The organism is Buttiauxella agrestis ATCC 33320 (assembly GCF_000735355.1).
GTDB lineage: Bacteria > Pseudomonadota > Gammaproteobacteria > Enterobacterales > Enterobacteriaceae > Buttiauxella > Buttiauxella agrestis.
Map to the genome: position 1 here is coordinate 1 of NZ_JMPI01000028.1, position 42,920 is coordinate 42,920.

Consider the following 42,920-nt stretch of genomic DNA (forward strand, 5'->3'; position numbering starts at 1 on the left):
ATATTCTGCGCGGTGTCTCTTTTGAAGCCAAAATCGGCGAAGTCACCTGCCTGCTGGGGCGCAACGGCGTGGGCAAAAGCACGCTGCTCAAATGCCTGATGGGGCTGATCCCGGCGAAATCGGGTGTCATCAACTGGCAGCAAAATAATATTACCGCGCGTAAACCGCATCAGCGCGTGCAAGCGGGGATTGCCTACGTGCCGCAAGGGCGGGAGATTTTCCCGCGCCTGACGGTGGAAGAAAATCTGCTGATGGGCCTTTCGCGGTTTAGTGGGCGCGAGGCTAAACAGGTATCGGAAGAGATTTATCAGCTCTTTCCGGTGCTAAAAGAGATGAAACAGCGTCGCGGTGGGGATCTTTCCGGCGGGCAACAACAGCAACTGGCGATTGGTCGCGCCCTGGCCTGTAAGCCGCAACTCTTAATTCTGGATGAACCGACCGAAGGTATTCAGCCTTCGGTGATTAAAGAGATCGGTCAGGTTATTAGCAGCCTCGCCGCTAAAGGCGATATGGCGATTTTATTGGTCGAACAGTTTTATGATTTTGCCGCTGAACTTGCCGACAATTATTTAGTGATGTCGCGCGGGGCAATTATTCAGCGTGGCGCAGGTGCGGATATGGAAACCGATGGGGTCAGGGGGCTGGTGGCGATTTAGTTCTAGGCGATGGTCTACCAAATCCCCCAAATTATGGTTCTGTTAGTTATGCCATAACTTGTTTATATTCAGGTAACTTATCGTCATTGCGCCCGTGGAGGCCTGAATTGACTGGCATAACAAATGAATATCAGCAACCTGTGGGCAACTCTCTTCCCGACTGGAAACCATGCCTTCGCCCGGAGCGGATCACGCTGCAAGGGCGCTATTGTCACCTGGAGCCTTTATCTCGTATCCACACCGATGATTTATGGGCAGCGTGGAGTACCGCGAAAGATAGCCGCGGCTGGACGTATCTGAGCATCGGGCCATTTAGCGGGCAGCAGCAATTTTCTGAATTTATTGAAACCGCGGCGCAGAGCAACGATCCGCTGCATTATGCGGTGGTCGATAACAGCGGCAAGGCGGTGGGTACGTTGTCGTTAATGCGTATCGACCCGGCAAACGGCGTGGTGGAAGTCGGGTTCGTGATGTATACCCCATTGCTGCAACGCACGGTTCAGGCGTCTGAAGCCCATTATCTGTTGATGAAATATGCTTTTGAGCTGGGTTATCGTCGCTATGAATGGAAATGTGACAGCCTGAATGGCCCGTCGCGCCATGCGGCAATCCGTCTTGGGTTCCGTTACGAAGGTTTGTTTCGCCAGGTGGTGGTGTATAAACAGCGCACCCGCGATACCGCGTGGTTTTCGATTCTCGACAGCGAATGGCCGCAGATTAAGCTGGCATTTGAAACATGGCTGTCGGCTGAGAATATGCCGGAGGGTATGCAGCAGCAGGGTCTGACGCAGATTCGTGAAAGTCTGAAGGGCAGTATCCCAGCTAAGAACAGAACCGTGGTGCAGGTCAGGGCGCTTGAAGCAAATGACCGGGCGGCATGGTTGCCGCTGTGGCAGGGTTATCTGACGTTCTACAATTCGCAACTGCATGAAGACATCACCGAACTGACATGGCAGCGCATGCTTGATGCATCTGAACCCATGTTTGCGCTGGGTGCGTTTGATGAGCAGGGGAAAATGCTCGGGTTTACGCATATGGTTTACCACCGGGGCACATGGTCGGCGGAGGATCATTGTTATCTTGAGGATCTGTTTACTGCAGCGCTTTCACGCGGCAAAGGCGTTGGACGGGCGTTGATTGAAGGCGTTTATCAACATGCGCAGAGCAAAGGCTGTGGGCGCGTGTACTGGCATACTCATGAAACCAACGCGGCAGGCCAGGCGCTATACGACAAAATGGCGGATAAGCCTGGGTTTATTCAGTACCGTAAAGATCTGAAGTAGTTTTGTCGGATGACGCTTTGCTTATCTGACCTACGATTCGATTTGTAGGGTGGATAAGCGAAGCGTCATCCACCATTTAGTTCAAAGCCAGTTGCGGTTTCACCGCTATCCCTTTCACAATCATCAGGTAAGACAATCCAATTGCCGCCATCAGCGCCACGAACAGCATATAGGGCGGCAACCAGGTCAGAATCAAACCGGTGAAAAGTGGAGTGCACGCGCCGCCTAACCAGCCGAGTTGCTGGGCTGAGAAGTAGCTGGCTTTCAGTCCTGCGGGGGCGATGTTGTCCACCAGCATATATTCACCCGGTGCAAAGATTAGCTCGCCGAGGGTAAATACCGCAGCAGAAATGCCCCACAGCAGCAGGTTATCGCCCGAAATCATAAAGCCCGCCAATCCTGCCATAAAGAACAGTGTGCCGTAGCCCATCAGCTTTTTGATATTGTCCGGGCGAATACGTTTGCCGACCATATACTGAAAAACCACCACCACAAACGCATTCACCGGCAGCACAACGCCAACCACTTTTTGCGCCAGATCCGAATCCGAGATAGCAATCGCGTACTGAGATAAGCAGGCGGCGAAAGAGCCAAACACCAGTGAACCGAGGAATGCCGAAAGCGTGAAATACATCAACGCTTTGTCTTTGAGCATCTGCACCGGTGAAAGCCTGACGTTGTTGTTTTCCTGCGTTTCGCTCGCCGACACGCTGTGTACATAGCGGCTAATCACGATAAACGGAATGATGGCGGTTAATGCGGATAACCAGAACGGCAAATTAGTGCTGTAAAGCACCGCCAGCGTGCCAATCGGCGGGCCAACCGTCCAGCCGATATTGGCAAAGGTGTAGTTGAGCGAGAAGATTTTCGGCTTCTGGTGAATTTCCAGCACATCGGAGAAATAGCCTTTTAACACCGTGGCGAACACCGAGTACGCGCAGTTTATCAGCGAATAAAACACCACCACCAGAACGGCATTATTGACCAATGGGATCGCCACAAACCCGCCGAGGAAAATAATAATCGACAGCAGCATGTACATTTTTTTGTCGAATTTATCGGCCAGAATGCCAAACCACAGGCTAAATACCACGCCTGTCGTCAGGGCGATGGTGAGCGCCATCCCGATTTCATTTAGCGGCATGCCGTACTGCCGGGAGAGATAAATCGTCATAAACGGCAGCGTTAAACCGCGCCCCACGGTGAGGAGCAGCGAAGAGAGCAGTAAAACGCTGATGGAGAGTTGCTTGCCAGAAAAGCGTGTCGTCAGGGAAACCATTTTATCGTTTTTTTTAGAATGTATTTGTTGGGGGGAGACAAGATTTATCATGAAGGATCAACAAAGTATAGGTTGTGCTTATGTTAATTTTTTCTCTGTACCGCCACTGAAAAGTGCGATCTGTATCTATTCATTATTTGGGTATAGCCTTAGATTTTAACAAAATTGCAATAAAACAGGGGCAGGGTATGACGCGCAAAGATGGGCTGCTGGCGATGCTGGTGGTCGTGGTGTGGGGACTGAATTTCGTAGTGATTAAAATGGGGCTGCACAATATGCCTCCGCTGTTACTGGCCGGTTTGCGTTTTCTGCTGGTGGCCTTCCCCGCGCTGTTGTTTGTCGCTCGCCCTAAAATTCCTTTTCGCCTGCTGGCCGCGTACGCACTGACTATCAGCTTCGGCCAGTTTGCGTTTCTCTTCAGCGCGATAAAGTTCGGTATGCCTGCGGGGCTTGCGTCACTGGTGCTTCAGGCGCAGGCATTCTTTACGATTATTCTCGGTGCGTGTGTGTTCGGGGAACGCCTGCAAGGCAAGCAACTGGCGGGGATCACGCTCGCGGTTATCGGTGTGCTGGTTTTGATTGAGGGCAGTCTTGGCGGCCAGCACGTTGCCTTGCTCGGGTTTATGCTGACGCTGGCAGCCGCCTTTAGCTGGGCCTGCGGCAACATTTTCAATAAGAAGATTATGCAGCTCGAGAAGCGCCCGCCGATTATGTCTTTGGTGGTGTGGAGCGCGTTAATTCCGGTCATCCCATTTTTTGTCGCCAGTTTGCTACTCGACGGCCCGGCGCTGATATGGCAAAGCCTGATTACGATAGATATGACGACGGTGTTATCGCTGATGTACCTGGCGTTTGTGGCAACGATTGTGGGTTACGGTATTTGGGGAAGCCTGCTTGGGCGCTACGAAACCTGGCGTGTGGCTCCGCTGTCACTGCTGGTGCCGGTGGTGGGAATGGCCAGTGCGGCATGGTTGCTGGATGAAACGCTGTCTGCGACACAACTTGCGGGTGCGGCATTAATTATGGGTGGGTTGTATATCAACGTATTTGGTTTGCGGATCCGGCGGGCGGTGGCGAGTTAAAACAGAAAGCTGGCGGGCAAAAATGAAGGCCCGCCAAACAGAGAATTAGTTAGCATTTTCCTGGTAGTACGGTGTACCCAGGAATTCTGACTTATCGCCAATCGTGTTGCTATTCTGTGCGCGGCTTTCAGACGGGGGAATGATCATGCCGCCGTGATTAGCCTGGGTGGTGCTGAAATTGCCTGATTGCTCCGCCATAACGTTTGCGGAAGCCAGAATCAGAAGCAGGCTCGCAGCGGAGATAATACGTTTCATAAATCCTCGGTGTCTGGATAACCAGACGGTTGCATAGCGTTTGTTAACTGTTTTAATGATTTAGCGGATGAATATACTTTCCTTCGCCACCTGAACATGCAACGCGGAATCTGTGAGGTGGCACAGAGAAGTAATTCTTGAACGTGCGGGTCAGTGTCTGTTGCGACTCAAACCCATAGCGCTCCGCTAAGTACAGAATCGGCTCGTTGCTTTCTTTAAGCTTGAGGGCGATTTCCGTCAGTTTTCGATTACGGATGTATTGGCCTAACGAATGACCGGTCTCTTTTTTAAACATCCTTTGCAGGTGCCACTTCGAGTAACCAGAACGCTGTGAAACCTTCTCAAGTGAGAGGGGGTTTTCCAGGTTCTCTTCAATCCAGTCCAATATGCTTTGTATTGTTATTGAATCATTGTTCCGTCTGGACATCGTTTCACCTCTTTTTCAGGTTTACGGTAATACCTTTGTTAACAGTTGATAAAGCGTGTCGACTTCATCAGCGGTCAGATTTTTTATCAGTTCCTGGTGCATGCTTTTCCCCAAAAGGCTGCGGCATTTCTCGCAAAGCGTGGCTCCTTCCGGAGTCAGTCTTATCAGCACACCACGTTTGTCGTTGGGATTCGGTAAGCGTGCGACCCATCCTTTGCAAATCAGGCGGTCTAACATGCGGGTTAACGCACCTAGGTCCACAGAAAGCGATTTCTTCAACTCCATCGGGGTAATGCATTCTTCGCGATAGATGGTGCAGAGCACTTTAAATTGGGTCGAGGTGACATCCAGCGGGGAAAGATGCTCGTTGAGCAGGCGCTCCTTGTACTGGTTAACCATATAGATCAGTTGTCCGAGAGGGATCATTTCGTTGAACAGATCGTTTTTATCTTTCACTATGGTTGCCCAGGCAAGTATATTTAATCACGGCAGATATTATTGCTCAGGCAAGCATAAGTCAACGTTATGAATCAGTGATGACACGAATAGCTAAAACGGTTCAGTTTTTAACATTGATACAATTCTGATAACCATCGCAGAGCAGGTTGGCTGCTATACTCAGCAGCGCAAAAAGACACCGAAATAAAGGACAGCAGATGATGGATTTGGTTAAGGCTATTGGGCTGGGGTTAGTGGTATTACTGCCGCTTGCTAACCCGTTGACCACAGTAGCATTGTTCCTCGGGCTTGCCGGAGATATGAACAAACAGGCGCGCGATAAAACCTCTTTGATGGCCTCCATCAATGTCTTCATCATCATGATGGTTGCGTACTACGCCGGGCAAGTTGTGATGAATACGTTTGGTATTTCCATTCCCGGTTTGCGTATCGCTGGCGGTTTAATTGTTGCGTTTATTGGTTTCCGCATGCTTTTCCCGCAACAAAAAGCCCATGAGTCGCCGGAGGCTCACAGCAAAGCGGAGGAGCTTGAACAAGAACCTGATACCAATATCGCCTTTGTCCCACTCGCCATGCCAAGCACGGCCGGGCCGGGTACGATTGCGATGATAATCAGTTCTTCTTCAACCGTGGAACACGGTGTGAACTTCCCGGGCTGGGTTGTGCTGGTGGCTCCGCCAATCATTTTTGCACTGGTTGGCCTGATTCTGTGGGGCAGTTTACGCAGTTCCGGGGCGATAATGCGGCTGGTAGGTAAGAGCGGTATTGAAGCGATTTCTCGTCTGATGGGCTTTTTATTAGTCTGTATGGGTGTGCAGTTTATTATTAACGGCATACTGGAAATAGTGACCCATTTCCCGGCAAATTAAGCGGTAAAAAGGGCGACGGTTTATTGCCGTCGCCCTTATTTCATTAATGGTTATGCTGTTCTTCTAAAGATACCGGCCAGCGGCGGAAAATTAATACTGACCCAATCAGGGCGATCAAAGCAGGCACGGCTCCCACCATGCCAATGCTGGACATCTCAAAATGCAGGCTCACCTGGTTACCGACTAACGCGCCCGCGCCAATCCCGATATTGAAAATCCCTGAGAATAGCGCCATCGACACATCGGTCGCATCCGATGCCAGCGCCAGAACTTTCACCTGCACTCCCAGCGTGATAACCATAACCGCGATGCCCCAGAACAGACACAGAATGGTGAGGTTCACGGTGCTTTGGGCCGCAGGTAACAACAAGGCGAGGCACAGAACCAGCAGGCCGATGGAGCTGCTGACCAGGGTCGATGAATGTCGGTTGCCCAATTTGCCGAACATCACGCTGCCAATGATCCCGGCACCACCCAACACTAACAGCAGGAAAGTCGCCATATTGGCGCTCAAGCCCGCAACGTTTTGCACGAACGGTTCAATGTAGCTGTAGGCGGTGTAATGCGCGGTGACGACCACAGCGACTAACGCATACAAGCTCACCAACGCCGGGCGTTTGAACAGTTCAGGCACACTTTTCAGCGAACCCGAATGCTCGCTCGGCAATTTTGGCAGCAGCTTAATGACATAGAAAAGTGTCAGGGCGGCAATCGCGCCAATGCCTAAGAAGGTGGTGCGCCAGCCGAAATATTGCCCCACCATGCGCCCGAGCGGCAAACCTAAGACCATCGCCAGCGCGGTACCTGTAGCAATCAGGCTCATCGCCTGGGCCTTTTTACCGGCAGGGGCCATACGAATGGCCAGCGATACGGTAATCGACCAGAAAATCGCGTGGGCAAAGGCGATACCGATGCGGCTGATCACCAGTACGGTGAAATTCCATGCGGCAAAAGAGACGACATGGCTGGCGATAAACAGAGCGAAAATGCAAATCAATAACCGCTTACGCTCGACTTTATTCGTCAGCAACATAAACGGCAGCGACATCAGCGCGACGACCCACGCGTAAATCGTCAGCATGATGCCGACTTGGGGCGTTTGCATACCAAAACTATCGGCGATGTCAGAAAGCAAACCAACCGGAACAAACTCCGTGGTATTAAAAATAAAGGCGGCGACCGCCAGCGTAACGACGCGTAGCCACGCCGTTTTGCGTGATACGTTGCTTGTTGTCATAGATGGGTTTCGCGCTGATAAATGAAAGGTTTGGTGAGCAGGCGATCATAAAACCATCAATCCAGCCATACAACTGATTTTGTGATTTAACTCTCATTTTATTGTTCCGCGAATCACGCAAGGCGTGGCATGGTAGATGTCATCAGGCCACACAGGAAGAAAAGACCATGCAGCAAATTGATTTTTATATGGTTGATGCGTTCACCGATACCACTTTCGGTGGCAACGCCGCGGCGGTATGTCCACTCACCGAATGGCTGCCAGATGAAACGTTACTGGCGATGACACGCCAGCATAACCAGTCGGAAACGGCATTTTTTATTACCACCGACAGCGGTTTTGAATTGCGCTGGTTCACCACGCAAGGGGAGATCAATCTTTGTGGCCACGCGACACTGGCTTCAGCCCATGTGATTTTCGAGTACCTGAATTACCCGGAAACCACCATTCATTTTGAGACGCGTTTTGTTGGCCCGCTTACGGTGACGCGCAATGGCGACTGGTTGACGCTTGATTTCCCGGCGTCGGGCAGTGAACCCATTGAGCCGCCACAGTTGCTGCTGGACTCGCTCGGTATCAGCGAATACCAGGAAGTGCGGCTGGGGCGCACCTATACCGTGTTGCTCGCGAACCAGGCGCAGGTTGAGGCGATTAATCCTGATTTTGATCTGATGCGTCAGCTGGATCAAAAAGTGTGTATCACCGCGCCTGCGCAAACAGAAGGCTATGATTTTGTCAGCCGTTTCTTTTCTCCGAAGGCGGCGCTGACAGAAGACCCGGTTACCGGGTCGACTCACACCATGTTGATTCCGTACTGGGCAGAAAAGTTGGGTAAAACGCAGATGCTGGCGCGTCAGGTTTCCGCGCGCGGCGGGGATATACGTTGCCAACTGGTGGGCGACAGGGTGTTAATGTCCGGCCAGGCGACCACCTATTTAGTCGGCAAAGTATTACTGCGCTAAGACGTTTGCTCAAGCAGCCCGATAAACGCCTCAAGTTGTCGGGTTTTTGCCCCTCGTCGCCAGATAAGCCAGGTGTTGAGATAACGCCAGTCAGTAGGCAACGGCGATATCGACACCTGGTGGCTGCCGGGCATACTTTCCAGCATGCTGCGCGGCATTAGCGCTATACCCGCTCCGGCAATCACGCACGCCAGCATTCCGTGATACGACTCCATTTCATGAATTTTGCCCGGCACCGAGTGGTGGGCGTGAAACCAGCTTTCAAAATGCCTGCGGTACGAACAGTTGGCGCGAAATGCATAAATGCTAATGCCGCTGACTTGGTTTGCATCCGTAATGGCGTCTTGATCCGCCGGGGCGACAATCACCATTTCTTCTTCGTAAACCGCAATACCGTCAAGGGAAGGATGCAATATCGGGCCGTCGACAAAGGCCGCCGATAGCCGCCCATCCAACACGCCATCAATCTGATCGCCCGAAGGCCCGGTGGCAAGCGAGAGCTGAATTTTTGGGAAACGCTGGTTAAACATCGCGAGCAAACCCGGAATCCGCACCGCTGCAGTGCTTTCCAGCGAACCTAGCGGCAGCGTCCCTTGTGGCTCGTCACCGGAAACCGCCATCCGCGCTTCATCAACCAAAGCCAGAATACGTTTGCTGTAGCTGAGAAAACTGTGCCCGGCTGGGGCGAGGCGCAAACGCTGGTTTTCGCGAATAAACAACTCAACACCGAGATCGGCCTCAAGCTGTTTAATGCGCGTGGTGAGATTGGACGGCACCCGGTGAACCTTCGCCGCTGCCGCGCTGATGCTGCCGGTTTCCGCTACCGCATTAAACATTTCAAGCTGCGTGAGATCCATAAACCTTTCTCGATACGTGAATGACTCGCTCATTATTATTCATTTTTCATGATTGTCACGCAGGTTTAAGGTAGGGGCATAACGCGAACACAGGAGCAACCATGAACCATCACGCTATTTCAATGAACCCGGCCACCGGCGAGCAGCTTTCTGCCATGCCGTTTGAAACGCCCGAGCAGCTCGATACCGCGCTGGCGGGGAACCACGCGGCATTTAACGTCTGGCGCAATGTGCCGCTGGCTCTGCGGGCGGATAAATTACGCCATCTGGGCGCGGCGTTGCGTCAGCACGCTGAAACGCTGGCACAAATGATCACCGCAGAAATGGGTAAGCCGATTACCCAGGCTCGCGCGGAAGTGGCGAAAACGGCGAATTTATGTGACTGGTATGCAGAACACGGGCCAGGCATGCTGGCAACCGAAGGCACTCTGGTGGAAAACCATCAGGCGGTGATTGAGTACCGGCCTTTGGGTGCCATTCTGGCGGTGATGCCGTGGAACTTCCCGCTTTGGCAAGTCCTGCGCGGTGCGGTGCCGATTCTGTTGGCGGGCAACAGTTACGTTCTCAAACATGCGCCAAACGTCATGGGATGCGCGTTACTGATTAAACACATGTTCGCCGAAGCGGGATTCCCGCAGGGCGTATTTGAAGTAATTAATGTCACGCCTGAAGGAGTAAGCCATGCGATTAATGATGCGCGAATTGCGGCTGTCACCGTGACGGGAAGCGGGCGTGCGGGGGCGGCGATTGGTGCGCAGGCAGGTGCTGCATTGAAAAAATGCGTGCTGGAACTCGGCGGTTCAGACCCGTTTATTGTGCTCAATGACGCTGATATTGATGAGGCGGTGAAGGCGGCAATTGCAGGGCGATTCCAGAACACCGGGCAAGTCTGTGCGGCAGCGAAACGCTTTATCATCGAAGAAGGGATTGCGGACACATTCACCCAGAAGTTTGTTGCAGCCGTTCAGGCGCTGCAAATCGGCGATCCCACTCTTGATACAACGACTATCGGCCCGATGGCGCGTTACGATCTGCGTGATGAATTGCATAAGCAGGTGACAACGTCACTTGAACAAGGGGCGACATTACTGCTCGGTGGCGAGAAAATGGCAGGCAAGGGCAATTTCTACGCGCCAACCGTTTTAGCGAATGTCACGCCTGATATGGTGGCATTTCGTGAAGAGTTGTTTGGCCCGGTGGCGGCTATTACCAGAGCGCGTAATCCGGAACATGCCCTGGAACTGGCAAATGACAGTGACTTCGGCCTTTCAGCCACGTTATTCACTTCTGATACTCATCTTGCCGATGACTTTGCGGCGCGTCTTGAATGCGGTGGCGTGTTTATCAATGGCTATAGCGCCAGCGATCCACGTGTGGCGTTTGGCGGTGTGAAGAAAAGTGGCTTCGGGCGTGAGCTTTCGCATTTTGGCCTGCATGAGTTTTGTAATGTGCAGACAGTATGGAAAGACCGCCGCTAGTTGCTGATATACTGGCGGGCGTAAAATACCCGCTAATCAGGAGTTTGCAGTGCCAGGTCTGTTAGATAATCAATTGCTGGAAGATATTCTCGCCCAGGTTCGCCCGCTTATTGGCCGCGGTAAAGTGGCTGATTACATTCCAGCTCTGGCAGAAATTCCCGGCAACAAACTGGGAATTTCAGTGTGTACCGTCGATGGTGAAGTTTTTAGCGCAGGGGATGCGACGGAACGTTTCTCGATACAGTCCATTTCGAAAGTGCTGAGCCTCACGCTTGCCATGGGACGTTACGATGAACATGAAATCTGGCAGCGCGTGGGGAAAGAGCCTTCGGGGCAACCGTTTAACTCTTTGCTCCAGCTAGAACTTGAACAAGGCAAACCGCGCAACCCGTTTATCAATGCGGGCGCGTTAGTGGTGTGCGATATGTTGCAGACTCGCCTGAGTGCGCCGAAACAGCGCATGCTGGAAGTGGTGCGCGCGTTGGCGGAACAACCCGATCTGGCTTACGACGGCAGAGTCGCGAAATCTGAGTTCGAACATTCGGCGCGTAATGCCGCGATTGCCTGGCTGATGAAATCCTTCGGTAATTTTGATAACGACGTGATTACCGTGCTGCACAACTACTTCCATTATTGCGCGCTGAAAATGAGCTGCCTGGAGCTGGCGAAAACGTTTCTGTTTCTGGCAAATCAGGGGCGGGCATTGCATCTTGATGAACCGATTATCACCGCACAGCAAGCGCGGCAGATTAACGCGTTGATGGTGACGAGCGGCATGTATGACGGTGCTGGTGAATTTGCGTATCGGGTAGGGATGCCGGGGAAATCCGGTGTTGGCGGCGGGATCATTGCTATCGTTCCGCATGAGATGTCTATTGCGGTCTGGTGCCCGGAGCTGGATGCATCAGGAAACTCGCTTGCCGGTACCGCCGCACTCGAAATCCTGGCTCAGCGAATCGGGCGTTCAATCTTTTAAACTGCAAGCCTGGCATATTTGTCTATATCGATTGGGCCACAGGCCGTACCAGATAAAATATGCTAAGCTAAAAATTATTTTTTGCACTCATACAGTTGTATTAAATCATTGCGCAGTGCACGTATAAATACGAGTCAAAATAGCATGGCTAATCTAGCTAAGTTTATGTTCTGTTCGCCTGAAAAACGGTTGGCTAACGCCGTTTCTATTTTTGTCATTACGACATTGTTTTACTTTTTTGGCGCCTCGCTTCGCCTGATTGATGAGTTGTCGCTCTTCTGGCCGCTGAATGCGGTACTGGCCGCGGTGTTCGTGCGCTGCCCATTCCTCAATCGCCCGGTTTATTATTTCGTTTGTTATAGCGCAATGGTTGTCTATGACGCATTCACCACGAATTGGGGATGGCAGTCGGCGATAATCAATCTCTCTAACATGGTGTTTATTATTGTTGTTGCCCGGTTATTACTGCGTTATTCCCGCACGCAAGATGAAAGTAATTGGGCGCTGAATGCTTTTAATCTTTTCTACGCCTGCCTTATTGGTGCGATTCTTAGCTCTTTATTAGGATCGATGGGCTCGACCGGGCCTTCGTCGGATTATCGTCAGTTTATTTCACTGTTTGCCGACTGGTTTAGCGAACAATTTTCAACTGGTGTGTTGATGATGCCATTTTTGCTGATGGCGAAATGGCCGCAGTGGAGTAAGTTGCCCGCTTTTCATTTGTCGAAAATTTATCCGCTGGTGGCGGTTGTCGTCTCTGTTATGGCCTCGGTGGTGATTGGCGGGGCCGGGAGCCTGGCGTTTCCGCTCCCGGCGCTGATCTGGTGCGCGATTCGTTATCCGCTTCCGATAACCGCATTAATCACGTTTTTGACGGGCGGCACGGAAATCATTCTTGTAGCAAACTCGATTGTCGTGATTCATCACAATGTCCCACTGGTGGTGACGGAGATGTTCTCCGCACGTCTTGGGATTGCCACGATGGCGATTTGCCCGCTGATTGTGTCGGTGAGCGTTGATGCGATTAACCGCTTAATTCAGCAAACCTCGCTGCGAGCGGATTACGACTATCTTACCGGCGTTTATTCCCGTTCCGGTCTGTATGAAGCGCTAAAAACCAACATGCCGACGAAGCATCTGCCCAACCAAAAACTGTGCGTGATGCTGCTGGATATTGATTATTTCAAACGAATCAACGACAGCTATGGTCATGAATGTGGTGACGTGGTACTGGCCGCCTTTGCCGAGCAATTGCGAAAAGTGGTGGGGGACGAAGGGCTGGTGGCCCGTTTGGGTGGCGAAGAGTTTGTGGTGGCTTGTAGCACCTGTACCGAAGAAAAAGGTCTCGCGATCGCCGAGAAAATTCGCCAGACCGTTGAGCTTACGGCGTTTCGTTATCAGCAACAGACGTTGTTCATTACGGTGAGTATCGGCCTTGCGACCGTGACGCCCGAAAAGCAAACCCTGCTTGATGCGTTTAACTCGCTGCTGGCAGAAGCGGATAAATATCTCTATTTATCCAAGCGTAATGGTCGCAATCAGACCAGTACCGCGTCGTATAAAGAGCTTGCGCTGAATAGTTAGCGCCTGTTGAGAGTTGTTCTACCAAAAAACATCAATAAAAAAATTGGTATAACAACTCTAGTTTGATCAAAACGGGGTTTCACATTGTTGAGTTCTGATAGTTTGGAGAGGATTTTTATTCGCCCATCCTGTACTCACCAAGGAACAACATAGTGAAAACACTTAATCGTCAAGACTTCCCTGGCGCTCAATACCCTGAACGTATTATCCAGTTTGGTGAAGGTAACTTTTTGCGTGCATTCATTGACTGGCAAGTTGATTTACTGAATGAACACACCGATCTGAATGCGGGTGTTGTTATCGTACGTCCAATCGACAGCGCATTCCCGCCGTCGCTGTCTACTCAGGATGGGCTGTATACCACGGTCATCCGTGGCCTGAACGAGCAGGGCGAAGCGGTAAGCGACGCGCGTCTGATTCGCTCAGTGAACCGTGAAATCAATGTTTATCAAGAATATGAAACCTTCCTGAAACTGGCTCATAACCCAGAGATGCGTTTCGTCTTCTCCAACACCACCGAAGCGGGCATCAGCTACCACGCAGGCGACAAATTTGAAGATGCACCAGCGGTAAGCTACCCGGCAAAACTGACGCGTTTGCTGTTCGAACGTTTCAGCCACTTCAACGGCGCTGCGGACAAAGGTTGGATCATCATTCCTTGCGAACTGATTGATTACAACGGCGACGCGCTGCAAGAACTGGTTCTGCGTTACGCGCAAGAGTGGGAGCTGCCAGCAGCGTTTACCCAATGGCTGAACGAGGCTAATACGTTCTGTTCTACGCTGGTTGACCGTATCGTTACCGGTTATCCGCGCGACGAAGCATCAGCAATTGAAGAATCTTTGGGTTACAAAGACAGCTTCCTGGCTGCGGCTGAACATTTCTACCTGTTCGTGATTCAGGGGCCAGCAACGCTTGCGCAAGAACTGCGTCTGGATAAGTTCCCGCTGAACGTGCTGATTGTCGATGACATCAAACCTTATAAAGAACGCAAAGTGGCGATTCTGAACGGTGCTCACACTGCGCTGGTGCCAGTCGCTTATCTTGCGGGCCTGAACACCGTGGGCGAGTCCATGAACGATGCTGAAGTTTGCGCATTCGTGGAAAAAACTATCGCGGAAGAGATTATTCCGGTGCTGGATTTGCCTCGCGACGAGCTGCAATCCTTTGCACAAGCGGTGACCAGTCGTTTCCAGAACCCGTACATTCAGCATCAGTTGCTGTCTATCGCGCTTAACGGCATGACGAAGTTCCGTACCCGTATTCTGCCGCAATTGCTGGCAGGCCAGCAGGCGACCGGCACTTTGCCTCCGCGTCTGACTTTCGCCCTGGCAGCGCTGATTGCTTTCTACAAAGGCGAGCGCGGCGAAGAAACCTATCCGTTGCAGGATGACGAGCACTGGCTGGTGCGTTATCAGCAGCTGTGGGCGGCACTGGGTGACAAACAAATCAACGAGCAGCAGCTGGTTGAAGCGGTACTGAGCGACAGCGTTCACTGGGATCAAGACCTGACTAAGGTTCCGGGTCTGGTGGCGAAAGTGAGCGAAGATTTACAGGCGATTCAAAGCCTGGGCATGCGTGCTGCGCTCGCACGTTACTGCTAAGTTTTGTGATATCGGTGGATAACGCTTGCGCTTATCCACCCAACAAAGGCCGAATGGCGTTTGGGTTTATCCACCCGAGATGTAGGTCGGATAAGCGAAGCGTCATCCGACTGAACTAAGGGTAAAACCTTGATATAGTGCCTGTAACGTTGCTTACAGGCATTTTTTTATGCACAACACTGCTCTTTGGTTTCGCCAGTTTGGCCAACCTGAACACGTTATCACCCTCGAACATTCACAAATCTTACCGCGCCCGAGCGGTATGCTGCGCGTGCTAATGCGTTATGCGCCGATTAACCCCTCCGATTTAATCCCCGTTACCGGTGCCTATCGTCATCGCGTTACGCCGCCGCGCGTTGTTGGCTATGAAGGGATGGGCGTGGTGACGGATGCCGACAATCCCGCGATGATTGGCCAGCGCGTGCTCCCGTTACGGGGCGAAGGAACATGGCAGCGTTGGCTGGATTGCTCACCGCTTTGGGCGGTTCCGGTTCCTGATGCGATTCCCGACCTGTTAGCGGCGCGAGGTTACATCAACCCGCTGGCGGTATTTGTGATGCTAAAAAAATGGCCGGTAAAAGGAAAAACAGTATTACTGACCGCGGCGAACTCCTCCTGTGCGGCGCTGCTGGCGCAGTGGGCGGTGATTTATGGCGCGGTGCATGTCTACGGTGTTTGTCGGAGTGAAGGGCAAAAAGCGGCTTTGCTCCAGAACGGCATTACGCCCGTTCTTATTAACGACACCGCAATGCTTCGCGGTGTCGCACAACAGGCTGATGTGGTGTTTGATGCCGTCGGGGGAGCACTTGCTACATTGTTGCTGACACAGTTAAACGCGGATGCTGATTTTGTCTCATATGGTTTATTGAGCGGGCAACCTTACGATGCGCGCAGTGCGCAGGCAAAACCGCAGCGTTTTCATCTGCGGGATACCCTGGCCGTGACGGATTTGCTTGAATGGCAGTCGTGGTTTTCAGATCTATGGCCCATGCTTGCGAATAGCCGATTGCCGGAAGTGAAGTTGTTTAATCTGGAAGATTGGCGGGATGCGCTACGTGAGTTTGCTATGCAAGGGCGACGTTGCAAGCCAGTAATGGCTCTTTAGCGTGACAACGTCACCTTTAAAGCGTTACTTATCGCTGCCCATGATTGCTTTCATGGTTTCTTCATCAGGCAAACCCTGATGTTGTTGCAGTCGTCCGTCTTTATTCAGGTAATAAATAGAAGGCGTGGCCGTTCCTCCTAATGTGTCCATCAACGCCAGGTTGTCTTCCAGGGCTTTCGTGATTTCGGGCTTGATGGCGGCAGGGATTGCCAGCTCCATTTTCCCTTTGGAATTTTCATATTCTGCGAGGGTTTTGGCCGGATCTTTCGCCATCATTATCGCTGCGGCTTTCTGGCTGCTATCCGGGCGCAACATGCCGACCATTAGCACGCGCAGTTGCACTTTGCCTGATTTCAGCCACGGCTGCGCATTTTCCCAGAACTGTGTGCAATACGGGCAGTACGGGTCAGCAAAGGTGTAAACCACATGGGGGGCATCCGCTTTGCCCGCGGCTATCCAATGATTTTTCTCGAGTTTTTGCCACATTTCTTTTGCCATGGGCGCATAAACCCATTTCTCGACCTGCTCATCACTGAGGTTTTTCCCCGCGGCATCGACCAGATTTCCCATAATGGCGTGCTGTTTATCGGGCGTCAGGAACACCGTGGTGCCTTGCCCCTGGATTTGCATCACGTAGCCAGGTAAATCGCCGGGGCCTTTAAATTCGCCTTTAAGCTCAAAGCCTTGCTGCTGTAGGGCGATGATTGGAGCAGGGAGCTTAACTTCTGCGGCCAGAACGGAAGAACTGAGGCACAGGGCAACAGAGAGAGTCCATACTGCTTTTTTCATTACGTAATCCTTATCATTCTCTTGATGAATGTATGCCCAGCTAGGCTACAGGTCGTTGGCGCGGAAGGAAAGAAAGATGAATCTGCGTTATTTTGTTATGGTATGCGCAATTTTTTAGAATCACTGGACTCACTATGACCCATCCTTCAAAAGATCCTCTACACGGCATGACTCTTGAAGCCATTGTCAATGCGCTGGTTGCGCGTTTTGGCTGGGAAGAACTGGCGAAACGTATCAACATTAATTGTTTTAAAAGCGATCCAAGCGTTAAATCCAGCCTGAAATTTTTGCGACGCACGCCGTGGGCGCGAAAAGAAGTCGAAGATTTGTATATCGATTCGTTAGAAATGGATGGGGTTGAAAACGATATTCCGGCTGATAGCCCGTGGGCGAACTGGCAGAATAAGAAAGGGCAGGAATAAGAGAAGGCGAGTGGATTATCACTCGCCACAGACTGATGATTAAGAGCTTTTAGGGTGGATGACGCTGTCGCTTATCCACCCTACAACACTCGGTTTGAATTTAAACAAACGCCGCCAGCGGATCGGCCGCCGCAAAGGCAATTTCTTTCTCAGCTTTCGGCGGGTAAATCAGTTCGTTGGTAATCGCTACTTTGATTTTCTTGCCTTCTGAGCGCGTCGATTTCACCACCTGATCCCAACCTTCGGTGTAAACCGCGCCAAATCCGCCCAAATCCAGACAGGTGACATAATTCACCTGGCGATACGGGTGCGGAGTCACACCGAGCAGTTCAGCGGCGACGTTGTTACCAACAAAACGCCCTAACATAATCGCATGTTGGCAGGTCATCAGCGCGGTATTGCCCTGGTCATCGGTACGGGCAAACGCCACATCGCCGGTCGCGTAAATGTCATCCTGGCCTACTACTTTTAAGTTTTCATCGACATGTAAACGGCCTTGCGCGTCGCGTGTGGCAGGGATTTGTGACGTCAACGGACTGGCCTGCACACCCATGGTCATCACCACGGTGTTGGACGCGATAAAATCGCCATTCTTGAACGTCACACCTTGTGCATCTATTGCCGCAATTTCAGCATTGAGTTTCCATTCCACGCCCAGCTCTTCACTTGCCTGGGTGATAACAGCGCTCAGTTCTTCACTATAACGGCCACCCACAACCGGGCTGCGGTCGGCGATAATCACACGTGTTGATGCACGTTCACCCAAAATAGCACGCAAGCGCGCAGGCAGTTCTGTCGCTAGTTCGATACCGGTAAAGCCGCCGCCACAAACCACCACCGTATTACGCGCATCACTTTCTGGTAGCTGTGCCAGCTGATTTAGATGCTGCTCAAAGCGTGCAGCACTTTCCAGTTGATCGACATCGAAGGCATGTTCTTTCGCGCCGGGGAACATCGGGTTGATGTGACTCCCGGTCGCCAGCACGAGGCGGTCGTAATGCATGGCGGACAGGTTTTCTTGCGCGGTGTGATACCAGACCTGTTTGTTCGCCACGTCAATCTCACTGGCAGAACCGGCAATAAACTTAACGCCAGTCGCGGCAAATAACGGCAGCAGCGGTGCGGCAAAGTTTTCAACACCATCTTCATAAAAACGCGGGCGAATGCGCAGTTCTGGCTGCGGTGCCAGGACGGTGATTTCAATATCGTTGCTGTCGTGAAGATCGGTTAAACGTGCTGCACTCAGTGCCGCCCACATGCCTGCAAAACCTGCACCCAAAATAAGAACTTGCTGTTTCATGATGTATCCCTGGTATCTAAGTGGTCATTTGATTTCTTAACTGCGATCATATTTGTCGTAGTTAATGTTTTCAAGGTTTTTGCGTGCTGAATACAAGAAATTACATATAACAATTTGAATTTATTTGATATTTAAAACTTAACTGAAATTTACCGCATGCGGTAATTGCCTGGGCAGAAGGAAGGATTTATCATCTAACTAAGAATCATTCGGGCGGAGAATTTATGGCGTTTTACAGTTCAGGTGTGGAATATGGCATCCATAGCCTCATGTGTTTAGTGGATAGCAAAGGCGACGGGCGTGAGATGAGCGTGCGCGAAATTGCTGAGTTGCAAAATGTTCCTTACGACTACCTGGCTAAAATTTTCACCAAGCTCTCTAAGGCCCAACTGGTTGAAAGTACAGAAGGAAAAGGCGGGGGCTTTCGCCTCGCGAAACCTGCCGACCGGATAACCGTGCTGGATATTGTGGCGGCAATTGATGGGGAAAAATCCATTTTCGATTGTAAGGAGATCCGCCAACGCATGGCTATTTTCGATGAGCCAGCTCCCGCATGGGCATGTGAGGGCATCTGCGGCGTGCGCCAGGTGATGCAGGTTGCTCAGCAGCGGATGGAAGAAGCACTCGCGCAGCATACGGTGTTAGATCTGGCGCGCAGAATGTTCAGAAAAGCGCCGGAAGCGCTGCCCATCCAGATTGAAGAGTGGATAGGCAACCGCCGTAAAGATGCGTGAGTGCTAACCGGTGCGGCGCAGCAAAATGACCAGCACAAACACACCGCCAACACCCGCCGTGATAATCCCTATCGGCAATTCCTGAGGGGCAGTGAGGGTTCGGCTAAGAATGTCGCCTGCGGAAAGCAGTACTGCGCCGAGAACGCCCACCAAAGGTAACAGCCGTCTGTGGCGCACGCCGGTAAATGGTCGCGCCAGATGTGGCACCATCAAGCCGACAAAACCAATCACTCCGGTCAGAGAAACCAAAATTGCGGTCGCCATCGAACAACAGATAAACACTTCAGTTCTTAAGCGACTGACATTAATGCCCAGTGACCAGGCCGTTTGCTCGCCCGCCAGTAACGCGTCCAGTGCGCGGCCGCGTCGGAAAATCAGCACGATAAGGATGACTAGCGCGGCGGCGGCAAATCCCAGGTTCTCCCAGCGAGCAAGACCTAAGCCTCCCAGCGCCCAAAACAGGGCATTGCTGGCTGCACGCTGGTCGCCAGAAAAGATCAGGAAGTTGGTTAAGGCGCCAAATAAAAATGACACCGCCAGCCCGCAAATGATCAGCTTTTCCGTGCCTTTATGTGATTGAGACATAAAGATGATGATCACCGCTGCGGCCGATAACATGCCGCCGACAAAAGCGGCAACGGGTAGCGTCCAGGCACCGAGGCTGTCGCCCAGGCGGGTTATCACCAGCACCACGCCCGCTGACGCGCCAGAGGACAGGCCAAATAAAAAGGGGTCGGCAAGATCGTTACGTGTCGTGGTTTGCAGCAGTGCGCCGACGAGCGCCAGCCCAGCCCCGGCAATGATGCCGAGCAAAGTGCGCGGCAAACGTAGCTCCAGCACAATGCTTTTGGTCATCTCGTTGATATCGCCGTGTGCCAGACCCAGTGCCGTTAAAACGTCGGTAAACGAGAGCGGCACGCTGCCTGTCGCGACGCTGGTAAGAATCAGCCCCAGCAGCAGAAGTGGGGCAATAATCCATGCCAGCACGTAGCGTTTATTGCCGAACATTAATTAAATGCAGCCGGATAGAGCGCCCGGGCAAGTTTGTTAATGGCGGTAATGTTGGCGGGACCTGGGGTCAATTCCTGGTATTTCAATTTGAGATAACGATGATGAAGCACCGCAGGCGTTTTTTTCATCAACGGATGCTGTTCCAGGAAGCGCCGTAGCCCGTCGGCACCCCCGTTATAATCAGACTGATAATCCATCAGAATAATGAATTCCGGTTCCGTGGCGGCGACACTTTCCCAGTTGGTGTTCGCCCAGCTTTTATTCAGGGTATCCATTACATTTTTGCCACCCGCTGCTTCGATAATCGCCGTGGGCATGGCGTACGCACCGCTGGTAAAGGGTTTGTCTTCGCCAGAGTCATAAAGAAAAACGCGTACGGGTTTAAGCCCTGCGGTTTTTGCTCGTGTGGTGGCTACCTGTTTTTTCCAGCTATTAACCAGTTTTACTGCGTCTTCTTCTTTGCCAAATACTTTGCCCAAACGCACCATATCACCGTACAGCAGGTCCATGCTGGCACGTGGGCGATGGCTATCAACATGAATACAACTTTCAGTCAGGATCAGCGTTTTGATATTGAATTTTGCCAGAGCCTGAGGCGTGACATCGCCCCGTAAACCGTAGTTCCAGCCTGCAAAAAACAGATCGGGTTTCACTGCCAGCAGCGTTTCCATCGAGGGATATTTAGGCGCAATTTCAGGGATGGAACCCTGGAGGCGGTTAAATGCCGGAATATCTTTGTACCAGCCGGTAATTCCGCTGACGCCCACCATGCGGGGTTGCAAGTGCAAGTCGAATGCCATTTCAGACATGTTGATATCATGAACCACCATGCGCTTTGGCGCTTCGGTGAAGGTCAATGATTGCCCGCAGTTATCAATAGTGACGGGGAAACCGGAGGCGATAGCCGGGCTGGACATCACGACCAGTAACGACGGGATGGCTAATTTGTTCACATATACTCCTGATTCATGAGGAATTACACCTCACTTAACAGCCGGAATAATTCCAGCCGCTGCACCATACAGGAATTGATGCAGTGAATAGGTCTGCTGAGATCAAACTATGATTAATTAATTTCGCCAGGCAGGGCTTCAGCCAGGCAGGGCTTCAAAGATGCGCAGGGTTTTACCGCTCAACGGATGTGTGACGTGCAGACTTTGCATGCCGAAAACCTGCTCCAGCCACGATGAGTCCAGAACTTGCGCAGGCGTTCCGCTGCACACCAGTTCCCCCTGATTCATCATCAGAACCCGGTCGGAGAAGGGCTGAATCAATTCCAGGTCGTGCAACACGGCAACGGTGGTCATGTTTTTGTGTTTAATGAGGCTGAGTAACTGGTGCCTGGCCAGCGGGTCGAGGTGGTTCGTCGGCTCATCGAGCAATAACAATGCAGGCTGCTGGGCTAAAACGCGTGCAAACCCCGCGCGCTGGCGCTCGCCGCCGGATAATTTCCCTAAAGAAACATGCTGTAAATGCGCGATGCCGACATCGTTGATCGCATCGGTAATCACTTTTTCATGTTCACCATTCGAGTATTCAGCCTGCCAGGGAATACGCCCCAGGGCCACATATTCACTGACCGTAAGACGCAGATCGGCGTTGTCATGTTGAGTCAGAAGTGCCACGGTGCGAGCGCGTTCCAGCGGCTTCATGGACTTGAGCGTCTTACCCTGAATCACAATCTCACCGCCGGCGGGTTGCAGTTCGCTGATGATCAGCCGTAACACGGTAGATTTCCCGCTCCCGTTCGGCCCGATGATCGACACAAATTCTCCGGCATCAATATCGAAAGACACCGCATTAACCTGCGGAGTTTTACCGGAAAAACAGTGTGTAAGGTGACGAACTGAGAGTAAGGATTCAGGCTGTGGCGATTTCATCGGGCATGTCATTTACTAAAAATTTGGCGAGTAGCATAACAGCCATGTTGCCTTGGGCAAGTCAAAAGCCGCGATAATCAGTTGCCAGATAGTTCGTTATATAATTTAATATACATCGAATTTTCTTCTTATCCAGATGGCACTTATGTTAACTCTTCGTCATATCGCGCTGGTTTGTGCCAGTGCGTTCTTCGCATCCTCCGCTCACGCCGACCGCATGATTACCGACCAGCTTGGCCGCCAGGTCACGATCCCCGATCACGTCAATAAGGTGGTGGTGCTCCAGCATCAGACGCTGAATCTGTTGGTGCAACTTGATGCACAAAAAGATATCGCGGGCGTGATGACCAGTTGGAAAAAGCAGCTCGGCCCTGAGTTTGCCCGCTTTATGCCGTCGATTACCTCGTTGCCAACGCCCGGTGACCTGACCGAGGTGAATATAGAAAGCCTGCTGGCGATTCACCCGCAGGTGGTGTTCGTCGCCAACTACGCGCCCGAGGCGATGATTCAGCAGATTCAGAACGCGGGCATCCCGGTCGTGGCGGTTTCGCTCAGAAAAGATGCGGACGGTCAGCAAGACAAAATGAACCCGACGATGGGTGATGAAGAGCAGGCGTACAACGAAGGCTTGAAACAGGGGATTCGTTTAATCGCTGATGTGGTGGAGCATAAAGCGCAAGGCGAGGAGCTGATCAAATATACCTTTGACGCTCGTGCCAAATTTAATGCGCCAGTAACCAACATTCCCGATGCCAAAAAAGTCCGCGTTTATATGGCGAACCCGAATTTGATGACTTACGGTTCTGGCAAATACACCGGCCTGATGATGAAGCACGCCGGGGCGCAAAATGTGGCAGCCGCGAGTGTGAAGGGCGCGCGTCAGGTTTCCCTTGAGCAGGTGTTGCAGTGGGATCCGCAGGTTATTTTTGTGCAGGATCGCTACCCGGAAGTGGTATCTGAAATCGAGAACGATCCGAACTGGCAGGGCATTGATGCGGTGAAAAATCATCGTGTCTGGTTGATGCCGGAATATGCGAAAGCCTGGGGTTATCCTATGCCGGAAGCGCTGGCAATCGGTGAGTTGTGGATGGCGAAAAAACTCTATCCCGATGCCTATAAAAACGTCGATATGGATGCCCAGGCGCAGGATTATTATCAGCGTTTTTACCGCGTGAACTGGCAGACCAATGCAAAGCAGTAAGGCTTTTATTACCCGGCAGCTGGCACTGGTTATCGCTGTGCTGGCGCTGGGAGTCGGCTCGCTGAGTCTCGGCCATTATCCCTTGCCGTTAAGCGAAGTTTTCCACCAGCTAACCCATTACTCGCAATCTTCGGGTATCGCGGGTCAGGTGATTTGGTCAGTACGTTTGCCGCGTATTTTAATGGCGCTACTGGCGGGCGGCGCTTTGGGTTTATGCGGCGCAACACTTCAGGGCGTGTTTCACAACCCGCTGGTTGATCCACACATTATCGGCGTAACTTCCGGTTCTGCATTCGGTGGCACACTGGCGATTTTGCTCGGTCTCGACCCATTGCTGATGATGGGTTCAACGTTCTTTTTTGGGCTGAGCGCGTTGATTCTGGTGTATGCCATCGCAGCATTGCAGGGGCGGGAAAATGCGCTGGTGCTGATTCTCTCCGGCATCATTCTGAGCGGTTTTTTTGCAGCCCTGGTGAGCCTGATTCAATACCAGGCCGACACCGAAGAAGTTTTGCCCAACATCGTGTTCTGGCTGTTGGGCAGTTTTGCTACCGCAAACTGGCACAAAGTCTGGATGCTGGCGATCCCGGTCAGTATTGCAGCCGCAATTTTGTTCCAGTTGCGCTGGCGTATCAATCTGTTATCCCTGAGTGATAAAGACGCAAGAGCGCAGGGCGTTTCGGTCGTGACATTGCGGCGTTGTGTGCTGTTTTGTTGTGCTTTGCTGGTGGCAGCACAAGTTGCGGTGAGTGGCAGTATTGCCTGGGTGGGCCTGGTGATCCCTCATCTGGCGCGGCTTTTGGTGGGCGTTGATCATAGGCGCTTGCTGCCCACTGCATTTTTGCTGGGCGGCGGCTTTATGATTATTGTCGATGATATTGCCCGCACGCTGATGCAGGCCGAAATCCCCATCGGGATCATTACGGCGCTGGTGGGTGCGCCGCTGTTTACCGTTCTGTTAATTCACTCCAGCCGCCGGAGACGCCGATGAAAAACGGGGAATTGCGCGTTCAGCAATTGTTATATGGCCATGATTCACCGCTCTTTGAAGCAATGGATTTTCACTGCCAGCGTGGAGAAATTTGGGCGGTGCTCGGGCGCAACGGACTGGGAAAAAGTACGCTACTCGATACGCTTACCGGGTTCCTGAAACCGCTGGGCGGGAGTATCGAACAGCAGGGCGGTGTCGGCATCGTGGCCCAGCATTCGCACCTGCCGTTCCCATATCTGGTGAGCGATGTGGTGCTGATGGGACGCGCTCAACATGTGAGGCTTTTTTCACAGCCGGGGCGTAAAGATAAACAGGCGGTAATTGATGCGCTGGAACAGTTAAATATCGCGCATCTGGCCGCCTGTACGTTTAGCTCGCTTTCCGGCGGCCAGCAGCAATTGGTGATGATCGCCCGCGCGTTAGTGACCGCTTGTCAAACGCTGTTGCTGGATGAACCCTGTGCGGCTCTGGATTTAGCCAATCAACAAGTGGTGTTACAGCTCATCAGCGATTTGGCGCACCGCCAGCAGTGCGGCATTATTTTCACCACTCACGACCCGGTTCACGCATTACAGGTCGCAACCCATACGCTACTGCTTTTACCTGAAGGGAAATGGCTGGCAGGCGCAACCGATAGCATCGTAACTGAAGAAAATATGCAACAGGCGTATGGATTAGCGTTGCGTAAATTCAGGGTGGAAAATTACGCCACACCGTTTATTGCGCCGCTGTTTATGATTAATCAGGTTCCTAAGAGTCAGAGATAAATGCAGGTGTGGCGATTAATCCAGCCCTAATTTATGCAAAATTAAACAATTTAGATTCAGAACTCGCACAAAAAAATAATAGTTTAGTGGCTCATTCCTCTAACATGCGCGCTCTTTTTGGCAGCTTTACCCGCTAAGTGCTTAAGGTTGCCGATTGTCTTTTTGTTTTAGGGTACACATGAATTATAAAAAATTGATCCTTATTGCTGTTTTGGCGATGGCAGGTTGTAGTGCGAAAGGGGATACCGCGAGTCAGCAACGAAATAGTATCCAACATATGCGAATTGATACGTTATCGAAACTGTATAAGATTCATCCCGAAGCACGAAGTGAAATTCTGAACTCAAAAGGGTATGCCGTTTTCTCCAATAACAGCAGCAAGATTTTTGTCTTCGGATTTGGCAGTGGCTACGGCGTGGTAAAAGACCTTAAAACGGGCAAAGACACATACATGAAAATGGCTCAGGCCGGTGCCGGGGTGGGTATCGGCGTGAAACAATTGCGCACCGTACTGGTGTTCAATGACAGCAAAGCGTTGAGCGATTTCGTTAAGAATGGCTATATCGTGGGGGCAGATGCAAATGCCGCCGCTAAATATGACGATAAAGGATTGCCAGCCGTTGGCGCATCAGCCAGCGCCGTAGCGCCGGGTACTATCTCGGTTCCAAAACCTGTCGATGTGTATGAGATTACTGAAAAAGGCCTTGCTGCCCAGGCGATGGTCAATGGCTATAAATACTGGCCTGATGACGCTCTGAACGGTAAATAATGTCGGTCGGATAAGCGAAGCGTCATCCGGCATCACAAAGATAAACGGTGGATGGGGCTTGCGCTTATCCACCCTACAAAACCCATTTATCACGCGACAAGTAAAGAAGTTTAAAAGACTCCTTCATTTACTTATGTCAGGAGATAGCTTCAATTTGTATTCCGGACTGGATTTTCGCTGAATACCCGCAATAAATAAAGGTACCAACAAAATAGTCTCCAGAGTTAAACATGCTTAACAATTACAGCGTCAGAACCGTTATCATTGTTTTTACAGCAGCCTCTCTGGTCATGATGGATGTCATGGCGTATTTATTATCAGCAAATATGCATTTTTACCTCATGCTGAATGGGATCGGCATCGTATTACTTTTAACGCTTTGGTTTTATATGACGCGATATCTGGTGAAGCCGATTAATGAAGTAAAAAGAAATATTGATGAAATCAACTCCGGGAATTTATCAATATCTATCCGCGAATTTGGTAATAACTGTGCAGGTAAATTAATCCCTGGCATAAACAGCCTCGCTAGAGAAATTTCCAGTCTGGTGATGGATATTAGAAAGTCTTCTAATTCGGCCAGTGTATTATCCGCAACGCTTGCTAATCAGAGTGCCGAACTTTCCGTAAAAACAGAACAGCAATCCGCCATGCTGATGCAAACTGCATCAAGCATGGAAGAAATCTCGGCTGGGACGAAAAGTAACGCAGAAAACACCCGTCAATTAAATACCATTACCAGCGAGGCTCATCAGTCCGCAGGCCATGGCAGCGAGCTAATGCAGAAGCTGACCGAGAACATGGTATCGATTACCCATTGCTCGAAGAAAATGACGGAAATCATCAGCATCATTGATGGCATTGCCTTCCAGACCAATATTTTAGCCCTGAATGCCGCCGTTGAAGCCGCGAGAGCTGGCGAACACGGTAAAGGTTTTGCGGTGGTCGCTGGTGAGGTCAGGGTGCTGGCGCAAAAAAGCTCAGAATCGGCGAAAAACATTAAATCGCTGATTGAAACGACCAATACCAATGTTTTGCAGGGGGCCAAACTGGTCTCAGAGGCAGAAAAAAATATGCAGGCCATCGTATCGGGGTCAGAAGATCTTAATATTTTGATGGAGCATATTTTCTTATCGACAAACGAGCAGGAAAAAGGGATTCAGCAAATTACGATTGCCTTGTCCGAGTTGGAAAAGGTCACGCTGAGTAATGCCGCAGTCGTTGATGAACTCGCTGAATCCTCTGACGTGCTTAAAAACCAGGTCGTCGAATTGCAAAACAGAACCAGCAATTTGCGTTTGAGTGATGAGCAAAATGTCGCGGCGGCGGTAATTGCACAACCGGTGCCAAAGAAGTTAATTAAAAATGCACCAGAAGGGCACTGGCAGACATTTTAACTCGTAGGGTGGATGACGCTTATCCACCCTATAAACCCATTTATTCCAGACACCAACTCCCTTCAGCAAGCGATAAACGCTCGGTTAAATTCAGATTCTTCAGGAACACCTCATCGTGTGAAACCACAACCATTGCTCCCTGGTAGTGGCACAACATGGTTTCGAGTGCCTGAATTGACGGTAAATCCAGATGGTTGCCAGGTTCATCAAGCAAAAGTAATTGCGGCGTGGGATCGGCATACAGCACACAAGCTAGCGCGGCTTTCAAGCGTTCGCCGCCGCTCAGTGAGCCGCTGGGCGCCTGGATTTTATCTGCGTCCAGGCCAATCTGCGCCAGCCGCATACGCAAATCGGCTTCCCCTGATATGCGATTGGTTTCCAGGATTTGCTCAAGAACCGTGCGCCGTGGATCAAGTGTGGCGAGGTGTTGATCAAGCCAGACACTCTGCTCAACAACCCGGCACTCTCCGGCTGAAGGCTTGAGTTTCCCCGCCAGAACTTTCAATAAGGTGGATTTCCCACAGCCGTTATTCCCGACGACACCGATACGTTGCTGGGCGGTTAACGTCAGATTCAACGGCGAGACAAAGTTAGCCACGAAGGGAAGTTGGACATCATTTAGTTCGCCAATCTGGCGACGCGAGGGCGAACTCACTGCCAGCGAATGCACGACGATGGCGGCGTTTTCCTCCACCTGGCTTGCCGCTTCGCGCACCCGTTGGTCGAGAGTCGAGAGCGTGGCGGCATGCTGCTGGTGCAATTTACCCGCTGATGCTTCACTTCGTTGCTTCTGTCCGCCGAGTAAAATTTTAGCCTGATTGGCTTCGCGCCCCTGGCGGTTTCCTCGCGCCTGCCGTTTTTCAAGGCGTTCTTTTTGCTCGCGAAGGGCTTTTTGTTCACGCTGACGCTCGCGTTTGCGTAATTCATACTGTTGCAGCGTGGCTTGTGTTTCCTGCGCTTTGAGCTGTGCATAGAGCGAATAGTTACCGCCGTAGCTGCTCAATCCTTGCGATGATAGCTCCACAATTCGCGACAGGGATTGCAGTAAATCCCGGTCATGGCTGACTACCAATAATCCTCCGGGCCAGCGCTGTAACTGTGCAATCAGTGCCTGTCGGGCGGCGCGGTCGAGGTGGTTGCTGGGTTCATCCAGAATCAAAAAATCGGCGTCGGAAAGCCATGCGCCAATCAGCGAAACGCGCATAGATTCACCGCCGCTTAACCGTTGGGCGGGCGTTGATGCTTCCAGGTATCCCAGGCCGCAGCGCTCCAGTTCATGTTGTAGCTGCTGACGGATATCCCAGTGGTTGCCGACAGTATCAAAATCCAGGGGAGACACACTGCCCATTTCGATACGTTCCAGCGCAGCAATAATATTCCCGACACCCGCCAGTTCAGCGACGGTTTTGTCTGCCCAGGCGGTAACTTGTTGCGCCAGGTAATACACCGAGCCGGAGCGGATACAGCGCCCGGACGACGGGGAGGTTTTGCCCGCCAGAATTTGTGCAAGCACGCTTTTCCCCACGCCATTGCGCCCGACCAGGCCAGTGTGTCGTGAGTCGAAACTTTCGTTAAGTTGAGTGAACAGCGGTGTGCCGTCAGGTAAGGTAAAACCAACGCTTTCCAGCGCGATATAAATATTCGTCATAGGTACTCCACAGATGCCAGAAACTGACCCGAAAATCCGGGGCAAGAACATTGGCCGTCACGGTGACGGCAGCATCAATAGCGCATTGGACGAATACCTATAGAGAAGAAATGAAGTGAGCTATTTTAATTCAGGAAACGATAAAGTAAAGAGTCGGATTTTTTTTGAGCAGAATCGCCTCGTCAGACAGGAGACTAAAATTGAGAAAGCGACCCGCAGCCAGATTGTTGATTATTGACGAAGCAGGGCGATTATTACTGTTCAGATACACCCACAAGGATGATGCGCTGGCAGGCAAGTCTTATTGGGCCACGCCGGGTGGTGGCGTTGAAGCAGGTGAATCCTTCGAGCAAGCCGCTATCAGGGAGCTACAGGAAGAAACGGGCATTGTTTGCCAGGATATGGGGGAGTCTGTCGCGCGCAGAGACTTCATCATGAAGCTACCCAGCGGGGAAATCGTTCAGGCGCAGGAGCGGTATTACGTGGTGCGCTCGGGCAGTCATGCGATAAATACCCAGTGCTGGAGCCATAATGAAGTTAAAATTATCAGCGACCATCACTGGTGGAGTGCGGACGAGTTACGCGCGACTTCTGATTTGGTTTATCCGCACAATCTGACTGAAATGATCGAAACAGCGTTTAAAAGCCATCAATAAGGAGAACTTTATGAGCGCAGAATTTAAAGGTGGGATTGATATTGCCATCAAAGTCCCGCCCCATCAGTTTCAACAGACACTCGATTTTTACCGCAATGTTCTCGGGCTTCCTGAGATCACCGATAAACCGCCTGCCACCGGGTTCGAACTTGGCCCGAACCGCTTGTGGATAGATGAAGCGCCTGCATTAAGCCAGGCTGAAGTTTGGCTCGAACTGTTTACCCCGGATTTCAAGCAGGCTGAAAAACATATTGCTGATTCTGGCGTTGTTCGCTGTGATGCGGTCGAGCCACTACCGGAGGGTTTTAAAGGAGGATGGGTGATGAGCCCATGCAATATCGTTCATATGCTTCGCGAACCTGAGGCCTGGTGAGATTTCGTTAACGGCGCACAAAAACGCAAACTAATCTATTGACGCAGAGCAACCGATAACTGTGCGTTATTTATTCAGGGCGTGATACGATGAACCTCATTCATTGAAAGGTAAATCATCATGTCCTTCTTAGATTCCGCAATGAAACGCTTCAAAAATGCCGCTAACGGCACCGTGACATGTCCGATCTGTGGCAACAAATCCCAGTTTGCCGCCAGCAAAATCCGTCAGGGGCAAACGTTGCTCTGCCCAAAATGCAAATCACTCTTCGTCGTTCCGCGCTGATTATTCTTTTTGGCACGCCTGACGAAAATCCCGCAAGAATAAAACGAACAAGTTTTAACCTATACTTTGAAGAATCTTGCAGCTGTTAAATCCCTGATGCCTGACACCCCATCCTGAGAGAACGTTTCTGATTTGATTGAACAACTGCTCCTGCGCGTTCACATCGCCTGACGAGCAAATTCATGAAATTAAATTTAAAACAGTGGTTTACCGCGAGTAACACACTGGAGCCCCATTCAGAAATTCCTGGCTGGTTGGGTACAGAACCCGCAAACGAAAGTCCTATCAAATCAGAGCTATTTTCTGCCGCTCAAATGGAACGTTACGGTCAGAAGCTGGCGCGTTCCCACAAAATATCGACCACCAGGCTGCCTTACTATTTGCTTAAACGCCTGGAAGATAACGAAGCGATCATTACCAGCAACTGTTATCTGCTCAACGCGGGTGAAAAATCAGGTATTACGCCTGCGGGTGAATGGCTGCTGGATAACTATTATCTGATCGAAGAACAGATCCGCGTGGTTCGCCATCATTTGCCCAAGAACTTTGGTAAGGGGCTTCCACCGCTCGCCGCTCCGCACAATTGCCCACGTATTTATGATATTGCCTCCGAAGCCATTGCGCATGCCGATGGGCGTTGGGATGCGGTCAGTCTCACCAGTTATATTGCGGCGTATCAGCAGGTAACGCCGTTAACACTCGGCGAGCTTTGGGCGCTGCCGGGCATGTTGCGCCTGGCGCTGATTGAGAATTTACGCCGGGTCAGTATCGAAGTGGCCGAAGCTCAGAAAGAGCGCAATCTGGCAGATGTCTGGGTAACGCGAATTTTTGAATGTGCCGAAAACACCCCAGCCGATTTGATTATGGTGATTGCGGATATGGCCCGTTCGCGCCCGCCATTAAGCAGTGCTTTTGTGGCGGAACTGGTTCGCCGCTTACAGGGGCGAGGGAATATGCTCTCTTTGCCGCTGACCTGGGTTGAACAGCGCCTGGCGGAAACCGGTGTCACGACCGATTATCTGATTCATCGCTTTAACCAGCAACTTGCCGCCAGCCAGCTTTCCGTCAGTAACAGCATCGCCGGTTTGCGCCTGCTTAGTGAAACCAACTGGGCAGATTTCGCCGAAGCCATGAGCCTGGTTGAACAAACATTGCGTAGCGATCCGTCGGGGATTTACCCGGCCATGCATTTTGATACCCGCGACCATTATCGGCACATCATTGAAATACTCGCCAGGCACAGCCATCACAGTGAGCCGGAAGTTGCGTGTCATATTCTGGGGATGGCTCAGGCTGCGGACGCCGCATCGCCGGGGCATCATGTGGGGTATTACTTAATCGGTGAAGGGCGCGTAGCACTTGAACAACAGCTTGGGGCCAATACGTCCTGGGTGGTGCGGTTGCGCCACAGCTTTAATCAAATTCCGCTGCTTTCCTGGCTGGGTAGTCTCAGCCTGTTGACGACTGCCTTTACTGCCCACGTATTGTCCCGTACCCATGAACAAGGTATGACCTGGCCGCTGGTGCTTCTGGCGCTGCCGTTGGTGGTGATAGTCAGCCAGTTAGCAGTCAATTTGCTGAGTGAAGCCACAACCCGCTTTCGCTCACCCATGCCGTTGCCACGCATGGATTTCTCGACGGGCATTCCGCCTGAGTTTTGCTCGATGGTGGTGATTCCTTGTCTGCTCACCAGTCGGGCGGGAATCGACCGTCTGCTTAACAGCCTGGAAGTGTGCTATCTCGGTAATAACACGCCAAACCTGTACTTTGCATTACTGACGGATTTCGCCGACTCCCCGGATGAAAATTCGGTGGCAAATGACGAGTTGCTGCACTGGGCGGAAGCGCAAATGCAGAATCTGAACCGGCGCTATGCCTCTGTCTCCCAGCCTCTGTTTTTCCTGCTTCACCGCTCGGCGCAGTGGAATGAACAGCAAAACGTCTGGATGGGGTATGAGCGTAAGCGCGGCAAACTGTCGATGCTGAACAGTTGGTTACGCGAACCCGCAGCGCAGTTTTCTGAAGTCCACGGCAATGTCATCACGCCACCCTCCGGCGTGAGATATGTCATCACCCTGGATAGCGATACCGTTCTGCCGCGAGATACAGCTCATAAACTGGTGGCGACGATGGCGCACCCGCTCAATCACCCGGTATACGACCCGGTAAAACAGCGCGTCGTGAAAGGGTATGGGATTTTGCAGCCTGGGCTTGCGGAGGAAATTCCGCGTGACGGGCAGGGGCGTTATGCGGCGATGTCCAGTAATGTGCCGGGGAATGACCCGTACTCGATGATGTCATCGGATATTTATCAGGACTTGTTTGGCGAAGGATCTTTTGTCGGGAAGGGCATTTATGATGTCGATACTTTTGCGCAAGCCACGCGTAATACCTGCCCGGAAAACCTGGTACTGAGCCATGATTTACTTGAAGGATGCTATGCCCGCTCGGGGTTGCTCAGTGAAGTTCTGCTTTACGAGCAGTACCCTAATAATTACCTGACTGATGTATCCCGACGTACCCGCTGGATACGCGGTGACTGGCAGTTGCTTAACTGGCTGAAATTCAACGTCAGAAAGGCAGACGGAACGCATGACAAAAACCCGCTGACCACGCTTTCACGCTGGAAATTGCTGGATAATTTACGCCGCAGCCTGGTCGCTCCGTCATTTCTGATACTGCTGTTTTGCGCCATTTTACTGGTGCCGAATCCCTTGTTCTGGCTGGCGGTGCTGGCCGTTGTGCTGCTACTTCCTGGCGCGTTGGTTCTGGCCCAGGATATTGTGAATAAACCCGCCCGACGACCGTTCTTGCAGCATCTCAAACTGGTTTCTTACGGAGGGCTTAAACGTCTGATGCGCGTTGGCATGGGGTTTATCACGCTTCCTCATGAAGCCGGGTATTCGCTTCAGGCCATTGCGGTAACGTTATGGCGTCTGAGCATTAGCCATCACAACCTCAATCAGTGGGCCAGTTTTGACCAACACGTGTCAGGAGCCAAAACATCACCGCTGCGTTTTTATCGTGCGATGTGGCTCAATGTGGTTTCAGGTATGGCGTTAATCGCTGTGACATCCTGGCTTTCACCGATGCTGCTGTTTTTTGCGGTGCCCATTGGCGTTCTGTGGTGCCTGGCTCCTTTGTTATTAAGCTGGTTGAGCCGCGAACCTGTCCGCCAGGCCATCACGTTTAATGCTGAAAACAAACGCCTGTTGCGCCAGAGTAGCCGCGAGATCTGGGCCTTTTTTGAAACGTTTGTCACTGAGAAAGAAAACTGGCTGCCGCCGGATAACTACCAGGAAATTCCCCAGCCGGTGATTGCGCACCGCACTTCGCCGACCAACATCGGTTTGTCGCTGATGGCCAACCTGACGGCGTGGGATTTTGGTTATATTCCGCAAGGTGACATGCTGCAACGCATCACGCTGACGCTCGACACGCTGGATAAAATGGAGCATTACCGGGGGCATTTATATAACTGGTACGACACGCGCACCCTGGTTCCGCTCAATCCGCGCTATGTCTCAAGTGTGGATAGCGGGAATATGGCCGGGCATTTGCTTACCCTTAGCGCGGGTTTAACCGGGCTGCGTAACCAACCTATCCTTAACACCCGGCAATTGCTGATGGGGCTTGAGGATACGTTGCAAATCCTCGAGAAAACCTGGGGTCAACATGCCCCGACGTCGTTGCGCCAGTTACACAACCATTGCAAAACGGCGTTGACACTCCATCCGTCGTTACTCTTCCCAGAACTGAAAAATATGCGGGCGCAAAGTAATCGCCTGCACGCCCTGTGTAGTCACGAGGACGGGAGGATTCGCCGCTGGGTGGATCATCTTCAGCATCAGTTAGTGCTTATCTGCCACGAGTGGGCGCACTTTCTCAGTTGGCTGCCCGCGCAGTGGGAGAGTGAATCGCTACCCACGCTGTCCTGGCTGGCGCAGGCGAAACACAGCGGCGAAGGCACACCCCCGGAATCCGTGATTCGCCAGGCTCGCACACGTCTGGATATTATTACCGAGCTGGAACAACGCCTGACTGAACACGCCCGAATGGATTTCGTCTTCCTGTATAACGAAGTCACCAGCCTGTTGAGTGTGGGATATAACTGCGATAACAATAAGCTCGATAACAGCCACTACGATTTACTGCCCTCTGAAATTCGCCTGACCAGTTTCCTCGCGATTGCCACCAATCAGTTACCGCTGAAAAGCTGGTTTGCGCTGGGGCGACTTTTTACCACCATTGATAACGAAACGGCGTTGATGTCGTGGAGCGGATCAATGTTTGAATATCTGATGCCAAACCTGGTGATGCCGACCTATCCCGGAAGCCTGCTCGAAGAGATGAGCCAGTCGGCGGTGAAACGCCAGATTGACTGGAGCAAAGAGCGGGGCGTGCCGTGGGGGATTTCAGAGTCGGGCTACTATTCCTTCGATGCACTGCAAAATTATCAGTATCACGCTTTTGGTGTGCCAGGGCTTGGCTTACGCCGTGGGCTTGCGGATGACATGGTGATCGCCCCATACGCCACCATGATGGCGTTAACTATCTCGCCGCATAAAGCCTGTGAAAATCTTCTGAAACTTGAGAAAAACGGCGCTCGTGGTGAATACGGTTTTTATGAGTCGCTGGACTACACGCCGTCACGCCTCGCCAGCGGCCAGATGTATGCCGTGGTGCGTTCGTGGATGGCGCACCACCAGGGAATGGCATTCCAGGCACTTTCGCATGTGCTTTCAGGTGCGCCGATGGTAGACAGATTTATGACCAGCCCGGCGTTTCAGTCGGCACGTTTGTTATTGCAAGAACGGGTGCCTGATGCGGTTGAGTTGTACAGCCCGCGCCGTCATTTCGAATCTCACGAAGGGGTACTGCAACCGGTTCAGTATGAAACCCGCGAGTTTACTGATGTTGATAGCCTGATTCCCGAAGTCCAGTTGTTATCGAATTCAAATTATCACCTGATGGTTAGCCAGTCAGGCGGCGGTTACAGCCGCTGGAAAGACCTTGCGCTAACCCGCTGGCGCAGCGACGCGACCTGCGATAACTGGGGCGCGTTTTGTTATATCAGTGACCCTGTCACAAATGAAGTGTGGAGTAATACCTGGCAACCGCTCGGTGAGCCGGTCAGCCAGTACGACGCGATCTTTACCGATGCCGGAGCCGAGTTCAAACTTGTGGCGGGAACGGTTGGCGTGAAAACGCAGATTGTTGTCTCCCCCGAAGATGACATTGAGTTGCGCCGCGTGACGCTGCTGCACCGCGGGCGGCAACCGCGCACCATCGAGCTGACGACTTATGCCGAAGTGGTTCTGGCACCCAATGAAAGTGACATGGCGCATCCGGCATTCAGTAATTTGTTTATTCAGACGGAGCTGGTCCCTGAGCAGCACGGCATTCTTTGCCATCGTCGCCCTCGCTCGCCGGATGAACGTTGCCCGTGGATGTTTCATACCATGGTGGTACACGGGCAGGCGCAAAACGAAATCTCGTTTGAAACTGACCGCGCCAAATTCCTGGGGCGCGGAAGAACGCCAGCCAATGCCGTTGTGACTGAACAAGGCGGTTTGCTCAGTAATAGCGTCGGGCCAGTGCTCGACCCGATTCTGGCCATTCGCCAGTCCATCGTTTTACAGCCTGGCTTGCCGGTGACGGTCGATATTATTTATGGCGTGACGGAAAGCCGCCAGCAAAGCCTGGCATTGGTGGAGAAATATCATGACCATCCGATTGCCGATCGCGTATTTGAACTCGCGTGGTCGCATAGCCAGATAGTCTTGCGCCAGATTAACGCCAATGAAGACGATGCAACGCTGTTTAACCGCCTGGCAAGCGCGGTGCTTTTCCCTGGCCCAGAACTGCGTGCGGATGCGAAAACGCTGTGTCGTAACCGGCGCGGGCAGTCAGGTTTGTGGGGATGGTCTATTTCCGGCGACCTGCCGATTGTCATTCTTAATATCACCAGTGATGAAAGTATTCTGCTCATCACCACCATGATTCAGGCGCACCATTACTGGCGCTTAAAAGGCCTGGCCGTCGATTTAGTGATTCTCAACGATAACCCTGGGGGCTATCAGCAGGAGTTACAAAATCAGATAGTAGAACTGCTGATGGCCGGTTCTGAAGCCAGCCAGATAGACAAACCCGGCGGTATCTTTGTGCGTAACGGCGAGCATATGTCGGCAGAAGACCGGCTTTTGTTGCTGAGTGTGGCGCAAATTGTCCTGGATGATCGCGCTGGTGGCCTGAAAGAGCAGCTCAATCAGCGGCTTCAGGTAACGATCCCAACCCAGCAGGCGTTTATTGCGCGCATTGCTATACCGGCTAACCAGCACGAACCGTGGCAGCCGGATACCCGCGCTCTGGTGTTTTTCAACGGTCGCGGCGGGTTTTCGCAAGATGGCCGTGAATACCAGATTACGCTTGATGAAAACGACCAGACGCCCGCGCCGTGGGCAAACGTGCTGGCGAATGCCAATTTTGGCACCGTCATTTCTGAAGCGGGACAAGCCTATACCTGGTATGAAAATGCCCATGAGTATCGCCTCACTCCGTGGGAAAACGATCCGATCAGCGATCGTTCCGGGGAGGCGTATTATCTACGTGATGAAGAAAGCGGCGCCGTCTGGTCGCCCACCACGTTACCGGTGCGCGGCAACGGGCACTATCTTACCCGTCACGGTTTTGGTTACAGCGTTTTCGCGCACCGTGAAACAGGCATCGACACGGAATTAACGGTGCTGGTGGCGGAACATGCCCCGGTCAAAATCGCCATTCTGACGCTCAGTAACACCTCCGGGCGCACGCGCAAAATCTCCGTTACCGGTTATGTGGAATGGGCGCTGGGTGAATCGCGTAGCAAATCGGCGATGCATGTGGTGACTCGCGCCTCGACGACCGGGCTTGGCTGTGGGGTGCTGGCGAATAATTTCTACAGTAGCAATGGGTCGGAAAGAACCGCTTTCTTTGCGGTGACGGGCGTGCATTGTTCAGTGACGGGCGACCGACGGGAGTTTTTGGGGCGCAATGGTTCACAGCGTGATTCGGCGGCCATGAAACAGCGCACTTTGTCGGGTAAAACCGGTGCGGGGCTGGACCCGTGCGGTGCGATTCAGTCTGCCACCACCATCATCGACGGCGATCAGCGGACATTTATTTTTGTGCTGGGTATCGGGCAGAACACGCAGGATGCGGAGCAGATGATTAACCAGTATCTGAACGAAGATGCCGCCCGCAGCGAGCTGGCCAATGTTCACAGTTACTGGCATCGCATGCTTGACCAGATTGTCATTTCCACGCCTGACCCTGCCGTTAACTTGCTTGCCAATGGTTGGCTGCTGTATCAGACCATCGCTTGCCGCCTGATGGCTCGCAGCGGCTACTACCAGTCTGGTGGCGCTTTCGGGTTCCGCGATCAGCTTCAGGATACGCTGGCTCTGAGCCATGCCGCGCCAGAACGCCTGCGCGAGCAAATCCTGCTCTGCGCTTCGCGTCAGTTTGTGGAAGGCGACGTGCAACACTGGTGGCATCCGCCGTTAGGCAATGGTGTTCGCACCCGTTGTTCCGATGATTATCTCTGGCTGCCGCTGTCTATTTGCCATTACGTGGCGACGACCGGTGACATCGGCTTACTCGAACATCCTTTGCCGTACCTTGAAGGCCGTGAATTGCAGCCGGGCGAAGAGTCGGCCTATGAACAGCCGATTATCAGCGCGCTGGAAGAAACGCTGTGGCAACACGGGGTAAAAGCCATTCGCCACGGTTTGCGTTTTGGTCAACACGGTTTGCCTTTGATGGGTGCGGGAGACTGGAACGATGGCATGAATCTCGTCGGGCTGGAAGGCAAGGGCGAGAGCGTCTGGCTGGGGTTCTTCCTCTATGATGTTTTGCAGCAATTTACGAAGCTTGCCGAACAAATCCACGATGACGAAACCGCCACGCTGTGCCGTGAAGAGGCGGCAAAACTGCAAATCAAACTTGAGGCGAGTGCCTGGGATGGCGCCTGGTATCGCCGGGGCTATTTTGATAGCGGGGAGGCGCTCGGGTCGCAGAGTGCGAAAGAGTGCCAGATTGATGCTATTGCCCAAAGTTGGGCGGTGTTGTCGGGCGCGGGAAGTGCGGAACGTTGTGCGCAAGCGATGCAGGCGCTGGACTCACGCCTGGTTGATAGCGAGGTCGGGCTGATAAAACTGCTGACGCCACCATTTAACGGCAATGGGCCAAACCCCGGTTATATTCAGGGGTATCTGCCTGGCGTGCGTGAAAACGGCGGGCAATATACTCACGGGGCTATTTGGGCGGTGATGGCTTTTGCCCGCAGCGGCAATATCGAACGGGCCTGGCAACTCTGGGCGCTGATCAATCCGATAAATCACGGCCTTAATGCAGATGCGATAGCGCGTTACAAAGTCGAGCCATACGTGATGACGGCGGATATTTACAGCGTTGCGCCGCATACCGGGCGCGGTGGCTGGAGCTGGTATACCGGTTCGGCAGGCTGGGCGTATCGGTTAATCATCGAAACGTTGCTGGGGATTGAACGCCACGGCGATTCGATCACCGTTCACCCGTTACTACCGCGCGACTGGCCTTCAGTGAGCCTGGTTTATCGCTACGGTTCAAGTGATTATCAGATTAACGCGCAGCGTAGTACGGGGGACTATCAACTGATAGTGGATGGCGTGCCGTTACCCGGGAATACCATACCGTTGTTGGATGATGGTCAACGGCATGTGGTGGAAATAAGCCTGGGGGCTACGGCCTAAAAGGCGGCCAACCGCTATGGTTCCAGCGCCGTTAGCTCAGGTGGCCATTCCCGGGGTCGTTTATCGGGTGCTTGATTCGAAGGAGCTGTCAGCAAATCTGATGATGGTCAGTCGTAAAGACGAACCCAGCGCCGCGGTAATGGCTTACTTGAATCACTGCCGTCGATACGGTTGTCGCGCTGGAGAATGAAATATCAGTGGTATTAGTCACCAGGGGAATGAGGCGGATTAATAAATGGATTCCGCCTTACCTTAGTTGTTTTCCTGTGCCTTAACATTCCGGTCTGAAATAAGACTTTTTAATGTTTTGAAAACGATAAAGTTTAAATGATGATGCTTTAACCTTGCCTTATCGGCGTAAATTTTTTGACAGTTGACCCAAATGAAATGTAAATCACTTTTATATTTAACCATCGTGACATGTTTATATTCGCAAACACAGGCATGGGCCGAATCTCCCCCTCCATCATCTGTGAATGTGGATGTACCCGCTCAAGCCGAGGTTCCGGACGCGAAGCCTGAAGACACCACGAAAATAACGCCGCCAGCCGCTACAGTCCCACCGGCCAATGAGGCCAATGCACCAGTGCCTGAGGAAAGTAAAAATTCCGCCCCCGAGCCGACGTCGCTGCCGGTGATCCCGGCCGAAACGGTGAGTGAAGAAAAACCGGCGGAGGCGGCTAAAGAGAGCGCACCAGTATTTAAACTCGACAGCGAAGAACAAAAACGTGCCTACGCATCCGGCGTGGGCATGGCCAAATATATTGAAGATCAGATAGCTGAACAGAAATTACTGCATATGACGCTGGATAAAGACATTCTGCTGGCCGGGATGATGGACGCCTTTAACCATCAGCAGAAAATGAGCGATAACGAGGTGCGTGACACTTTGTCTGTGTTTGACGAGCAAGTTAAGGTTCTGACGGCGGCTGAAAATCGGGCGCTGGCGAATCATTTCAATAGTGGATTTTATAATGTAAATCCTTTCGCTGTTCGAGCCTTCTTTATCGACAATTGCAACTAATAATTCCAGCCAGTGGCTATTCTTCAATAACTCACCGATAGCAACGCCGCAAAGGGAAAGGGCGATCAGCAGCAAGATTTTTCGGGGCTGGAGGCGGTAAATGACACACATCAGAGCCAATACAGCTGTGCTACCAAGGTAGCCGATCCGTGACTGAAGAATCACCAACATCGCAGGAAGCAAAAACACAGCGAGGCGGCAAAAATTTGTTAGCAGGCGGTTTGCTGTATTCAAGCAAAACCATAGTGCGATGGCATAGCCGGTGGCAAGGAAACTGGCAAGCACGTTGATTTGCTGGAATATACCGTACGGGCGCGTCCCGGGAACGAACTCCATCCAGTTATCATAGCTATGTGTTGTGAACTGCCAGAGCGTGATACTCCACTCCATCAACGCACCAACTAACACGCTTAACAATAGTAACTTTCTTTGCTGTGAGCTAAAAGGCATCAGGGTTAACACCCAAAATAGCGCGATCCCACCCCATAAACCCGCGAGGCGAATATAGGCAGTGCTGGAGACAACTTGTGAAGTGTAAAGTGCGGGTAGGCTCAACAAGATGCCACCTAGAATAAAGAGTTTAAGTGACTGGGGTAGGGCGTGCACGGGTAAGCTAAATAATAAAATCCCGGCAACAAAAATAACTAGCGAAATAATACCCCAACACAAAATATTGCCAGGTAGTTTCAAACCTAAACCACCTAACGGCTCCGGCGTATAAGGATAATCGCTGCCGTACAAAACATGTTTGGGGTCAGCGATTTCCAGCAGCGCATTAAGCTGTCGAGGCAGTGGGAAACCGGCCAGGTCGTAATACATGCCGCGCAACGAGGTCATGAATTTTTCCGCATCCAGTTTTTCAGGCAGACCGAGCGCAGGAGAAAGACCCGCCACACGATCGGCCAGCACCGGGATTGTCGCCCCTGCATGCGGCACGATAATTTGCACATTCGGGAAGCGATCCAGGGTCCCGGAAAGCAGCAGATTAAATACTGCTCGCGTAGTTTCGAACATAAATTCAATCATCGGGTACGGATAGCCAATCGGTGGCAGCGCTTCGGCATTTTCACCTTTTGGCTGTACCTGACAGCACGGACAATGCGGGTTGGTCGGGTGAATGAACACTTTCGCGTGCCGACGATTCAGTTCCTCAAACACCGGATCAAAGCGGGCATCTCCCAGATAAACTCCGTGGAAATTACTTTCCAGCACCACGCCATCGGCCTTCAGGGTATCAAAGGCATATTCCAGTTCACGCAGCGCGCCGTCGACATCCGGCAGCGGCAAGGTGGCAAACATGCCAAAGCGCTGAGGATTATCGTGCGCAGCGGTGGCACCTTTGATGCTGGTCAGCCGTAAAGACGAACCCAGCGCCGCCGTGCAGGCCTATCTTACCCACACCCGTTCGAGCATATCGTCCTGATCCAGGGAGCGCTGGGATTTCTTCGTCGTGGGGGCTTTACGCCTGCGTGAAGGACCGTCTCCGGATGGCACTGATTGTGACCGGTTATTATCCCGTTCGGCCTGTACCAGTTGCGCCATTTCCAGTGCCCGGCCCAGGCGCTTATTGTCTACAATGGCCCCCTGATCGATTTCAGAAAGCTTGTCATAGGTGGAGTAGGGAAGTGATACGCCATTAAGCCGGAGCTCTTTATGCCCGCCAGGGTAATGCCAGACATCGATGTATTTACCAATCGCCCGACGACTGAATTCGCTGTCTTCAATCAGGTAAAGGACTTTGTCGTACTGCACAGTGAGTGATTTCGACACTTTGCGAGCTTCACGCCAGTTAAACACCATATCAAGGTCATCATCGACATCCAGTTCCCGATGAACATCAAACGCCTGGCGAGGCGCTTTTGCGAAACGACGGTTGTAATCGTTCATGAATTCTTCGGCAAATGCGTTCGCAGCTTCCATGGAACTGATGCCCTGGAGCCTGAGTTCCTTGACCAGGCGGTCCTGAAGCGTCAGGTGCGCCCGTTCAACGCGGCCTTTGGCAGCACTGGTTTCTGCACAAATAGTCTGAATGTTCAGTTCATGCATCGCACGGCCAAACTGGGTATCGCCGTCGCCGCCGGTTGCGTTTTTATTGTTGATCCTGAATACACTGGCTTTGTCGCTGTAAAGCGCCAGCGGCTTGCCATGTTTTTCAATATAGCCCCGGGTCGCTTCAAAATAGGTGAAAGTAGACTCAGATTTCACGAAAAGCAGCTGCATTAAACGACTGGTTGCGTCATCAACGTAAACCAGTGCCGTACAGGTTTTCAAACCAGTGGTGGTCGCAGCCGTCGATTTGTATGAGTTCACCGGCACAGGCTCGGCGGTAGCGCGGTTGCTGAATTTTTGGCGCACGTTGCTTACGTGGCACCCAAAGACTGGCCTGAGTCATCAGTTTACGGACAGTTTCTTTAGAAAGATGAACGCCGTGAACCTCAGACAGTTTTTCACATGCCAGCGTCGGCCCGAAATCGTTATAGCGCTCGCGAATAATATTCAGCGCGTATGCGGCCAGTCCCTGAGGCAACTGGTTGTTACTGGATTTACCACGACGGCGGCTGGTCATGCCAAGCGGACCATCTTCACGATAACGCTCAAGCAGACGGCGGCACTGACGGTCGGAGATACCAAGCCGGTGAGCTGCCATCTGTGTTGTCAGACGCCGGTCGATGACGTCCTGAATGATCTTGAGTCGGTTAACTTCATCCAATGTGAAAAACTCCGCTGCGAGAGCCGTCATGGTAATCCTTACTTGATTATACACGCCGGACATCTTAACTTAGCCCAGA

The 42,920-nt window shown here is 52.1% G+C and carries 34 protein-coding genes and 2 pseudogenes; 22 read left to right on the forward strand and 14 right to left on the reverse strand.

The genetic code is table 11. From position 1 onward, the window contains the following. The first annotated feature begins 2 nt into the window (after positions 1-2). Together urtE and GBAG_RS09265 are read left to right on the forward strand one after the other, a co-directional pair. Positions 3-656 carry an urea ABC transporter ATP-binding subunit UrtE gene (gene urtE / locus GBAG_RS09260; protein WP_081908393.1) on the forward strand — a complete coding sequence of 218 codons (654 nt, stop codon included), beginning with the start codon at positions 3-5 and terminating at the stop codon, positions 654-656. A gap of 107 nt (positions 657-763) precedes the next feature. Then, the gene (locus GBAG_RS09265; protein WP_051873673.1) at positions 764-1,939 is read left to right on the forward strand and encodes a GNAT family N-acetyltransferase; all 1,176 of its coding nucleotides are present in this window, start codon (positions 764-766) and stop codon (positions 1,937-1,939) included. 76 nt (positions 1,940-2,015) lie between these two features. Here the strand turns inward: GBAG_RS09265 and ydeE are convergent, their stop codons facing one another. Beyond that, the gene (gene ydeE / locus GBAG_RS09270; RefSeq protein ID WP_051873674.1) at positions 2,016-3,218 is read right to left on the reverse strand and encodes an efflux MFS transporter YdeE; all 1,203 of its coding nucleotides are present in this window, start codon (positions 3,216-3,218) and stop codon (positions 2,016-2,018) included. 188 nt (positions 3,219-3,406) lie between these two features. Here ydeE and eamA point away from each other — a divergent pair, with 188 nt between their 5' ends. Continuing rightward, on the forward strand, positions 3,407-4,300 hold the full coding sequence (gene eamA, locus GBAG_RS09275; RefSeq protein ID WP_034495305.1) for an O-acetylserine/cysteine exporter: 894 nt from the start codon (positions 3,407-3,409) through the stop codon (positions 4,298-4,300). A gap of 45 nt (positions 4,301-4,345) precedes the next feature. Here eamA and marB read toward each other — a convergent pair whose 3' ends face one another. From marB to marR, 3 genes are read right to left on the reverse strand one after another with little or no spacing between them, the layout of a single operon-like run. Further along, entirely contained in the window at positions 4,346-4,555 is a 210-nt protein-coding gene (marB, locus tag GBAG_RS09280) for a multiple antibiotic resistance regulatory protein MarB (RefSeq protein ID WP_034495306.1), read from the reverse strand. Positions 4,556-4,607: 52 nt separating this feature from the next. Further along, on the reverse strand, positions 4,608-4,982 hold the full coding sequence (gene marA, locus GBAG_RS09285) for an MDR efflux pump AcrAB transcriptional activator MarA (protein ID WP_034495308.1): 375 nt from the start codon (positions 4,980-4,982) through the stop codon (positions 4,608-4,610). 21 nt (positions 4,983-5,003) lie between these two features. After that, positions 5,004-5,438 (reverse strand): multiple antibiotic resistance transcriptional regulator MarR, encoded by a 435-nt coding sequence (marR, locus tag GBAG_RS09290; RefSeq protein ID WP_034495310.1) that lies wholly within the window; start codon positions 5,436-5,438, stop codon positions 5,004-5,006. 200 nt (positions 5,439-5,638) lie between these two features. Between marR and GBAG_RS09295 the strand changes: the two genes are divergently transcribed. Continuing rightward, positions 5,639-6,310, forward strand: a complete 672-nt coding sequence (locus tag GBAG_RS09295) for a MarC family NAAT transporter (RefSeq protein ID WP_034495311.1) — start codon at positions 5,639-5,641, stop codon at positions 6,308-6,310. 43 nt (positions 6,311-6,353) lie between these two features. On the opposite strand, the gene GBAG_RS09300 is transcribed toward GBAG_RS09295, so the two are convergent. Then, on the reverse strand, positions 6,354-7,547 hold the full coding sequence (locus tag GBAG_RS09300) for a sugar transporter (RefSeq protein ID WP_034495313.1): 1,194 nt from the start codon (positions 7,545-7,547) through the stop codon (positions 6,354-6,356). 167 nt (positions 7,548-7,714) lie between these two features. Here GBAG_RS09300 and GBAG_RS09305 point away from each other — a divergent pair, with 167 nt between their 5' ends. Beyond that, positions 7,715-8,509, forward strand: a complete 795-nt coding sequence (locus GBAG_RS09305; protein ID WP_034495315.1) for a PhzF family phenazine biosynthesis protein — start codon at positions 7,715-7,717, stop codon at positions 8,507-8,509. Here GBAG_RS09305 and ptrR read toward each other — a convergent pair. Continuing rightward, positions 8,506-9,366 carry a putrescine utilization regulator PtrR gene (gene ptrR, locus GBAG_RS09310; protein ID WP_034495317.1) on the reverse strand — a complete coding sequence of 287 codons (861 nt, stop codon included), beginning with the start codon at positions 9,364-9,366 and terminating at the stop codon, positions 8,506-8,508. The two genes, GBAG_RS09305 and ptrR, sit on opposite strands and share 4 nt — an antisense overlap. A gap of 101 nt (positions 9,367-9,467) precedes the next feature. Here ptrR and sad point away from each other — a divergent pair, with 101 nt between their 5' ends. The 5 genes from sad (at position 9,468) to GBAG_RS09335 (ending at position 16,113) form a co-directional block, all read left to right on the forward strand. Next, entirely contained in the window at positions 9,468-10,844 is a 1,377-nt protein-coding gene (sad, locus tag GBAG_RS09315) for a succinate-semialdehyde dehydrogenase (protein ID WP_034495319.1), read from the forward strand. A gap of 49 nt (positions 10,845-10,893) precedes the next feature. Then, the gene (gene glsB, locus GBAG_RS09320; protein WP_034495321.1) at positions 10,894-11,820 is read left to right on the forward strand and encodes a glutaminase B; all 927 of its coding nucleotides are present in this window, start codon (positions 10,894-10,896) and stop codon (positions 11,818-11,820) included. 144 nt (positions 11,821-11,964) lie between these two features. Then, complete coding sequence (locus tag GBAG_RS09325) at positions 11,965-13,404, forward strand: GGDEF domain-containing protein (protein WP_034495323.1); 1,440 nt, start codon at positions 11,965-11,967, stop codon at positions 13,402-13,404. Positions 13,405-13,556: 152 nt separating this feature from the next. After that, positions 13,557-15,008: a tagaturonate reductase gene (locus tag GBAG_RS09330; RefSeq protein WP_034495324.1), complete on the forward strand. Its 1,452-nt coding sequence runs from the start codon at positions 13,557-13,559 to the stop codon at positions 15,006-15,008. A 169-nt stretch (positions 15,009-15,177) separates the two neighbouring features. Continuing rightward, positions 15,178-16,113: a zinc-dependent alcohol dehydrogenase family protein gene (locus GBAG_RS09335; protein ID WP_034495326.1), complete on the forward strand. Its 936-nt coding sequence runs from the start codon at positions 15,178-15,180 to the stop codon at positions 16,111-16,113. Between the two features lie 24 nt (positions 16,114-16,137). Here the strand turns inward: GBAG_RS09335 and dsbG are convergent, their stop codons facing one another. Continuing rightward, on the reverse strand, positions 16,138-16,902 hold the full coding sequence (gene dsbG / locus GBAG_RS09340) for a thiol:disulfide interchange protein DsbG (protein ID WP_034495328.1): 765 nt from the start codon (positions 16,900-16,902) through the stop codon (positions 16,138-16,140). A gap of 134 nt (positions 16,903-17,036) precedes the next feature. On the opposite strand from dsbG, the gene GBAG_RS09345 reads away from it, so the two are divergent. Continuing rightward, positions 17,037-17,324, forward strand: coding sequence for a VF530 family protein (locus GBAG_RS09345; protein WP_034495329.1), 288 nt, complete (start codon positions 17,037-17,039; stop codon positions 17,322-17,324). 100 nt (positions 17,325-17,424) lie between these two features. Here GBAG_RS09345 and GBAG_RS09350 read toward each other — a convergent pair whose 3' ends face one another. Further along, on the reverse strand, positions 17,425-18,624 hold the full coding sequence (locus GBAG_RS09350) for an NAD(P)/FAD-dependent oxidoreductase (protein WP_034495331.1): 1,200 nt from the start codon (positions 18,622-18,624) through the stop codon (positions 17,425-17,427). 224 nt (positions 18,625-18,848) lie between these two features. On the opposite strand from GBAG_RS09350, the gene GBAG_RS09355 reads away from it, so the two are divergent. Continuing rightward, positions 18,849-19,358, forward strand: coding sequence for an RrF2 family transcriptional regulator (locus GBAG_RS09355; protein ID WP_034495333.1), 510 nt, complete (start codon positions 18,849-18,851; stop codon positions 19,356-19,358). Positions 19,359-19,361: 3 nt separating this feature from the next. Here GBAG_RS09355 and GBAG_RS09360 read toward each other — a convergent pair whose 3' ends face one another. The 3 genes from GBAG_RS09360 to GBAG_RS09370 form a co-directional block, all read right to left on the reverse strand. After that, on the reverse strand, positions 19,362-20,366 hold the full coding sequence (locus tag GBAG_RS09360) for a FecCD family ABC transporter permease (RefSeq protein ID WP_034495335.1): 1,005 nt from the start codon (positions 20,364-20,366) through the stop codon (positions 19,362-19,364). Next, complete coding sequence (locus GBAG_RS09365) at positions 20,366-21,322, reverse strand: ABC transporter substrate-binding protein (protein WP_034495337.1); 957 nt, start codon at positions 21,320-21,322, stop codon at positions 20,366-20,368. The genes GBAG_RS09360 and GBAG_RS09365 overlap by 1 nt, the downstream gene beginning before the upstream one ends. A 138-nt stretch (positions 21,323-21,460) precedes the next feature. Beyond that, positions 21,461-22,165 carry an ABC transporter ATP-binding protein gene (locus GBAG_RS09370; protein ID WP_246864866.1) on the reverse strand — a complete coding sequence of 235 codons (705 nt, stop codon included), beginning with the start codon at positions 22,163-22,165 and terminating at the stop codon, positions 21,461-21,463. Between the two features lie 229 nt (positions 22,166-22,394). On the opposite strand from GBAG_RS09370, the gene GBAG_RS09375 reads away from it, so the two are divergent. The 5 genes from GBAG_RS09375 to GBAG_RS09395 all read left to right on the forward strand — a co-directional run bounded on the left by GBAG_RS09375 (position 22,395) and on the right by GBAG_RS09395 (position 27,374). Beyond that, on the forward strand, positions 22,395-23,450 hold the full coding sequence (locus tag GBAG_RS09375) for an ABC transporter substrate-binding protein (protein ID WP_034495341.1): 1,056 nt from the start codon (positions 22,395-22,397) through the stop codon (positions 23,448-23,450). Next, the gene (locus GBAG_RS09380) at positions 23,437-24,441 is read left to right on the forward strand and encodes a FecCD family ABC transporter permease (protein ID WP_034495343.1); all 1,005 of its coding nucleotides are present in this window, start codon (positions 23,437-23,439) and stop codon (positions 24,439-24,441) included. The genes GBAG_RS09375 and GBAG_RS09380 overlap by 14 nt, the downstream gene beginning before the upstream one ends. Further along, the gene (locus GBAG_RS09385; RefSeq protein WP_034495345.1) at positions 24,438-25,208 is read left to right on the forward strand and encodes an ABC transporter ATP-binding protein; all 771 of its coding nucleotides are present in this window, start codon (positions 24,438-24,440) and stop codon (positions 25,206-25,208) included. The genes GBAG_RS09380 and GBAG_RS09385 overlap by 4 nt, the downstream gene beginning before the upstream one ends. A 178-nt stretch (positions 25,209-25,386) precedes the next feature. Continuing rightward, positions 25,387-25,977, forward strand: a complete 591-nt coding sequence (locus GBAG_RS09390; RefSeq protein WP_034495347.1) for a lipid-binding SYLF domain-containing protein — start codon at positions 25,387-25,389, stop codon at positions 25,975-25,977. 230 nt (positions 25,978-26,207) lie between these two features. Beyond that, positions 26,208-27,374: a methyl-accepting chemotaxis protein gene (locus GBAG_RS09395; protein WP_034495349.1), complete on the forward strand. Its 1,167-nt coding sequence runs from the start codon at positions 26,208-26,210 to the stop codon at positions 27,372-27,374. 40 nt (positions 27,375-27,414) lie between these two features. On the opposite strand, the gene GBAG_RS09400 is transcribed toward GBAG_RS09395, so the two are convergent. Beyond that, positions 27,415-29,022: an ABC-F family ATP-binding cassette domain-containing protein gene (locus tag GBAG_RS09400; RefSeq protein WP_034495350.1), complete on the reverse strand. Its 1,608-nt coding sequence runs from the start codon at positions 29,020-29,022 to the stop codon at positions 27,415-27,417. 200 nt (positions 29,023-29,222) lie between these two features. On the opposite strand from GBAG_RS09400, the gene GBAG_RS09405 reads away from it, so the two are divergent. The 5 genes from GBAG_RS09405 (at position 29,223) to GBAG_RS23240 (ending at position 40,131) form a co-directional block, all read left to right on the forward strand. Continuing rightward, on the forward strand, positions 29,223-29,678 hold the full coding sequence (locus GBAG_RS09405; protein ID WP_034495352.1) for an NUDIX hydrolase: 456 nt from the start codon (positions 29,223-29,225) through the stop codon (positions 29,676-29,678). Positions 29,679-29,688: 10 nt separating this feature from the next. After that, complete coding sequence (locus GBAG_RS09410; RefSeq protein ID WP_034495354.1) at positions 29,689-30,051, forward strand: VOC family protein; 363 nt, start codon at positions 29,689-29,691, stop codon at positions 30,049-30,051. Between the two features lie 120 nt (positions 30,052-30,171). Next, entirely contained in the window at positions 30,172-30,336 is a 165-nt protein-coding gene (locus GBAG_RS22710) for a YnfU family zinc-binding protein (RefSeq protein WP_156104872.1), read from the forward strand. 182 nt (positions 30,337-30,518) lie between these two features. Next, on the forward strand, positions 30,519-39,107 hold the full coding sequence (locus GBAG_RS09415) for a GH36-type glycosyl hydrolase domain-containing protein (RefSeq protein ID WP_034495356.1): 8,589 nt from the start codon (positions 30,519-30,521) through the stop codon (positions 39,105-39,107). 751 nt (positions 39,108-39,858) lie between these two features. Further along, the gene (locus GBAG_RS23240) at positions 39,859-40,131 is read left to right on the forward strand and encodes an FKBP-type peptidyl-prolyl cis-trans isomerase N-terminal domain-containing protein (RefSeq protein ID WP_425591296.1); all 273 of its coding nucleotides are present in this window, start codon (positions 39,859-39,861) and stop codon (positions 40,129-40,131) included. Here GBAG_RS23240 and GBAG_RS22495 read toward each other — a convergent pair. Then, positions 40,051-41,430, reverse strand: a pseudogene (locus tag GBAG_RS22495) (pilin glycosylation ligase domain-containing protein); the annotation flags it as partial. The gene GBAG_RS23240 and the pseudogene GBAG_RS22495 sit on opposite strands and share 81 nt — an antisense overlap. An 87-nt stretch (positions 41,431-41,517) precedes the next feature. Further along, positions 41,518-42,871 (reverse strand): annotated as a pseudogene (locus GBAG_RS09425) (ISNCY family transposase). Positions 42,872-42,920 lie beyond the last annotated feature (49 nt).

What these genes read in the sequence shown, in the direction of transcription:
- ydeE (WP_051873674.1), bottom strand. Translation starts at nt 3,218, where the DNA reads ATGGTTTCCCTGACGACACGCTTTTCTGGCAAGCAACTCTCCATCAGC.
- eamA (WP_034495305.1), top strand. Translation starts at nt 3,407, where the DNA reads ATGACGCGCAAAGATGGGCTGCTGGCGATGCTGGTGGTCGTGGTGTGG.
- marB (WP_034495306.1), bottom strand. Translation starts at nt 4,555, where the DNA reads ATGAAACGTATTATCTCCGCTGCGAGCCTGCTTCTGATTCTGGCTTCC.
- marA (WP_034495308.1), bottom strand. Translation starts at nt 4,982, where the DNA reads ATGTCCAGACGGAACAATGATTCAATAACAATACAAAGCATATTGGAC.
- GBAG_RS09295 (WP_034495311.1), top strand. Translation starts at nt 5,639, where the DNA reads ATGATGGATTTGGTTAAGGCTATTGGGCTGGGGTTAGTGGTATTACTG.
- GBAG_RS09300 (WP_034495313.1), bottom strand. Translation starts at nt 7,547, where the DNA reads ATGACAACAAGCAACGTATCACGCAAAACGGCGTGGCTACGCGTCGTT.
- GBAG_RS09305 (WP_034495315.1), top strand. Translation starts at nt 7,715, where the DNA reads ATGCAGCAAATTGATTTTTATATGGTTGATGCGTTCACCGATACCACT.
- ptrR (WP_034495317.1), bottom strand. Translation starts at nt 9,366, where the DNA reads ATGGATCTCACGCAGCTTGAAATGTTTAATGCGGTAGCGGAAACCGGC.
- sad (WP_034495319.1), top strand. Translation starts at nt 9,468, where the DNA reads ATGAACCATCACGCTATTTCAATGAACCCGGCCACCGGCGAGCAGCTT.
- GBAG_RS09325 (WP_034495323.1), top strand. Translation starts at nt 11,965, where the DNA reads ATGGCTAATCTAGCTAAGTTTATGTTCTGTTCGCCTGAAAAACGGTTG.
- GBAG_RS09335 (WP_034495326.1), top strand. Translation starts at nt 15,178, where the DNA reads ATGCACAACACTGCTCTTTGGTTTCGCCAGTTTGGCCAACCTGAACAC.
- dsbG (WP_034495328.1), bottom strand. Translation starts at nt 16,902, where the DNA reads ATGAAAAAAGCAGTATGGACTCTCTCTGTTGCCCTGTGCCTCAGTTCT.
- GBAG_RS09345 (WP_034495329.1), top strand. Translation starts at nt 17,037, where the DNA reads ATGACCCATCCTTCAAAAGATCCTCTACACGGCATGACTCTTGAAGCC.
- GBAG_RS09350 (WP_034495331.1), bottom strand. Translation starts at nt 18,624, where the DNA reads ATGAAACAGCAAGTTCTTATTTTGGGTGCAGGTTTTGCAGGCATGTGG.
- GBAG_RS09355 (WP_034495333.1), top strand. Translation starts at nt 18,849, where the DNA reads ATGGCGTTTTACAGTTCAGGTGTGGAATATGGCATCCATAGCCTCATG.
- GBAG_RS09360 (WP_034495335.1), bottom strand. Translation starts at nt 20,366, where the DNA reads ATGTTCGGCAATAAACGCTACGTGCTGGCATGGATTATTGCCCCACTT.
- GBAG_RS09375 (WP_034495341.1), top strand. Translation starts at nt 22,395, where the DNA reads ATGTTAACTCTTCGTCATATCGCGCTGGTTTGTGCCAGTGCGTTCTTC.
- GBAG_RS09380 (WP_034495343.1), top strand. Translation starts at nt 23,437, where the DNA reads ATGCAAAGCAGTAAGGCTTTTATTACCCGGCAGCTGGCACTGGTTATC.
- GBAG_RS09385 (WP_034495345.1), top strand. Translation starts at nt 24,438, where the DNA reads ATGAAAAACGGGGAATTGCGCGTTCAGCAATTGTTATATGGCCATGAT.
- GBAG_RS09390 (WP_034495347.1), top strand. Translation starts at nt 25,387, where the DNA reads ATGAATTATAAAAAATTGATCCTTATTGCTGTTTTGGCGATGGCAGGT.
- GBAG_RS09395 (WP_034495349.1), top strand. Translation starts at nt 26,208, where the DNA reads ATGCTTAACAATTACAGCGTCAGAACCGTTATCATTGTTTTTACAGCA.
- GBAG_RS09400 (WP_034495350.1), bottom strand. Translation starts at nt 29,022, where the DNA reads ATGACGAATATTTATATCGCGCTGGAAAGCGTTGGTTTTACCTTACCT.
- GBAG_RS09410 (WP_034495354.1), top strand. Translation starts at nt 29,689, where the DNA reads ATGAGCGCAGAATTTAAAGGTGGGATTGATATTGCCATCAAAGTCCCG.
- GBAG_RS22710 (WP_156104872.1), top strand. Translation starts at nt 30,172, where the DNA reads ATGTCCTTCTTAGATTCCGCAATGAAACGCTTCAAAAATGCCGCTAAC.
- GBAG_RS09415 (WP_034495356.1), top strand. Translation starts at nt 30,519, where the DNA reads ATGAAATTAAATTTAAAACAGTGGTTTACCGCGAGTAACACACTGGAG.
- GBAG_RS23240 (WP_425591296.1), top strand. Translation starts at nt 39,859, where the DNA reads ATGGCCAAATATATTGAAGATCAGATAGCTGAACAGAAATTACTGCAT.